Below are 53,469 nucleotides of genomic sequence, written 5' to 3' on the forward strand. Positions count from 1 at the left end.
GATGAAATCGCGGCGGCCTATCCGTTCTACAACTTAGATGACATTGTCGCAGCCAACCACAATCTGGTGGATGAAGGGTATTTTGACGGCAATACGCTGTTTGACTGGTGGAAGCGGTCCGCGCGCGAACGTGGGGTCGCGTATCTGACAAACGAAGTTGTCGCAATGAACCGGAATGCGGCGGGGACGAAGGTTGAAAGCATCACTCTGAAGTCAGGAGAAGTGATCAACTGCGGGACTGTCGTCAATGCCTCTGGGCCGCGCGCCGCACTGACATCGCGCATGGCGGGGATCGACATCCCGGTCGAGCCGCGAAAACGCTACACTTTCATATTTGAAGCGGAAAAACCGTTGGACCGCGATCTCCCGCTGACGATTGATCCGTCCGGCGTTCACATGCGCACTGATGGCACTTACTATCTGGCGGGATGTCCGCCTGATGATGACCCTGCGGTTGAGTATGATGACTTTGTCCAAGACCACAGCATCTGGGAAAATAAGGTCTGGCCCGTGTTGGCCGCCCGGATCCCACAATTCGAAGCGATCAAGTTGCGCAACTCATGGGCGGGGCACTATGCCTACAACACCTTTGATCAGAACGCGATTTTGGGGCGACACACATTGGTCCAGAATTTCATTTTCGTGAATGGATTTTCCGGGCATGGTTTCCAGCAATCGCCAGCCATGGGGCGCGGTACCGCAGAATTGATTGCTTACGGTGAATATCGCGCGCTTGATCTGAGCCCGTTCAACTATGACCGGATCGAACGAAACGAGACATTTGTCGAAAAGGCCGTGATATGATGATGCCAGAGAACCCATTCCTTGCGGCAATTCGCGAAGGACGCCAGCAAATCGGGCTGTGGGTCAGTATGGTCAGCAACTATTCCGCCGAGGTGGTGGCGAGTGCGGGCTACGACTGGCTTTTGTTTGATATGGAGCATGCGCCCAGTGATATGGGCACTGTTCTAGGTCAGTTGCAGGCGATTGCCCCGCATGGGGCGACGGCCATTGTGCGTCCGCCGTGGAATGACACGGTTATGGTCAAGCGATTGCTTGATGTTGGTGCACCCGGTCTGTTGTTCCCGATGGTGCAATCCGTCGAAGAGGCGCAAGCGGCGGTCGCAGCATGCCGCTACCCGCCAAATGGCGTGCGTGGTGTCGCAGGGGCAATCCGGGCAAATAACTTTGGGCGGATCGGCGACTATTACGCAAAAGCCGATGATGAAACCGCTGTTCTGGTGCAGGTAGAAACCCGCATCGCTGTGGCCCAAGCAACAGAGATCGGGCAGGTGGATGGCGTCGATGGCGTTTTCTTTGGCCCTGCGGATATCGCCGCGGACATGGGCCTATTGGGCAAACATATGTCTGCTGACGTCTGGGATTTGATCCTGCCTGCGGCGCGCAAGCTGATGGATGCGGGCATACCCGTTGGCACGCTGGTCACGGATCCCACATTTGCAACAAAGCTTCTTGCCGAAGGATTTACCTTTGTTGCCTGTGGAACTGATACAAATCTATTGGCCAAGGGAGCTGACGCTCTGCTCGCGCAGATGCGTGCAGCCACAGAAAAGGGAAATACATGAAAAAATTGGTGCTGACGGGGGCCGCGGGCCGCCTTGGGTCTTATCTGCGTGAACCACTGACAAAGCTGTGCGAGACGCTGGTCTCGACAGATCAGGCGGATGATCTTGGGACGCTTTATCCGGGCGAGAGTTACGTGCAGGCGGATCTCGCCCAGCTTGACGCGATGATGGACGTGATCAAGGGCGCCGATATGGTGATCCATTTTGGGGCGATCGGTGACGAGGCCCCATGGGATGATATCCTGCAATCCAACATCATCGGTGCCTACAATATTTGGGAAGCCGCGTACCGTCACGGCGTGAAACGGGTGGTTTATGCCAGTTCGGTGCATGCGGTTGGCATGCACAAGAAGACCGACACGATTGGTCTGGACGTGCCGCACCGACCCGACACCTACTATGGTCTGGCCAAGTGTTTTTGCGAAGACCTCGCAAGCCTCTACTGGGACAAGCGCGGCGTTGAGGCGGTGTGTCTGCGCATCTTTTCGTGCGCACAGGCCACCAACGCCCGCAGCATCGGCACGTGGCTGTCATACGACGACCTGATCCATCTGGTGGAACGATCCATTGACAGCCCGGTGGTGGGGTTCACGACGATCTACGGTATTTCGAACAATGACCGCGCTGTCGTCGACAATAGCAAGGCGAGGCATTTGGGCTATCGGCCAAAGGACAATGCTGAGGTTTTTGCCAAAGAGGTATTCGCAGACACGCCGCCGCTGGATAACAAGGACCTTGCCAACCTGTGCATTGGCGGACCTTTTGCGACGGTGGAACTTGGAAATTCCGGCGTGGCGGCGTTGGGCGTCGTTGATGACCGCAAGGAGACATAACTGGCGACATCGCCCATCTGGTCGGTATTTGGACGGCGATCCTGTCAGGATGCTTTGCCCTGATGCGCCACCCACATGCCCGCAAGGATAAGCGCGACGCCTAAGACACGGGCCCAAAGCTGACCCGGTGCGCCCAGAGCAACATCCAGCAGCACCCCGAAAACCATCTGTCCGGCAATAATCAGCAATGCGGTTTGTGCCGCACCGATGCGTGCAATCAGCCAACTGCCTGCTGCAATAAAGATCACACCGACCGGTCCACCCAGATAGGCCCACCAGGGTGAATCCCCCGGTGATCCAGCGAAGAGACCACCGGCCAGCAGGGCCACTGCGGTGATGAAGCCAAGCCCGACGATATGGTTCCAGAACGAGGATTCCATCGCAGAGGTCGACAGCGCCAAACGGCCGTTGATCTGGCGGCTTAGCGACACCAGAACACCAGCAAAGATCGCAAGGCACGCAAACCAGATCATGGCGAGCTGCCAAAGAAAATCAGGATCAGGCTACCAGCGATGATCAGCGCCAATGCAACAAAATCCCGGGCGACAGGTGTGCGTTGTGGCAGCCCAAAAAGCCCGCGCATATCGGCAAACAGGCTAAAGACCATCTGCCCCGCCAGCCCCAACGCGATCGTGCCGGATAGGGCCAGCGCCGAATTCAGGGTCGCAGAGGTCAGCATCACGGTGACCGCACCCGAAACACCACCCAAATAGACCCACAGCGGCGGGCGCTCCGTCACCGCACGTTTGGGGCGTAGGATCGCCAGAAACAAGAGGGCGGCGATGGTGCCTGTCAGATGCGGCACCCATGATGCAAAGAAGAGCGAGCCATGTGCCGCCAATGTGCCGTTGAACAGCACCATCAGGGACAATAAGCCGCCCGCGCCAAAAGCAGCTGCGAAATGAATCAGATGTGGTGGGTGCGCAGAAGGGGCCATGCCCCGCTTGTCTAACCTTTTGAGGTCTGACGCAATTGCAGTTGTCGCTGGATCGCGCCGAAATGGACCGCCGGTTTTGGTGCCGGGCGCGATGCCTTGATCAACCGCATCTGGGCGATTAATGCGCGATCACGTCGTGCTAAAGTAAGCGCCGCATATTTTGACACCCACATTGGCAATTCCTCAACCGCCAGCGCATGAAGCGCCATCTTCTTTTCATGGGTGCTCAGGCTATCGAATGGATCAGTGCAATGGGACTTGCGGATCAGGTCAATACAAAGTGCGACAAGCCGGGGCGGATCGCCATCCTGCGAGGAACCGGCAATTGCAGCGCGATAGGTATCGGGAAGGCGGGTTTTCAGCGCAGCGAACCGCGGTTTCACAACCAGATGACCGACGAGCAATACCGCTGTCAAACTTGCTAACATCAAACCGATAAACACTGGCAAAGCTGATCCTCATGACTGTCTGTCACGACATGGATACCGTTTACATTTGTCGACAATTGGACAGAATGTGCACATTCCAAGGTCATCCTGAGAATATTGGGGCAGAGCGGTCTGCAGAGGCCCGTTGACACCTCACGAATCCCCTTTATAAGCCGCGCATTCATTGGTGTTGGTGGCCCGCGCAAGCGGAACCCTGTCGCCCCGGCCAAATCCGGGGAAAGGACAACGCCCTTCGCAATAAAAAGAAGGAGATCAGCGTATGACTAAACGTACCGCTGCCAAGTACAAAATTGACCGCCGGATGGGCGAAAACATCTGGGGTCGTCCAAAGTCACCCGTTAACCGTCGTGAATATGGCCCCGGCCAGCACGGTCAGCGCCGTAAAGGCAAACTGTCCGACTTCGGCACACAGCTGCGCGCAAAGCAAAAGCTGAAGGGCTACTATGGCGATCTAACAGAAAAGCAGTTCCGCCGCATCTACGGCGAAGCCGAGCGTGTTAAAGGCGATACAGGTGAAAACCTGATCGGTCTGCTGGAGCGTCGTTTGGACGCTGTTGTTTACCGCGCCAAGTTCGTGCCGACCGTTTTTGCTGCCCGCCAGTTTGTAAACCACGGCCACGTCACAGTGAACGGCAAGAAGGTGAATATCCCGTCTTACCGCGTCAAAGAGGGCGACGTGATAGAAGTGCGTCAGAAGTCCAAGCAGCTTGAGTTGGTCTTGGTCGCATCCCAGTTGCCAGAGCGTGATGTGCCTGACTACATGGACGTCGACCACAACAAGATGACCGCGACCTTCACACGCACACCCGGCCTTGGCGATGTGCCATACCCGGTTGCGATGGAACCAAACCTCGTCGTCGAATTCTACGCGAAGAACTAATCTTCGCCAGATACTCATTCAGAAAGCCGCCTCGCTTTGAGGCGGCTTTTTTATTTCAGATTGCGAAATGCGCTCGGTGTCTGACCGGTGAAATCCAGAAACGCGCTGTTGAACGCGCTGGACGATCCATAGCCCACATCCATCGCGATCTGCGTGATTTGACGTTCAGGATCAGCGAGCGCTTCAACCGCGCGGATGATCCGCAGCCTGCGCAAGCAATCCCGCCACGGCATGCCCAACTCGTCCTGAAAGCGTCGGGCGAGGGTGCGTTCTGTCATCCCCACAGCGGCAGCGATATCCCCGAAGTTAACGGTTTCGCTCAGGCCCGCTTCGGTCACTTGCAAAGCCGTGCGCACCGGCGCGGACTGTCCGACCGGCATCCACATATCATTCGGGGCTCCAGCCGCCTTTGTGATCAGCATGTAAAGCGTGTCAAACAGTTGCCGCCCTTCGCTGTCCAATGCACTGAGTTCCGGGCCGAAACCCCGACAGGCCAACACCAGTTCGCGCGCCAGAGGTGACATATCCAAGACCCGCAACGGGGCCTTGGGTGCTGCATAGGTATCCGGGGCAAAGAGCGCAGAGCAGCAGGTGATCGTAGTCGCGATCGAAAGTGTGACTGGGGCTCCGGCACGGATCAACGCGGCACGGGCTGGTGGCACGGTCCATGACCGACCCTCAGCCTGAAGGCGCATTGTGCCTTTGGCGGCATAGAGCAGATAATGTCGATCAAATTGCACCGTCTTGTCCGCCTCGGGCGGAAAGTCGCGATAGACGCAGTAGGCGGGCAGGGTAGACATCAGATCATGCTATCCTACCAACGCAGCCTCATAAACCACCGTATTTGGCGCGCTAACCATCATCGGGCGTAACACCCCGCCGACTTTCGCTAAAAGTGGGCCACTGCGGTAGGCGTCAAAGCTTTCTAAATTGTCCCACTGATGCACCAGTGTGACGGCGCTGTCGTCCGCCGGATCTACCAGCACACGGCTGCCACGATTGCCAGGCAAGGCGCGCATCGCGGGCGCCTCATCGCTCAGGCAGGCGACTGCTTTGGCGCGGTCATGTGGTGCGACATGAAAATTGACTTCGACATAGATCATTGAGGTTTTCCTTCTGCGTGTGTGAGTAGATAGGCATGACTGGAGCGGCTTGGCGGGCCCGCTGGGAATGGTGCGTGCCAATTACATGCCAAACCAGCGGCTTTGAAATGGGCAAACATCTGGCGCGGTTGGATCATGCGGTGACGCCAGCGCACCCAAATGATCCAATTGCACCAATGGGGTTTGCTGACGATAAGCAGAAGCTTTCCCCCGGGGGCAAGTTGCTGCTTTAACAGACAAACTGCATCCAGCGGTTGGGCAAAGTGTTCGATCACGTGGGCACATAGAACGATGTCATGCCTGCGCAGTGGCGCGTCTTGCAACCCGGTAACAACGGGTTTCAGATCGGGCGTGATATGCGTAAGTGACCGGGTCGCCGTTGCGACCATTTGGGGGGACGGGTCCAGCAGTGTCAGCGATTGCGGTGGACCGGCAACTTCGATCATGGCGCGGCTGAAGTCTGCGGTGCCGCAGCCGACATCTATGGCATCTGCGGTCTTTGTCTGAAGGTCGCAGGCCGCAACCATCCAGCGGTAGGCAGCGGCGTATCCGAGCCCCTCAATCTTGGTGCGCCATTGGCTGGCGGCGAGGTCGTAGGACTGTGTCAATTGGTTCTGCTGTGTCATTGCATTGATGTAGCAATCGCAAAATTGGCAGGCTTTCGCGGGATTGCCAAAAACACGCGATGGATGGACAAAGTGCGCGCGGACACCTTGGCACTGGTCTTGCCCGAAACAGGGCGATAGAACGGGCCGAACGACAAGGGGACGGACATTTCATGGCTGACGGCATCCAACCGCAACCGGGTATTCTGGACATTGCGCTTTATCAGGGCGGTGCGTCCCATCTTGATGGCGTGAGCAATGTCCTCAAGCTTTCGTCGAACGAAAACCCGCTGGGTCCCAGTGATGTGGCAAAAGAGGCTGTGGTGCGTGCAACCCATGATTTGCACCGCTATCCATCAACCGACCACGCCCCATTACGGGCTGCGATTGCCGAAGTTTGGGATGTTGACGCAGCACGCGTATTTTGCGGTGTGGGATCCGGTGATGTTCTGAAACTTCTTGCAGAGGCCTACGCGGGTGCGGGCGATGAGGTTGTCTTCACCGAACATGGTTTCTCGATGTATCCGATCTATGCGCATGCGTGCGGGGCGACACCTGTTGTGGTACCGGAAAATGAACGTGTCGTTGACGTTGATGCCATTCTTGCCGCTTGCACCGCAAAAACGAAGCTTGTTTTCATTGCCAATCCTGCCAATCCCACAGGCACAATGATTGGCAATGCTGAGGTTGCGCGATTGGCCGAAGGGTTGCCACAACAGACCTTGCTGGTTTTGGATGGTGCTTATGCCGAGTTTGTCGATGGGTTCGACGCGGGCAAAGCATTGGTCGAAGCGCGCGAGAATGTTGTGATGTCGCGCACCTTTTCAAAAATCTATGGTCTGGGCGGTATGCGCGTTGGTTGGGGGTATGGACCGCAAGCCGTGATCGATGTGTTGAACCGGATCAGAGGGCCGTTCAACTTGTCCGCTGCGGCATTGGCGGCGGCAGAAGCTGCCGTGCGGGATACAGATCACACAGCGAAATGCCGCATTGAAAATGCCAAGTGGCGGGACTGGCTGGCCAACGCATTGGCCGAACTTGGAGTGCCGTCAGATACATCCACCGCAAACTTTATTCTTGCGCGCTTTAGCGACGAGGCCGAAGCGAATGCATGTGACGATCACTTGCGCAGCGCGGGTATCATCGTCCGCCGCGTTGCAGGATACGGCCTGCCACATTGCTTGCGGATCACGGTGGGCGATGAAAGCGCTTGCCGCCGGGTGGCGCATGCCGTTGGGCAGTTCAAAGGGGCCGCGGAATGACGCAAATCTATGACCGTGTTGCGCTGATCGGGCTTGGCTTGATCGCCTCTTCCATGTGCCATGCCATGCGACGCGCCAATCTGGCCGGCGAAATCGTAGGCTACGCCCGCTCGGCTGAGACCCGCGACATCGCGCGCGAAATCGGTCTGTGTGATCAGGTCTGCGATAGTGCGGCTGACGCGGTGCAAGACGCCGATCTGGTGGTGCTTTGCGTGCCAGTTGGCGCAATGGAAAGCGTCGCGCGCGAAATCGGCCCGATGCTGAAACCCGGAGCGACCGTCAGCGACGTCGGTTCTGTGAAACGAACTGTGATCGATACGGTCGGCCCGTACATACCCGAAGGCGTGCATTTTATCCCCGCCCATCCGCTTGCAGGCACAGAACATTCTGGCCCGCGATCTGGCTTTGCCGAGCTGTTTGACAACCGCTACACCATTATCGTTCCAGTTGAAGGTGCCCAGAGCGGAGCCGTCAACCGCCTGACAGAGTTTTGGCAAGGCTTGGGCGCATTGACCGAGCAAATGGACGCCGATCACCACGATCTTGTGCTGGCCGTCACGAGCCACACACCACACCTGATTGCCTATACGATGGTGGGCGTGGCTGACGATCTGCGTCGCGTCACCGATAGCGAAGTGATCAAATATTCCGCCGCCGGTTTTCGCGATTTTACACGGATTGCGGCCTCTGACCCCGTGATGTGGCGCGATGTGTTTTTGAACAACAAAGAAGCGACGCTTGAAATTCTGGGCCGCTTTACCGAGGAGCTGTTTGCGTTGCAGCGGGCCATTCGTCAGGGCGATGGTGATCATTTGCACGACTACTTTACGCGAACACGCTCAATCCGCCGCGGTATTATTGAGGCCGGGCAGGACACTGACGCGCCCGACTTTGGTCGTACGAAAGTCCGCAAAGAGTGATGCGCTGGGCAGCATTTGCTGTCGCCATGCTTCTGGCGGTACCGCTGGGGGCTCAGGATCTCTTGCGACCAGTTGCCCGTCCTGAAGCGCCTGTCCCGGACGCGGTTGCGCCGGAGCCCGTGATCATTGACGTTCAGGTGCCGACCGCCACAACCGTGCGTCCGATTGCCCGGGGCTCAACGGCGGCTGTTTTGGCTGGAACAACCCAGCGCCCTCTGGCGCGTCCCTTTGAACGTCCTGATCTGGCCATCGGTGCGCAAACCCGCCCCATCTTCCGCGCTGATATTGGGCTATTTGCCTTTAGCCCCAATGCGATTGCGCGGTCATTGCGCCCGTCACTGCGTCCGGCATCGATTGAGACAGCCGCCGAAGAGCGTCGCATTGCGCGCCTGCGCGGCCAAGTGTGTGGCGATCCATCTATTCAGGGGACGACGCTGGGCCGCGTGAACGGAGCGGGTGCTTGCGGCATCGAAGGTGCTGTCAAATTGCGATCTGTGGCTGGCGTCACGCTGAGCCCGCAGGCGACAATTGATTGCCCGACTGCGCGCGCTCTTAAAACATGGGTTGAACGGGGCGTTCTGCCGGCGGTCGGCGGGGAAGGTGGTGGCGCGTCATCGCTTCGTGTCGTTTCACACTACGCCTGCCGGACACGCAACAACCAACCCGGCGCGCGGCTCTCAGAGCATGCGTTCGGGCGCGCGATTGATATCGCGGGGATCAGGTTGCGCGACGGGACCGAGATGACACTGCTGACGGATTGGAATTCGTCCGATGACGGTGCGCAGCTGCGGCAGATGTGGCGCGCGGCCTGCGGACCGTTTGGTACAGTTCTGGGACCAGAGGCGAACCGCTTTCACCGTGATCATTTTCACTTTGATACCGCCCGTTACCGTAGCGGATCATACTGTCGCTAAACGCGCCCCAAACCACGCAGGGGCGGCAGCATGGTGCCGCAGACGATGGCGGTCAAAGCGCGGGGTCCCGGCGGGACCTGTGACAGCGGATAAAGCAAGCGGTCACGCAAGACAGGCAACCAGCGGCTGTCGGATTGGTATTGCGGGGTGAAGGCCGCACTCATCGCCTGATAGGTCATCACATGCCAACGGCGCGCGTTGGCATAAAGGGCCAATGCGGCATCACCGCTGGCCACGTCAAGAGCACGGGCCAAGGCCAGCGCATCCAGCAGTGCCATATTCGCCCCCTGTCCCAATTGCGGGCTGGCCTTATGGGCCGCATCGCCGATGTGGACCAATCCGGGGGACCATGGTTTGCGCAAGGTTCCATGCGCATAACGCGCCATCGTCATCTGTGCGGCGTCGTGGATTTGCGCGGCAAAGGGCGCAAAGTCAGGCCACAGTGCAGCGGCCTCGGCTTTCCACGCCTCTAAACCACTCTTCTGCCACGCATCATGACTATCCCGCGGCATCGACCAAAAGATCGCGGCTTTTGGCACCGGATCACCAGGCAACCTGCCGCTGGGCAAAACGCCGATCATCCGGTCGGCCCGGCGATAGCATTGGGTCAGCTGGTTTTCCGGCAGGTCGGTGTCTGGCCAGTCGACGGTTCCCCAGATGGCACCGTAAGGCAGCGGTTTTGATGTGAGTGGCGACAAGGGGGACCCGGCCCCGGCGCTATCAACAATCAAATCAAAAGGGCCAACTGTCCGCCCATTGGCCAGATGCACCATCCCCGATCGTGCAGCCGTCACACGGCTTTGCGTATGGACGGTGATGTCGCGCGCCTGAACGGCGTCGAAAATCGCCCCGAACAGGCTGGCGCGATGAATGGCAAGGCCAAACTGGCCTTGTGCCTTCTTGTCGTACCAGACGTTCAATACCTTGCGGCCATTGTCCGCCTCGTGCCCCAGCATACGCTGAATAGGGTTGCCCATGGCCCGCGCGGCATCACCTGCACCGATGTGATCCAGAACGGCCTGCCCAACCGGCTGAATAACCAGGCCAGACCCCACCGGTTGCGGTGCGTCAAATTGGTCAAATATTTCAACCTTATGGCCGCTATCGGCCAAAAGCGCTGCGGCTGTCAGTCCGCCAATCCCGGCACCGGCAATAGCAATCGTCATCTGCTGTGTCATTGGAACCTTGTGCATGTGATGTCCGATCTGCGCAATGCGCGATTGTGGCCGGGGACAGCATGCGTTCTGTGACTATGATGAAAGGGCAAGATGGCTTTACCCGCTTGCCCGCTGCCCCTATAAGCGGCCTCATGTTGCGGGAAATGATCATAAGCATTATTTGCCCGGCGGTTTGAAACCTCAGACCCGCCGGGAAAAGGTGTCTGCGTGTGCGCACCGATCTCTCACGTTATTCCTGAATTGACTGCTTGAAGGACGCCACCCATGTGCGCCGAAACACCCGACTATAAACAAACCCTGAACCTGCCCCGCACCGATTTTCCCATGCGGGCCGGATTGCCCAAGCGCGAGCCTGAATGGCTGGAGCGCTGGGAAAAGATTGGGGTCTATGACCGCCTGCGCGAAAAGGCAGAAGGGCGCAAGCCATTCACCCTGCATGATGGCCCGCCCTATGCAAACGGCAACCTGCACATCGGTCACGCGCTGAACAAGATCCTGAAAGATATGGTTGTGCGCAGCCAGCAGATGATGGGCCGCGATGCCCGCTACATCCCCGGTTGGGATTGCCACGGTCTGCCGATTGAATGGAAAATCGAAGAGAAATACCGCGCCAAGGGCCGCGACAAGGACGATGTGAACGTCGTCGATTTCCGGCAGGAGTGCCGCAAGTTTGCCGAAGGCTGGGTCGACATCCAACGGGACGAGTTTAAACGTCTGGGCATCACAGGCAATTGGGCTGACCCTTACCTGACAATGAATTTCCACGCCGAGCGTGTGATTGCCGAAGAATTCCAGAAATTCCTGATGAACGGCACGCTTTATCAGGGGTCCAAGCCCGTGATGTGGTCGCCTGTTGAAAAAACAGCGCTGGCCGAGGCAGAGGTGGAATATCACGACCGGCAGACCGATGCGATCTGGGTGAAATTTCCTTGCGTGAAAGGCCCTGAGGGTTTTGAGCGTGCCAAAGTGATGATCTGGACAACAACCCCTTGGACCATCCCACAAAACCGCGCCATCTGCTTTGGGCCGTCGATCAGCTATGGGCTCTATGAGGTGACAGGCCGTCCAGAGGAATGCTGGGCCACGATTGGCGAACGCTTGGTGATGGCGGACAATCTGGCCGATGACACCTTTGGCGCTGGCCGTCTTGACGGTGACATGTACCGCCGCCTGCGTGATGTCACAGCTGATGAATTGGCGCAGCTCACCTGCGCGCACCCGCTGCGTGGGGCCGAGGGTGCCAATGGCGAATGGGACTTTGACGTGCCGTTGCTGCCCGGTGATCACGTGACCGACGATGCCGGTACAGGATTTGTGCATACCGCGCCCAGCCACGGTGACGATGACTATGCCATCGGCGTCAAACATGGCTTGCCGATGACCTATAACATCCTTGATGACAGCTCTTACCGTGATGATCTGCCGTTCTTTGCCGGTGAAAGCATCCTGAAACCCAATGGGAAACCGGGCGGGGCCAATAAAGTTGTCATCGAAAAGCTGGTCGCGGTTGGTGGCCTTCTGGGGCGCAAGCGCATCACGATTTCTGATGCGCATAGCTGGCGCTCAAAGGCACCGGTCATCCGCTTGAACCGGCCACAATGGTTTGCCGCCATCGACAAAGCGGTCGGCGATGGGCAAGACGATTACGGCACCACGATCCGCGAACGTGCGCTGCGGTCTATCGACGAATTCGTGACATGGACCCCGCAAACGGGCCGTAACCGCCTGTATTCCATGATCGAGGCGCGGCCCGATTGGGTGCTGTCCCGTCAGCGCGCCTGGGGTGTGCCGTTGACTTGTTTTGTGAAAAGAGACGCCCAACCAACCGACCCTGACTACCTGCTCCGCAATGAGGCGGTGAATGCCCGTGTGTTGCAAGCCTTTGAAGAAGAAGGCGCAGACGCATGGTACAAGGAAGGCGCGAAAGAGCGGTTCCTGGGCAATGATGTGAACCATGAAGACTATGTGCAGGTCTTTGATATTCTTGACGTTTGGTTTGATAGCGGATCCACCCATGCTTTCGTTCTGCGCGACCGCGAAGATGGGTCCGAGGACGGGATGGCGGACCTTTATCTTGAAGGCACAGATCAGCACCGCGGGTGGTTCCATTCGTCGATGTTGCAGGCCTGCGGGACCATGGGCCATGCCCCTTATCGCGGGGTTCTGACGCATGGGTTCACGCTGGATCAGAAGGGCATGAAGATGTCCAAATCCATCGGCAACACCATCGCGCCCGAACAAGTGGTCAAGCAATATGGAGCGGATATCCTGCGGCTTTGGGTGGCGCAGTCCGACTATACCGCCGACTTGCGGATCGGGGATGAAATCCTGAAAGGGGTTGCTGACAGCTATCGCCGCCTGCGTAATACGGTGCGTTTTATGCTGGGGTCTTTGGCTGACTTTACCGAGGCTGACCGTGTCGCACCGAGCGAGATGCCGGAACTGGAGCGCTGGGTGCTGCACCGTTTGGCGGAGTTGGACGAGCAGGTGCGCGCAGGCTACGCCAAATACGATTTCCAAGGCGTGTTTCAGGCGGTCTTTACCTTTGCCACCGTGGAACTGTCGGCCTTCTACTTCGATATCCGCAAAGACGCGCTTTATTGTGACGGTGACACAACCCGCCGCCGCGCGGCACGCACCGTGCTGGACATCTTGTTCCACAGGTTGACCAAATGGCTGGCACCTATGCTGACCTTCACGATGGAAGAGGTCTGGCTGGAACGTTTCGGCGCCGACGACAGCTCGATCCACCTTGAAGACTTTGCCGAAACACCTGCCGAATGGCGCGATGAAGCCCTGGCCGCCAAATGGGCCGAGGTGCGCAAAGTGCGCCGCGTTGTTACTGGCGCGTTGGAGGTCGAACGGACCGCCAAGGTTATTGGTGCGTCGCTAGAGGCAGCACCAACCGTCTATGTCAGTGCAGAGACCGCCAAGCTGTTGGAGAGCGTCAGCTTTGATGACCTCTGCATTACGTCTGGTATCGTCGTGTCGACCGACGTGGCCCCTGATGGGGCCTTCCGTCTGGATGAAGTGGCCGATGTTGCGGTGGTCTTTGCCAAAGCGAAAGGCGAAAAATGCCAGCGTTGTTGGAAGATTCTGCCAGATGTGGGCACCTATGCCCACGCAGGTGTCTGCGGGCGTTGCAACGACGCGCTGGGCTGATGGAATACGGCGATCCTCAATCGGCTGAACGGATGCGGGCGGATTTTGACCGCCAAGGCGCGATGCGCACGATGGGGATCACCGTTTTCGATGTGGCGCCGGGGCGGGTGGTTTTGGCCATGCCGTTCAACTCGGAATTTTCGCAACACCACGGCTTCATCCATGCAGCAGCGATCACCGCAGGCATGGACAGCGCCTGCGGCTTTGCCGCACTCACCCTGATGGATGCGGAAAGCGAAGTGCTGACGGTGGAATTTAAATGCAGCTTTCTGGCACCGGCACGCGGACAGTCTTTCCGGTTTGAAGGCGAGGTCATCAAACCGGGCCGCACGCTGACATTCACCGAAGGGTGCGCGATTGCTGTCGATGGCGACAAGGAAACCAAGATCGCCACGATCACAGCGACAATGATGGCGGTGCGCGGGCTGAAACCATGATTTGCGGGTCCTCTCCCGTTGGTGCGCTGGGCGTGCATGCGGCAGATGGCGCAGTGACCGAACTGATTTGGGGGCGCTGCGGCAATCTGACCGAAGGGCCGTTGTTTGCGCAGGTCAGCGCGGAAATGGCCGCCTATTTCGCAGGTGATCTGAAACGGTTTCAAACGCCAGTTGCCCCGCGTGGATCGGCATTTCAGCAACGCTTCTACGCCGCTCTTTGCGCCATTCCTTACGGCGAAACACGGACCTATGGCGACTTGGCGAAGGAACTTGGTGTGTCGGCGCAAGCCATCGGACAGGCCTGTGGTGCCAATCCCATTGCGATCCTTATCCCGTGCCACCGCGTTTTGGCGGCTGACGGTCTGGGCGGATATTCCGGCGCAGGCGGGATCGAGGCCAAGGTCGCTTTGCTGCGGCTGGAAGGGGCGGCTGGTCTGTTGATCTAGGTCGTCTGACGTGCCGGAATGATCTGCTGTGCGACCCCTGCAAAAAGCAGATAGACCGATGTCACAACCAATCCCCAATGCGCCCAGCTGTTGGGATAGAAATCAACCCAGGCAGCCCAGCCGGCAAAGAAGGTCCAGCCCAAGGCCATAGGCAAGGTGATCGTGCGCCAGCGTTCGGTCCGTACGGGATGCACGAACTTGAGCGGGACAAACATTGTTACCGCGAGGCTGCCCACAAGGATCAGCGAGACCCAGAAATTGGGCTGGAGCGCGAAAATAACCAAGACCAGCATGTTCCAGCATCCGGGAAAGCCGGAAAAGGAATTATCCTTCGTTTTCATGCGGGTGTCGGCGAAATACATGGCTGAAGCAAAGGTGATAATGATAATCGCAAACCATCCCGTCCAGCCTGGCAACAGCCCGGATTTGAACAGGGCATAGGCAGGTACAAAGACGTAAGTCAGATAGTCGATGATCAGATCCAGCAGCACACCATCAAAGGCAGGCGCGTTGGCTTTGACGTCATAGCGGCGCGCCAACGGACCGTCGATGCCATCCACAAAGAAGGCCACAACAAGCCAAAGAAACATCAGGCTCCACTGTTCTTCGACGGCTGCCAACATCGCAAGCATTGCGAAAACAGCACCGGTTGCGGTGAGCAGGTGAACAAGGAGAGCTTTGGCGCGAAGTGTCATCAAATCGTCATGATGGAAAACGGCCCGTTGGGCAACCGTTTGTCAGGCTTTCGGATGGGCCTTTTCATAGACAGACATCAAATGTGCGCTGTCGACCGCAGTATAAGCTTGGGTCGTTGAAAGCGACGCATGACCCAAAAGTTCCTGGATCGCGCGTAAATCGCCACCAGCTGCCAGCAGATGTGTCGCAAAAGAATGGCGCATTGCATGTGGTGTTGCCGTGGCTGGCAGGCCCAATTGCAAGCGGGCTTGTTCCATCACCTTTTGAATGGCGCGCGGTGACAGGGGCCCACCGCGGACGGCGCGAAAGACAGGGTGATCTTGTTTTGAGGCATAGGGGCATAGGTCCAAATAGGCGTTGGTCGCGTCACGTGCCGCATCAATCACCGGGACGACGCGTTCCTTGCCGCCTTTCCCAACAATGCGCAGAACGTCAGGCAGGGGCACGTCCGCGCCGGTCAGGCCCAAGGCCTCTGATATCCGCAAGCCACAGCCATAAAGCAAGGTCACAACGGCCGCGTCCCGCGCGGCGACCCAAGGTTCGTTGGCCTGCATCTGGACCGTTTCGATCATGGCCGACGCGGTGTCGACCTCAAGCGGTCGTGGGAGCTTTCGTTGAAACTTGGGGGCACGCGTAGAGAGGACTGCTGTAGGTTCAAACCCTTCGCGCTCAGCCAGCCAGCGATAGAAGGATTTCACCGCCGACAAGGACCGCGCCAATGACCGCGCGCCAACACCGCGACCGCGCTCATGCGCCATCCAGGCGCGCATGTCGCGGACCGTGACACGGGCAATGGGGCCGAGGCCCTGACGCTCCCCATGATATTGGGTCATAAAGGCCAGAAACCCCAAGACATCGGTTTGATAGGCTTTCAGCGTATTCTCTGCTGCACCCGCAAGGGCGCGCTGACCCGCCAGCCAAGCGCCCAAAGCGTCCGACAGGGCGGGGGCGATCATGTTACGCCAACCAGCGGCGGACGACCCGTTCGAAAACCCCCGCAAAGAAGGTCAGCAGATCAGTGCCTTGCTGCGGTGTAAACAATTGTGGGTCTTCGCTGCCCATCACCAGCATCGCGGGCAGTTGGTCGGGGCCAAGGTCCACCTTCAGGCATGCCTCTGATTTGATGTATTCAGCGCGCGCGCCATAAAGGCTGCCACCGACCTTGTGAAACTCGCGCAGGGTGATCTGGCGTGCCGGCATATTGCGGCCCAAAGTAATGTACCCGTCGACATAGTTCTCCGGCATAATGGCCACGGTGGCACCGGCATTACTTTGCGCTTCCGGCAGGTTGCTTTCCAGAACCAGTCGGATCGCATCGACGCGCAGGATGTCCGCGACTTCGCCGCTCAGGTCGGTCAGGAATTGTTCAAATGTTGTCGCATCCATCATCCGCAGGATCGCGCGGTGCACCTGGTTTGTACCTGCCAGATTGTCATAGGCGGCGGCGATCACATTGCGATGCGTATCTTCAAGCCGGTCAAAACGTGCCTCCAGCCGTTCCATTGCGACAGAGCGCAAATCAACGATATTGCCATTTTGACTGTCGGTGCTGCCCACAAGGGCGCGCATCACATCTGCGTCTTCCAAAAGAAAATCGGGGTTTGCGATGATCTTCTCACGAAGGTCATCGGCCATCACTGTTTGGTTCATTTGCCTGCTCTGCTTTTTCGTTTTTTTGCAAGTTAGCAGAGGGTTGCGGGGCGTGTCTTATGCTTTTTTGGGAGAGGGCGTGGGGCGTGGCAGATTTGCCCACCCTGCACTGGGGCGTAAGGTGGATCATGATCCACCTTACCTGATCATCGGCCTAAACGATCTTGATACCCGCCTTTTCGGCATCCGCCATAAACGCAGCCAGACCTTTATCGGTCAGCACGTGGTTCGCCATTGCCTTGATTACATTTGGCGGCGCTGTGCAGACGTCCGCACCGATTTTCGCGCATTCGCTCATGTGGTTGGCGGTGCGGATCGAGGCGGCCAGAATGTTCGTCTCAAACCCGTAGTTGTCATAGATCGTGCGAATGTCTTCGATCAGTTCCAGACCATCAATGTTGATGTCGTCCAGACGCCCGATGAAGGGGCTAATAAAGGTTGCACCGGCCTTGGCCGCCAGCAGCGCCTGGTTGGCAGAGAAGCACAGGGTGACGTTGACCATGATCCCATCGTCGGACAATGTCTTACAGGTTTTCAGACCCGCCCATGTCAGTGGCACTTTCACGGCGATGTTGTCTGCGATCTTGGCCAGTTTGCGCCCTTCGGCCAGCATGTCGTCGGCCTCAAGTGCGACCACTTCTGCGGAAACTGGGCCAGAGACGATGGAACAGATTTCCTTGGTCACTTCCAGAATATCGCGCCCGGATTTGGCGATCAGGGATGGGTTCGTCGTGACCCCATCGACCATCCCAAGGTCATTGAGTTCTTTGATCTGGTCGATCTCGGCTGTGTCTACGAAAAACTTCATCTCTTCACTCCGGCAATGGGTTGGTGTTTGTTGGCCCAGCGTTTACCTGATTGGGGAACGGGCGGAAACCCTTTAAGGCGGATATGACAGACAGCTTTTTCCATGAAGGCGATTTAGTGGGGGTTTTGACGACCCAACCGCTGGATCGGCTGTTGGATTACAAGGCGCCCGAAGGCGGTTGCCATCTAGGGGCCTTTGTCGAGGTGCCGCTGGGTCCGCGCAAGGTTTTGGGTGTGATCTGGGGGCAGGGCAAGGGCGACTATGACCGATCCAAGATCAGGTCGGTGATCCGCGTGTTGGATGTGGCCCCGATGCGTGATGAGATGCGCGGTTTTTTGACCCGCGCTGCCGAATATACCCTGACGCCGATGCCTGCGATGCTGCGTCTTGGCACCCGCGCGCCGGGTTTGGGTGATCCGCAATCCATGCGCAAAATCTATCGGTTGGGCGATCGGGAACCCGACCGGATGACGGGTGCGCGTGAAAAGGTACTGGCCGTGCTGCGCGACTATGGCGGGTTGTCGTTTACCTTGCGCGAATTGGCCGAAATGGCGGATGTGGGAACATCAGTCGTGAAGGGTTTGGTCAAGCAGGGGGCTGTGCGCGAAGAAGAAGCGCCCCGTGATACAGCTTACCCGCGTCTTGACCCTGACTATGGCGGCAAAGAACTGAGCGCGGATCAGGCAGCCGGTGCCGAGAGCCTGCGGGCCGCGTTGCGGTCCGATGCCTACGGCACGACTTTGTTGAAAGGTGTCACAGGGTCCGGCAAAACCGAAGTCTACCTTGAGGCTGTGGCCGAATGTCTGCGCATGGGGCGGCAGGCCTTGGTGCTGTTGCCGGAAATTGCCCTGTCGGGTGAATTTATCAACCGGGTTGAATCGCGGTTCGGGATGAAACCTGCCGAGTGGCATTCAGGCGTCACGATGACCGAACGCCGTCGCTGTTGGCGGATGGTCGGGCAGGGGGATGCGCAATTGGTCGTGGGCGCGCGGTCAGCGCTGTTTTTGCCCTATCAGAACCTTGGCCTGATCGTCGTCGATGAGGAGCACGATACGTCTTATAAGCAAGAGGACGGCGTGCTGTATAACGCGCGCGACATGGCCGTGCTGCGTGCTGCGATCAATGGCGCGCAGGTGGTGCTGGCCTCTGCCACGCCGTCGTTGGAAAGTTGGGCAAACGCAGATGCAGGCAAGTATCAGCGGCTGGAATTGACCTCGCGCTTTGGCGCTGCGGTCATGCCGAAAATGGATGCCATTGATATGCGGGTGGAGGACGTCCCGGGGGGGACGTGGGTTTCACCCACCCTACGCGATGCCATTCAAGCGCGGCTGGATAAGGGTGAGCAATCGCTGATCTTTCTCAATCGACGCGGCTATGCGCCGATCACGCTGTGCCGGGCTTGCGGGCATCAGATTGGCTGCGACCAGTGTGATGCGCGGATGGTGGAACACCGGTTTCTCAAACGGTTGATGTGCCACCAATGCGGCGAAACGAAACCGATGCCAACGGTCTGCCCCAGTTGCGCCGCCGAGGACCGGTTGAGCGCGGTCGGCCCCGGCGTGGAGCGGATGGGCGAAGAGGTCACAGCGCTGTTCCCCGATGCGCGGATCGCGGTGCTGTCGTCTGATCTTTATGGTTCGGCCCGCGCGATGAAGGCGCATATCGAAGAGATCGCAGAAGGCGGGACGGATATTATCATCGGTACGCAGTTGGTCGCCAAAGGGCATAATTTTCCTTTGTTGACCTTGGTGGGGGTCATTGACGCGGACCTTGGTTTGCAAGGCTCGGACCTGCGTGCGGCTGAACGCACCTTTCAACTGATGCGCCAAGTGGCGGGTCGGGCCGGGCGCGCGGAAACACCCGGTGAGGCTTTGCTGCAAACCTATCAACCTGAACATGCGGTCATCCGGGCGATTTTGGCAGGGGATGAAGAGAGTTTTTGGAAAGCCGAGGCCGAAGAACGCAAAGCCGCAAGCGTGCCGCCTTATGGGCGCATGGCTGGCATCATTCTGAGCAGCCCAAACGTGCAGGAGGTCTTTGATCTAGGGTCAGAGATGGCGCGCATGGACGGACCTTTGCGCCAGATTGGCGCGCAGGTTTTTGGGCCGGCACCCGCACCGATTGCACGAGTGAGGGGGCGGCATCGGGTCAGGCTATTGGTGAAGGCGGAAAAGGCAGCGCCCTTGCAGCAGGCACTGTCGAAATGGACGCGGCAGTTCCGATTGCCAACAAATCTGCGGCTGTCCATCGATATCGACCCGCAGAGTTTCTATTAGCGCTCCGGAGCCTCCGGCGGGAGTTTAGGGCGCAAGATGATATTGGTTTAGTTGCGATTGGGGTCGGCGTTGTCGCCCATTTCTTCGCGCCAATGACGGCGACAAAGCGAGACATAACGCTCGTTTCCACCCACCACGATCTGATCGCCAGAGGCCAGCACATTGCCCGCCTCATCCTTGCGCACGACCATCGTGGCTTTTTTCCCGCAATGGCAGATTGTGCGTACTTCACGCATTTCATCTGCCAAGGCGAGCAAGGACGCGGAGGCAGGAAACAAGCGCCCCCGGAAATCGACGCGCAGCCCATAAGTCATCACCGGAACATTAAGGTCGTCTACCGCGCGGGCCAACTGCCAGACGTGATCGGCCGTCATGAAATGCGCCTCGTCCAAGAAAACACAGGCGCAGGGGCCGGCGTCCAAACGTTTTGCAATCATGTCGAACAGATCATCCTCGGCACCAAAGGTGTCGGCGTCGGCACCGATCCCGATACGACTGCCAATACGGCCGGTGCCCGCCCTGTCATCAAACCGCGCAATCAGCAGATAGGTCTGCATCCCACGCTCAATATAGTTGTGCGAGGCTTGCAGCAGTACCGTCGACTTGCCGGCGTTCATGGTGGAGTAGTTGAAATATAGTTTTGCCATAGCCGTTGATTAGCGTTGTCCTCGCTACGTTTGCAAGGCCAACACGGCAGGTCGAGTGGCAGGGCAGTAGGCGAATAGCTGCAGCTATTCGCCAAATTGCGGATCGCGATCCAAACACTTCGCACCACCTGGAACGACACTCGTGAACAGGTCTCAACAAACGCGAGACTGGATTCTTTTTGCAACACAGGGCATTGGGGTATTATGGGAATAAGGAAGTAATTTTCCCCTGCCGCAACGGCAGCAGCGCGAGGATGGAGCACACGGATGGCGGGAAACGGCGGATACCTCAAGAAACATACTGAGGCACTGGTCAAAGATGTTGGCATAGAGGCGGCTTGTGAGTTGACAGGCAAATCGAAGGCCACGCTTGGTCGTTACTATTCGGACAGTCCGGAACATGCCGATCGTTTCATGCCAGTCGACGCGGTTGCGGCGCTTGAAGCTGCGGCATCCTATCCGCATGTCACGTCGGCCTTGGCGGAGTTGCGCGGTGTCACGATGTCCTACGACACGGCAAAGGCGAATAGCGAAGGCGAGATCAATACTGATGTGATCAAGCTGAGCCAGCGATTTGCGATGCTGATGGCCGAATACAATCAGTCCATCGCTGACGGTGTCATCACGATTAATGAAGCAAAGCGCATGCTGCGCGAGACGACGTCGCTGCAGCAGGTTCTTATTGATATGAAGTTGCATCTTGACGAAGCGTCCTGATGGAGATCGACATCAGCGATATGCCCAATCTGGTGCCCGGTGCGTTGATGCCGCTGGATATTGCTGCGCTGGCTGGTGAGGATGCACCGCGGCATCCGCCGCGTATCTTATTGCTCTACGGGTCTTTGCGCGACGCCAGCTATTCTCGCCTTTGTGCCGAAGAAGGCGCGCGTGTACTGCGTGCGCTGGGCTGCGAGACGCGGTTCTTCAACCCCTCAGGCCTGCCTTTGCCCGATGATGCAGATGTCGATCACCCCAAGGTGGCGGAACTGCGTGAACTGGCGCTTTGGTCGGAAGGCATGGTTTGGTCCAGCCCGGAACGACATGGGGCTATGACCGGGATCATGAAAACGCAGATCGACTGGCTGCCACTGGCACCCATCGGGGGCATCGGGCCCACGCAGGGCAAAACGCTGGCGGTGATGCAGGTCTCGGGCGGGTCGCAATCTTTCAATACTGTCAATCAGATGCGCATATTGGGGCGCTGGATGCGGTTGATCACGATCCCAAACCAATCGTCCGTGCCGATGGCCTGGAAAGAATTTCAAGGCGGGCGGATGAAGCCCTCATCCCTCTACAATCGGATCGTCGATGTGATGGAAGAATTGGCGCGCTTTACCGTGATGACACGCGGGCGCAGTGCGATGCTGACCGATCGTTACTCTGAGCGGGTCGAGACCCTGGAAGATGTGCACAAACGGGTGTCTGGTTAGATCAGCGGCACGAAGGGCACACCGCAAGCGGCGAGTGTCAGCAGGAGTGTGGCGGCAAGAATAAGCTTCATTTGATTTGACCTTCAGGCACGTTCGACGATGACAGAGCCTACGGAATAGCCTGCGCCGAAGGAACAGATCAACCCTTTGTCGCCTGGTGCCATATCATTGGAATGCTTGGAAAAAGCAATGATCGACCCCGCCGATGAGGTATTGGCGTAGTCCTGCAAAATATTGGGCTGCTCATCCGGTTCGGGTGTGCGGCCCAGAACCTTTTTGCCGATATAGTCATTCATCGTCTTATTGGCCTGATGCAGCCAAAGGCGGCGCAGGTCGGCGGCGGCGATGTTTTCGTCCTTCATATGATCGGCAATATGTTTGCTGACCAGCGGCAGCACCTCTTTGAACACCTTGCGCCCGTTTTGCATGAACTGCATGTCGCGGCGGTCTTCCATATGATCCTGTGTGCGGCGTAAGTAGCCGTTATTGTTGCGGATATTATTGCTGAATTGAGTGGCGCAGCGGGTGGAGAGGACTTTGAATTTCGGCCTATCAAGGGCCTCGTCACGTTCCAGCAGGGTCGCTGTCGCCACATCACCAAAGATGAAATGACAATCGCGGTCGCGCCATTCCAGATGGGCGGAACAAATCTCTGGGTTGATGACCAGCGCGCGGCGGATCGAGCCTGCGCGGATCATATCGGCGGCGGTCTGGATACCGAAAGTGGCGCTGGAACAGGCGACATTCATGTCGAAGGCAAAGCCACCGGCACCCAGAAGCTGTTGAATTTCCACGGCAATTGCGGGATAGGCGCGCTCCATATTGGACGCCGCACAGATCACCAGATCAACCTCGGCGGCTTTGACGCCCGCCTCTGACAGTGCTTTTTGTGCGGCGTCCACGCCGATTTCAGCCATGTAGCCGGGTTCATCATCAGGGCGTGCTGCGAATTTCGGAAACATGCGCGCAGGATCAAGAACGCCTTCTTTATCAAGGACATAGCGCTGCTCAATCCCGGATGCGGCGACGATGAAATCACTGGAGGAATGGGTCTTGGCCTCGACCCGGCCTGCGGCAATCGCAGCCGCATTTTCAGCGTTCCATAGGTCGGCATAGGCGTTGAAGGCTGCGACCAATTCATCATTCGTGATGATCTGCGAGGGGGTGAAAACCCCGGTTCCTGTGATAGCGACGTGATGCATGCGGACCCCCAAATTAGCCCAACCACCCTAGGGCGAGTGGGGCGGGAATGTCCACCGGAACGCGGCGTACAGACCCTGTACATACAGCGTACAGACACTGTACGTACGCCGCGTCATCACGGGCTTTACCTTTTGGGGGCAATTTGGGCCGCAAAAAGGAGAGCGCTGATGACTGAACCCAAAGACATGACCAAGACCCAGCGGATCAACTGGGGCTATGCCATCGACGCGCGGCGGATGATTGAATACGACCTGCATTCGGTGGCGATGAAATTGCGGTGCCTGCCGCGCGAATGGGATGAGATCTGGCAAGACGAAGACCGGCGCGATCCCAAGAAGGTGCCGGTGACGATCCGGCTGGATGCTGATGTGGTGAAGTTCTTCAAGGCGATGGGGGAAGGGTATCAACCCCGGATGAACCGGGTGTTGCGGACGTTCATGCACTACCGGCTGGCGGGGATTGTGGAGGGGCCGGACACGACGGATTACGTGCTGCATCCAGAGCGGTTGGATAAAACGCGGGAAGAGCGGCCCGCGTGGGGCGGCGTGCGTGACGCCGAGGCGGTGATGCGAGAAAGGCTGGCGCGGGATGAGGCGGAGGGGTGAGAGTTAAGCGCTGTTTTGCTTAGTCAACTGACTAGCATATCTATCAAATTTGGGATTACACGGGTGGCTCAAATGCCAACAGGGGTACGCACATAGCATCAATACAGAACTGAATAGTTTGAGTTGAATATGTCGGGGAGCGCTTGGAAAGCCCCACTCAAGCTAGCAAATTCTTTGAATTATGCGTCGATACACTTATGTGCTATACTGCCAAGGCAAACCAACAAGATGTGAAGATAATGGCCACTTTACTATACCACCGTCCGTTCGCTTCACATTGTCGCCACAAAGCAATGACATTGACTCATCTTGTTGACGTGGCATACGATTCACTGTACGCGCCAGAACGCGCACGGTTTGTTAACCGTTTATGCGTCATAAGGCGTATATAAGAGAGGTAAAAATGGGTAATAGCATTGTTGAAGCTCCCAGAGTGGTCGAGCTTGTTTATCGTGTTGTAGGTAACACTCACGTGTTTTCTTCGCGCGGCATTCGTGGTTTGGTCCACACGGGCAGTGCAGATCGAAAGACTGCTTTCGAACGTGTAATCACATGCCTGAACGATCACGTCAAAACCACCTATGGTTGCGATGTTACATATCGGTCAGAGTATTCATATGACGAGTTTTCGCATCATTTGGATAGCGAAGGTGACATCCTTGGGAACTTTTTAACCCTCAAGCTTGACGAGGCTATCGCGGCATAGTAACTGCTGCAGCCCGAGCAGGACAGCGTTAACGCCCCGTGCTCAACGGGGCGTTTTGTTTTTGAGGTATCGATATGAGCAAGTTGCAGGCCGACTCGCCTATTACGTGGGTGGAGCTACAAAATATTCTTGGCCAACTTGGATATGGGTTGTTATCTCACGACAATAAGAACGGTTGTGCACGTTTCGCTCTGCAACAAGGGGCTAATACCGAAGGAATGAAGAATCCGGTGACAGTAGATCACCCAGATTTTGTAGCGTCTGATGGGAAGACCCCTGCATATGAGCGTGATTACGTTGTCGATCTTCTTAAAGAGGTTACTGGCGGCAACGGCGGGAAACCGATAATCACATTCCTTGCTAACGGCTGATATCTACCTTCTTACCCCTGCAAGCTTCTCACCCCAACATCCCCCTCAACCCGTGCCTGCATCGCCAGCACGGCTGCATGTGACGCAGCTGCCGTCGTGAAATACGGGATTTTGTCGTAGAGGGCGACGGCGCGGATGTCGCGGCTGTCTTCGACCGCTTGTGACCCTTCCGTCGTATTGAAGACCAGTGCGATGTGCCCGTCTTTCAGCCGGTCCACAATCGTCAGCCCGCCTTCGTAGACTTTGTTTACCACTTCGCAGGCGATCTCGTTTTCCGTCAGCCAGGCCGCGGTGCCCCGTGTCGCCACGATGTCGAACCCCAGTTTCAGCAGCATTTGCCCCGCTTCCAGCATCATCGGCTTCTTGTCGGCGTCCTTGATCGAGATGAAGACGGTGCCTGCCTCTGGCAGTTCTGTGCCCGCGCCCATTTGCGCCTTGAGGAACGCGCGGGGGAAGGACCGGTCCCAGCCCATGACTTCACCTGTCGACCGCATTTCTGGCCCAAGGATCGTATCGACGCCGGGGAAGCGGGCGAAGGGCAGCACGGCCTCTTTCACGCTGAACCACGGGGTGTGCGGGTCGGCCAATGTGAAGGCGTCGCCCAAGGGCAGCACGTCCATCGGGTTTTCGGTTTCGGGGTAGGGTTCGCGCAGGGGGAAGTTTGACAAAGGCTCACCCGCCATCAGCCGGGCGGCGATGGACGCGATGGCAGAGTCCGTTGCTTTCGCCACGAAAGGCACGGTGCGGGATGCGCGGGGATTTACCTCGATCAGATAGACGACCTCGTCTTTCACCGCGAACTGGATGTTCATCAGGCCCACGACGTTCAGCGCCTTGGCCAGTTTTTCGGTCTGGCTGCGGATTTCCGCGATCACCGCGTCGGACAGCGAATAGGGAGGCAGGGAACAGGCGCTGTCGCCTGAGTGCACGCCTGCTTCCTCGATATGCTGCATGATGCCCGCGACATGGGTCGCGTTGCCATCTGACAGGCAGTCGACGTCAACCTCGACCGCACCGGACAGATAGCTGTCGAGCAGGACGGGGCTGTCGCCCGAGACGACGACGGCGTCCGAGATATAGCGGCGCAGTTGGTCCATATCGCGCACGATTTCCATGGCGCGCCCACCGAGGACGAAGGATGGCCGGATGACGAGCGGGAAACCGATGCCTTCGGCGATGTTCAATGCTTCCTCGTCGGTTGAGGCGATGCCGTTATGCGGCTGTTTGAGGTCGAGTTTCTGGACAAGTTGCTGGAAACGCTCGCGGTCTTCGGCCAGGTCGATGCTGTCTGGCGTGGTGCCCAGGATCGGGATGCCTGCTTCGTTCAGCGCGTTGGCCAGTTTCAACGGGGTTTGCCCGCCGAATTGCACGATAACACCGTGCAGGGTGCCGTTGTCCTGTTCGACCCGCAGGATTTCCATGACGTGTTCAAAGGTCAGCGGTTCGAAATAGAGGCGGTCGGAGGTGTCGTAGTCCGTTGAAACCGTCTCTGGGTTGCAGTTGATCATGATGGTTTCGTACCCCTGATCGGTCAGGGCGAAACAGGCGTGACAACAGCAGTAATCAAACTCGATTCCTTGCCCGATCCGGTTGGGGCCGCCACCGAGGATCACCACCTTCTTGCGGTTCGAAGGACGCGCCTCGCATTCCGCGTCGCCCATCACGGGGGTCTCATAGGTGGAGTACATATAGGGCGTTTGCGCCTCAAACTCCGCGCCGCAGGTGTCGATCCGTTTGAAGACCGCCGTCACGCCAAGGTTGTGACGCGCGCGGCGCACCTGATCTTCGGTGCGCCCGGTCAGTTTGGCAAGGCGGGCGTCGGTGAAGCCCAGCATTTTGATGGCGCGTAACCCGTCTTCTGTCACGGGCAGGCCGTTTTTGATGATCTTGGCTTCTTCTTCGATGATTTCGCGGATACGTGCCAGGAACCATGGATCGAACTTGGTGACGGCAAAGATATCATCATCCGACAACCCGTGCCGCATGGCTTGGGCGATGACGCGGATGCGGTCCGGGGTTTGCTTGGCCAACGCCTTGGTGATCGCGGCGGTGTCGGGTGCGCCGGGGATGTCGATGTCGTCGAACCCGGTCAAGCCGGTTTCCATGGAGGCGAGTGCTTTTTGCATGGACTCGTGGAAGGTGCGGCCAATCGCCATCGCCTCGCCCACGGATTTCATCGCGGTTGTGAGATAGGGTTCGGACCCTGCGAATTTCTCGAATGCGAAGCGCGGGATTTTGGTGACGACGTAGTCAATTGTAGGTTCAAACGACGCAGGTGTGACGCCGGTAATGTCATTGTCCAGCTCGTCCAGCGTGTAGCCCACAGCCAGTTTCGCCGCGATTTTTGCGATGGGGAAACCGGTGGCTTTCGACGCCAGCGCGGACGACCGCGACACACGGGGGTTCATTTCGATCACAACCATGCGCCCGTCATCGGGGTTCACGGCCCATTGCACGTTGGACCCGCCCGTTTCGACCCCGATTTCGCGCAGCACGTTGATGCTGTGCGTGCGCATGATCTGATATTCTTTGTCCGTTAGGGTCAGGGCGGGGGCGACAGTGATCGAATCGCCTGTGTGCACGCCCATAGGGTCTACGTTTTCGATCGCACAGACGATGATGGCGTTGTCGGCCTTGTCGCGCACGACTTCCATTTCGAATTCTTTCCAGCCGAGCAGGGACTCGTCCACAAGGATTTGACCCACGGGCGAGGCCTCCATCCCGGTGCGGCAATAGTATTCGTAGTCTTCGCGATTATAGGCCACGCCGCCGCCGGTGCCGCCAAGGGTAAAGGCGGGGCGGATGATGGCGGGCAGGCCGACATATTCGATGGCGTCGATGGCCAATTGCAGCCCTGCCTTGATGTCGCGTTTGCCGTCCACTTCGGGCGCGGTGATGATTGTTGCCTTGGGGTTTTCGATGCCCAATCGGTCCATCGCTTCGCGGAAGAGTTTGCGATCTTCTGCCATTTCAATGGCTTCGCGCTTGGCCCCGATCATTTCGACGTTGAATTTTTCCAAAACACCCATGTCGGCCAAAGCCAGCGATGTGTTCAGGCCGGTCTGCCCACCCATGGTGGGCAGCAGAGCGTCGGGGCGTTCTTTTTCGATGATTTTGGCGACGACTTCGGGGGTGATCGGTTCGATATAGGTGGCATCTGCCAGCCCCGGATCGGTCATGATCGTCGCGGGGTTAGAGTTGACAAGGATGACGCGGTAGCCTTCTTCGCGCAGTGCTTTGCAAGCCTGTGCGCCGGAGTAGTCGAACTCGCAGGCTTGTCCGATAATAATGGGCCCCGCGCCGATGATCATGATCGACTGTATGTCGGTACGCTTTGGCATGGCAGGCCCCCTTATTTGCAAATTGTCGTGGGTTATAGGGATGGCGCGCGCAGGCGCAAGGGGGCGATCAAATTTCTAGAAATTTGATGCCTCCGGCGGGAGTTTTTTGGACAAGATGAAGGGGGAGGTTGACTTCATGTGGGCAAAGATGTGTATCGGGCCGACAATCGCCTTAAGGAATTGACCCATGCACGCATACCGCAGCCATACCTGTGCCGATCTGACCGCCGCCAATGTCGGTGAAACTGTCCGTCTGTCAGGCTGGGTCAATCGGGTCCGTGATCACGGGGGTATCCTGTTTATCGACCTGCGCGATCACTATGGCATCACGCAGGTGCTGTGCGACCCGGATTCAGCCGCTTTTGCTGATGTGGAAAAGGTGCGCTCTGAGTGGTGTATCCGCATTGATGGCGAGGTGAAGGCGCGGGACCCGGAATTGGTGAATGCGAAGTTGCCCACCGGCGAGGTTGAGGTGTTTGTCCGCGCGATCGAAGTGCTGGGTGCATCCAAGGAATTGCCGCTGATGGTGTTTGGTGATCAGGAATATCCTGAGGAAACACGCCTGAAGTATCGTTATCTGGACCTGCGCCGTGAGGCGATGCAGGACAACATGAAGCTGCGTTCCGACGTGGTGGCATCCATGCGTCGCCGTATGTGGGACAGTGGGTTCCGTGAATATCAGACGCCGATTATTACCGCATCATCCCCTGAAGGTGCGCGCGATTTTCTGGTGCCGTCGCGTTTGCATCCCGGCAAATTCTACGCCCTGCCGCAGGCCCCCCAGCAATTTAAACAGCTGATTATGGTGTCGGGTTACGACAAGTATTTCCAGATTGCCCCCTGTTTCCGTGATGAGGACCCGCGTGCAGACCGGTCGCCCACAGATTTCTATCAGTTGGATTTGGAGATGTCCTTTGTGGAGCAGCAGGATGTGTTTGATACCATCCAGCCGGTGATCACGGGTATCTTTGAGGAATTTGGCGGCGGTCGTAAGGTTGACCAGACGTGGGAGCAGATTTCCTATCGTGATGCCGCGTTGTGGTATGGGTCCGATAAGCCGGACCTGCGCAATCCGATTAAGATGCAGGTTGTGTCAGAACATTTTGCAGGGTCCGGTTTTGCGATTTTTGCGAAGTTGTTGGAACAAGAAGGGACCGAGGTCCGCGCTATTCCTGCCCCGACGGGCGGTAGCCGCAAATTCTGTGACCGTATGAACGCCTTTGCCCAGAAAGAAGGGTTGCCCGGGATGGGCTATATCTTCTGGCGTGAGAAGACGGCCGATGCTGTCGCGCAAGAACTGGGTATTTCGGTGAAAGAGGCGCAGGCCAAGCTGAAATCCGGTGAAGTCGAAGGTGGCATGGAAGCGGCGGGTCCGCTGGCCAAGAACATCGGACCAGAGCGGACAGAAGCGATCCGTCAGCAGTTGGGCCTGGGTCTGGGCGATGCGGCGTTTTTCTTGGGCGGTAAGCCAAAGGCCTTTGAAGGCGTGGCTGGCAAGGCCCGCAATGTGATTGGTGAAGAATTGGGTCTGACGGACCTCAACCGCTTTGCCTTTGCCTGGATCGTGGATTTCCCGATTTATGAACAGGACGAAGAAACCGGCAAAATCGACTTTGAACATAACCCGTTCTCTATGCCGCAAGGTGGGATGGAGGCACTGCAAGGCGATCCGCTGAAGGTGCTGGGCTATCAGTATGATCTGGCCTGCAACGGCTACGAGCTGGTGTCCGGTGCGATCCGGAACCACCGCCCCGAGATCATGTTCAAGGCGTTTGAACTGGCCGGATATGGCAAAGATGAAGTTGAAAAGCGCTTTGGCGGGATGGTCAATGCGTTCCAATATGGCGCGCCCCCCCACGGAGGCTGTGCGGCGGGCATCGACCGGATCGTGATGTTGCTGGCGGATGCGTCCAACATCCGCGAGGTTATCATGTTCCCGATGAACCAGCGTGCCGAAGATCTGATGATGGACGCACCCAGCGAACCGCAAAACGAACAGCTGCGCGAATTGCGCCTGCGGGTGCTGCCGCCTGAAAGCTGATGTTTGCGGTGGCCGTTCCTGTGGCACTCCAAGCGCTTGATCAGGCGCTTGGGCTTGCCGCGGCTGCCACACCAAAGATGATGCGGGCCAGACTGCATCCGGATATGTTTCATTGCGCCGAACAGTTTGAGACAGTGGCCAGTTTTGCGTTGCGATCCACCTTTCCGCTGACCGAACGTGTGGTGCCAGAGCTAGAGCAGACATCGCCGCAACAGATGCTGCTGGCGGCGAAAACCATGATTGAAGCGCTGACACCCGCCGATTTTGATGGCGCGGACAGTCGCCGGGTCCGCCACGTTGCAGGTTTCGCGGGATTGGACCAGTCCGCGCAGGAATACCTGCTGCGTTTTGCGCACCCTAACCTTTGGTTTCATCTCAGCATGGCCTTTGCCATTTTGCGTCAGCAGGGTGCAGATATCGGCAAATCCGACTTTGATGGGCTACATGCCTATCCCAAAGGTTTCTCTTTCGACACATAACTGTGCGGCCTAGAGCGGTCCGCCAGCGGCGATGCGGGACTGTACGATTTGTGAAAGGGCTGCCACGCCCTGGTCGGGGTTGGTGCCCGCATCGCGCAACTGGACAAGGTTTGAAACCGCCGCATCCAAATCGTGATCTTGCGCACTGCGCGCGACCCCGCCGAGGAATTGCGTGACATAGTCCAATGTCCCCTCTTCGTCTTGGTCCTGCAAAACCTGCGCCGCATGGCTGAGGTCGTCGCGAAAGGCGATAGGGTCAGGCAGGATGGTTTCGTCGGACATCACGCGTGGACTGGGTGGTTGCCGTTCTGCGGGCAGATGCGCAAGAATTGCGGACTGAAAAGCGAAGAGACTTTTGACCGGTTTTGCTATGAAACCATCTGCGCCGGCGGCCATAACGTCGGATTCCGCATCCGGTTCGCCGCTGACACCCAGAATGACGTCGATCCTTGGAGACGCGTCTGCCGAACCGCGGATCAGCGCCAGACCCGACCCATCCGGCAGGCCCACATCGACCAAGAGCACAGTAGGTTTATAGATTGCGAGATGTCGCCGCGCATTTTCGAGGCTGTCAGCGCGTCGGATGCGGGCGCCAGAGCGTAGACAAAGCAAACGGACGGCTTCGCTGGCAAAACGGCTGTCTTCCACGACAAGCACCGTGAGACCCAAGAGCGGGCGGCGTGCCGTCGGCGCACGGGTGAGCATTTGATCGTCAAGCGGTTCCATGGCGATTCTTCCCTTTATTGCAGCTGGCATCATAGAAAACAGCACAAGGTAAAGAGGTTCTTAAGCCTATCGTCCGTTGCCTCGGTCTTTGTCACGGGCCATAAAGCCCGCAAAAGGAGAAATGCCCATGATCGGTCGTCTGAACCACGTCGCCATCGCTGTTCCTGATCTAGAGGCGGCAAGTGCGCAATATCGTACCATGCTGGGGGCCGACGTGGGTGCACCGCAGGACGAACCCGATCATGGTGTGACAGTGGTCTTTATCACGCTGCCCAATACCAAGATCGAGTTGCTCTACCCGCTTGGCGACGGCTCTCCGATCCAGGGGTTTTTGGACAAGAACCCGTCGGGTGGTATTCACCATGTCTGCTATGAGGTTGATGATATCCTGATGGCACGCGATCACCTTTTGGCCGAAGGTGCGCGGGTGCTGGGCGGGGGCGAGCCCAAGATCGGGGCGCATGGCAAACCGGTGCTGTTTCTGCATCCCAAAGACTTCAACGGCTGCCTTGTTGAATTGGAACAGGTCTAGGACCTTGTCCTGTCGTCTAAACGGCGTATCTACACCTTAACGTATTTGCAGAAGGATTACTGCCCGTGGGTCCCGTTTCTGGTCTGGTGCTTTTTGCCGTCATTTGGACGCTTGTTTTCTTTGTCGTGCTTCCGCTGCGCCTGGAGACCCAAGGCGAAGCTGGCGAGATCGTGCCCGGTACTCACGCGTCATCACCTGCTAACTTCAATATCAAGCGCAAGGCCAAGGTCACGACCATGTGGGCCTTGCCGATTTGGATCGTCATTGCGGGCACGATCCTGTCGGGGGCAATCACAGTGCGTGATCTCGATTGGTTCGATCGGATGTCGACACCAGAGGTCAGTCGCGACTGACCGCGTGGTAGAGGTGCGTAAATGTCGCTGCGCCTAAGATTGGGATCACCAAGTTGATCAGCGGGAACGAGAGCGGGACCGCCATCAGGCATCCCGCAAGCCAGATCGTTGACTGGTGTTGTTTGCGCAGGTCTTTGGCTCGTGCCCGCCCGATCCGGCGCATCGCGGCCAACTGAAAATATTCCCGGCCCAGAAGAAACCCGTTGAGCGCATAGAAGATGAAGAAGGCCGCAAAGGGGAAGATGACATAGAGCGCAAACGCAAGAATATTCGCGCCGATCAAGACCCCAAGGAAATTGACCGTATCGCGCAACCCTTCCCAAAATCCGATACGCGGCACGTCTGGTAAGGCTGGGAAATGTTTGTCTTCGACGGCTTGTGCGACTTCATCCAGAAACAGCGATGTGATGGCCGAGGCCACGGGCACCATCAAAAAGATCGACATCACAACAACAAGGCCAAGCGACCCCCAGCTGAGCAGGTCACCGAGCCATGTGATTTCCCCAACACCGGGCAGGGTGATGGGTTCGGCTGTCAGCCACTCGATCAGCATCAATAACAGCGCGTAGATCGCAATGAGCAATGCGATGGTCAGGGCTATGCCGCGCCAAAGTACACTGCGAAACCGCGGGTCGGGCAACTGCGAGATTGCTTTGAGAAATGACGCAAGGATCATGCATCGACCCAGGTTGTCATGGCATTCAGATCGGGGCGGGGGCGTTCAGGCGGGGCGCTCGTCTCTGTCCCAAGATGGATAAATCCGGCAACCGTTTCAGATGCAGAAAGTCCCAGACCTTCGCTGACGAACGTCCGGTCGTGGCTGGCCCAGCCCGACAACCAGTTTGCCCCCCAGCCAGCGGCCAGTGCCGCATTGACCAAGGCCAGACAAACGGCCCCGGCAGAATAGACCTGTTCGATCTGCGGGATTTTGTCGGATGTTTTTGGACTGCTAATCACAGCGACCGCAAGATCAGCGTTTGCGAATTGATCCTGAGCCTTCGTGATCTTATCGGGATCGATGTCCAGTGCAGCCCCCCGGTCGGGGACACGTGCGGCCAGACGGGATAATGCGGGTTTCGTCAGGACCATAAAGCGCCAAGGCTCCAGCTTGCCATGATCGGGTGTGCGCGCTGCCGCCGTCAAAAGCGTTTCAACCGTTGCCCGGTCCGGGACCGGCGTTGTCAGGGTCTTGGCCGGGCGCGACCGGCGGGTCAGCAGAAAATCAAGGGCGGCGGGGTTTGGCGTGGGCATGCATGATCCTATTTTTGGTTCCATTGCAGATATGGTCGGGCAGGCCCGAAGACAACGGTTGCTACAGGGCCGCTTTGAGTTCGGCGAGCCAGTCATCAACAAAGGCGTCAAAGCGCGCATCGGGCTGGCGCAGCGGGAAGACCTCGGCAAATGGATCGGGCGCACTGATGGTGCTGCCTGACATTTCTTGCAGTACGTTATGGCCGCAGAACGGGACGTAGGTTTCCGAATAGCCGCCTTCGTGCACCATCAGAAGCTTGCCGCCGCAGACATCGCCCGCCAATGTCATGACAGCCCGGGTCATCAGCGTGAAGGTGTCTGCTGTGGCCAGCATGCGGCCCAGCGGATCGTTGGCAGCGGCGTCAAATCCGCAGGCGATAATCAGAACGTCCGGCGCAAAGTCGCGGATTGTGGGCAGGGCGATGCGGTCCATTGCTGCCAGATAACCAGTATGGCCAGTGCCGGGTGGCAGCGGGATATTGAGGTTGAACCCTTCGCCGGCCCCGGAGCCACGATCAGCAAAAGCACCTGTGTCCATCGGATAGTTTCGGTCCTGATGGATTGAGACCGTCAGCACAGTGTCGTCGTCGTAGAACACCGCTTCTGTGCCATTGCCGTGGTGCACGTCCCAGTCCAGCACGGCAAAGCGCTGAGCCAGACCGGCCGCCTTTGCTGCTTCGATTGCGATGCCGATATTGTTGAGCAGGCAAAACCCGTTTGGATAGTCTGGCAGGCAATGGTGCCCCGGAGGCCGTGACAGGGCATAGGCATTGTCGACTGCACCTGTCAAAACTGCTGTGAGGGCGCCCTTTGCCAAACCCGCGGACTGTGCGGCGACTTCGAACCCGCCGGGGCCGAAGGGTGTTCTGCGGCCCAATTCGCCGCCGTCTGCATCCGACAGTGTTTTGAATTCATCAAGGTATTGGGCGGGGTGCACGCGCAGTAGGTCCTCGTGCGTCGCCGGTTCAGCGCCTTGCATGGCCAATTCGGCTGACAGCCCGGTGACTTCGATCAGGTTTTTGAGCCGTCGTTTTGTCTCGGGGTTTTCCGGGAGGCCACCGTCCAGCGGTTGCACCAGTCCACCAACGGGCAACATGCCCGCGTAGTTCCCACCACCGTGCCAGAAACAGCGTTCGTCCCAAAAGAAACCCGTCGTCATTCCTTGTCCTTTTCCAGATACGCTTGCATGCTTTGCAGACCCCATGTCGGTTCTTTGTGTTTTGGCAAGTGTCGGCGGCCCGCAATTGGTGTGAAACCGGGCTGCAGGATCGTCGCATGCGGGGTTTCGCCGGGCGCAAAGTGGAACAAAGCCATCGTTATGCTTTGCGCAATTGATAAATGCCTTCGGGCAAGTCGAGCGCTGCCTCCAGATCGCGCAACTGTGTCAACGATAGCGTGATCTGAACCACTTCGTCCGTCCGCGGATCAAACTGAGAGATTGAGACGCAGTCATCAAAGGCATTGATAATCACGTCTTCTTTCAGGGGTGCTTTGCCTTCATCGACCAGGGTGACGACGGTGGCATCAAATTCGTGTTCGATTGTAAACATATATGTAGCCTAGCCGCCGATGAATGCGCGTGCAATCGGTGCTGGCAGTGGATGCCAGAGATGCTAAGCTGCCAGCATATGACAATGGTTTTGGGGAGGGTCATGATGCGCTTGTTGCCACTTATTTTGATTTTGGGTTTCGGGGCTTGCACGCCTGTTGTCGTGCAAGATGCAGCGTCGCCCCCTGCGACGCCGACCGTGCAGGCCAATCCGACCCCGCCGCAATTGTCACAACGTCAGGCGGTCAATAATTTTGAATTTGTCGTTGGTCGCGTTGAGCCTGTGGCGGAACGTATCTGCCGCGCGCAAACACAAGGGGTCAATTGCGATTTCCGCATTGTCGTCGATACCAGACCCGGCCAAGGCGTGAATGCGTTCCAGACGCTGGATCCCAGCGGGCGACCGATTATTGGCTTTACTGTGCCATTCATTGCCGAGGCCCGTAACCGCGATGAACTGGCCTTTGTTATGGCGCATGAGGCAGCGCACCACATTGAGGGTCATATCGCCCAACAGCAACGCAACGCGGCCTTGGGTGGTCTCTTGATTGGTCAACTGGCGGGGGCGTTGGGTGCGACGGACGCCAGTTCTATTGAAACCGCGCAACGGATCGGTGCAACGGTTGGTGCGCGCACTTATTCGAAAGATTTTGAGCTGGAAGCTGACGCGTTGGGAACCCGCATTGCAGCTGCGGCGGGATTTGATCCGCTCAATGGTGCGCAGTTCTTTTTCCGTATCCCTGATCCGGGCGATAAGTTCCTTGGCACCCATCCACCCAACGCAGACCGTCTGAGGACCGTGCAGCGCGTTGCAGCCGGGCTTTAGTATTGCAAGGGGGACTTTGCTGCGTGACGTTCGCGCAATCGTAAGATCACGGCCACCACCGAGATGCAGATAAAGAAGATCTGTATCATCGCAGAGGCAAGGTTGAACGCATTCGTCAACCCGACCAGCACCATGCAAGCGGCTGATCCGTTGACGACAAAGTAGGATATGCTTTCCGATTTGATCCGCTGAAACGTCAGCAGGGCGTAGTTCAGGACATAGAGCCCAAAGCCGGCGATCCCGACAGCGTCAAAAAATGTTGGACCAAAGAAATCAGTAAAACTGGTCATCGGGATCGCCTAAATGCATAAATTAACTCATAAACCCAAGGCTGAAATTGCCTCGCGGGGTGCAACACCGCGCCCTAAGGTGACCTTAGGGCAGGGGCTGCGGGATTGTCAGGTCAGGCTTTCCTTACCCTGATGGAAACCAACAGGAGGACAGGCGATGATAACGGGTTCATGCCATTGCGGCGCGGTACGCTACGAATATCACCACACGCCACGCTGGACGACATCGTGCAACTGTTCGGTCTGTCGCAGGCTGGGTACATTGTGGATTTATGCCAAGATGCAGCAGATTAAGGTGACAGGACCGACTGATCGCTATGCATGGGGTGATATGGCCCTGGCGTTTCATCGTTGTAAGACGTGCGGGTGCACGACCCATTGGTCAGACCTTAAATCAACGGAACCCGAGACCTATATGGCCGTCAACCTGCGATTGGCTGATCCTGCGGTCGTCGCCGCTGTTCCTGTGCGCCACTTTGATGGTGCCGAGACGTGGGCGTTTCTGGACGAGGGTCCTGATCCTAAGTGATCGCGGCCATCGCAATCGCGATTGCGGCAAAGAAACAAGCGGAGGCGGTGACAACAAACCCGTGCCAGATCGCGATGGAGAACTTCATTGTCTCACTGGCGTAAAACGGCACGCCAGCGGTGTAGAGCAGGCCCCCCATCCCCATCAGGATCATCGCTGAGACCGGCACAAGTGGCCAAAGCGACCAGATCAGTGCGAGGCTCAACCACCCCATCGCGAGATAGAGTGCAGGGCCGAAGCGCCCCGGCGTGCGCCAAAAGAACAGTTTGAGCGCCATACCGATGATGGCAAGTCCCCATATGACCGCAAGAACCGTATAGGCAAACCCGGTTCCGATGATCACGACAAGCGGCGTGTATGTCCCCGCGATCTTGAGGTAAATTGCGGCATGATCAAAGCGGCGTAGGGTGGGCCGAATACTTTCCCACGGTGTCATGTGATAAAAAGCTGATGCAACGAAAGTCGCGATGAGCGTCGCCCCATAGATCGAAATGGCGGTCATTTGTCCGACGCTCGCTGTTCCGGCGGACCAGATGATCAGCAAAACCGCCCCTATGATCGCGCCCAGAACGCCAACCGCATGCATGGTGCCATCAGCGATGCGTTCAGAGCGTGCGTAGGTCGGGTACATGGCGAGATCCTTTCGGGTGCCTTTTGACGGTAACCCGGCATCTGCCACGGTCAATTGTTTCGTTGGGTCAGTGTACGGCCTTGGCAGGCCAGCAAACTTCGCCCAAACTCCGCCAAAAGCGGGAAGGACGGTCATGATGTGGCAGCAAATTTTACGTGTCAGGCAACGGGCGATCTGGTCATGGGACGGATTTGTGCATGTGTACAGGACCGAAGGGTCATTGATGCAATGGCTCGTGCTGAATGTTGTCTTTGCGATGCTGGCTTTTGCCCTGCCCATGTCGGCGGGCGAACGCGGCATGCTGTTGATGGGCGGTATCATCGTGCTGGCGGCAGAATGCATGAATACCGCCATTGAGCGTGTCGTCGACGACATCGGAACAGAGCGCCGCGATGCGGCCAAGCAGGCCAAGGACTGTGGATCAGCGGCGGTGGCGGTAACAGCAATCGGCGTTGGCGTGGCCTGGGTTTGTGTGATTGCAGGATTGATCTGGTGATGGATGGCGCAATCTGATCGGCCCTGTGTCCTAGGCCTTCACCGGGGCGCCGCCTGCGAAACGGTTCACATCATGATAGCCGATAGGGTCCTCTTGCATTTGCAGGTGCAGCCCGGTGCCGTCAAAAGGGTGCGCCCGTGCGAGGTCTTCGTCCACGTCGATCCCAAGCCCGGCTGCGGTGGGGACCGGAATATAGCCATCCTCGACCACTATGCTGCCTTTGATCAGATCGTTGTGAAATGGCGTCTCAATCGTTTCTGCCATCAGGATGTTGGGGATTGAGCCCGCCAGTTGAATATTCGCCGCCCATTCTATCGGACCGGCGTACAAGTGCGGGGCCATTTGCGCGTTATAGGCTTCGGCCAAGGCCGCGATCTTTTTCGTTTCCCAGATGCCGCCTGACCGCCCAAGCGCGGGTTGCAGGATCGTTGCCGCCCCGGATCGTAAGATCGGCCCGAATTCAGCCTTTGTGGTCAGCCGTTCGCCGGTGGCGACGGGGATGTTCACAGCGCTAGCGACCTTGGCCATTTCCGCTACGTTGTCCGGCGGGATCGGTTCTTCGTACCAAAGCGGGCTGTATGGTTCCAAAGCCTTGCCCAGCCGGATTGCACCCCCGGTGCTGAATTGCCCGTGTGTGCCAAACAGCAGATCAGCGCGGTCGCCCACCGCCGCGCGGATCGCTTTGCAAAACGCTACCGACAGGCTGATGTCATGCATCGACGGCATATGCCCGCCGCGGATCGTGTAGGGGCCTGCGGGGTCGAATTTGACGGCCGTGTAGCCTTGCTCGACCATATCAAGCGCCACTTCTGCCGCCATATCGGGGCTGGCCCAGAAGTCTGGCAGCGGATGCGAGGGGCGGGGGTAGAGGTAGGTATAGGCACGAATGCGATCGTTCATGCGCCCGCCGATCAGGGCGTGCACGGGGCGGTCGCGGTCTTTGCCCAAGATGTCCCAGCAGGCCATTTCCAAGCCCGACCATGCGCCGATGACGGTCAGATCAGGGCGTTGGGTGAAACCGGCGGAATAGACCCGGCGAAACATCAGTTCGATATTTTCGGGGTTCTCGCCTGCCATATGGCGCGCGAAGACGTCTTTGATGACGGCCTTCATCGCTTCGGGCCCGATGGATGATGCGTAGCATTCACCGTAGCCCACAACGCCCGTGTCTGTCGTCACCCTGGGGATAATCCAATAGCGCCCACCCCAGCCCGGCGCAGGCGGGGCCGTGACAATGATATCAAGATCGGCGAGTTTCATGAGCAAGGTCTTTCGATGGAGGCACGCTTATGGGCGAGACAATCACGCTTGGGCGCTTGGGTCCAGATGATCTGGATGTGTTATTGGGCGTGGAAGATGGGCTGTTTGATAGTCCTATCAGACCCGATCAAGCACAGGCGTTTTTGGATGACCCGCTGCATGAGATGGTTCTGGCCTTTGACGGGACGTCTGTTGTTGGCATGGCCAGCGGGCAAATCATGTATCATCCCGATAAGCCGCCTGCGTTCTTTGTGGCCGAGGTGGGGGTGCGCGATGCCTACCAGCGGCGTGGGATTGCAACGCGTTTGTGTGATAGGCTGAGAGAGATTGCAAAGGCGCGTGGATGCGAGGGGATCTGGGTCGCGACCGAAGGGGACAATGCGCCCGCACGCGCACTTTATGCCGCAATGAGCGCGCGTGAAACCGGGGATATCGTGGTGTTTGATTGGGATGACCGTGCGATGGATATGTAAGGTGGATCATGATCCACCTTACCTTTGGCACAGGTCAGTCAAAGACAATCACGTTCCGCTTGGCTGATCCGGTCTTGGTATCAGCAATCGCTTCATTGATCTGCTCCAGTGACCAGCGTCCGGAAATCAGCTCATCCAGCTTCAGACGTCCTTGTTCATACAGGTCCATCATCCAGGGAATATCCCGTGCGATGACCACATCGCCCATTTTGGATCCCACCATGCCTTGACCAGTCGCTGCCAGCATAACGGGCTCGTAGGACGACATCGCCCCCGAATGCGGCATGCCCACCATGATCACCTTGCCACCGTTGGATAAGTACTGCGGGGCGGTATCATAGGCGGGGATTGCGCCAACGGTGACAAACACCGCATCCGCGCCGCGTCCTATCGCCTTTTTAGCGGCGCGCCATGGTTTCTCTGCCGTTGCCATAACGCCATCTGTTGCACCGAATTCCTTTGCGATGGCGAGCTTTTCCTCAGACATGTCAACAGCAACGATACGGCGGGCACCGGCTATGCGCGCCCCCTGAATGGCATTCAGACCGACGCCGCCCGCGCCGATAACAACCACATCCTGTCCTGCACGAAGCTGAGCTGCGTTCACGACAGCCCCGACGCCTGTGATTACGCCGCATGCCAAAAGAGAGGCGGCTTCCATTCCGATCCCGTCCGACAGTTTGACGACCTGACTTTGATCAACAACGACGCGTTCGGCAAAACCGCCGGTCGCCATCGCCTGCTCCAAAGGTTGGCCATCCGCGTCGCTGAGGGGGCCGCTGGCCATATCGCTTTCACAAGCCACGGGTTTGCCGCCTGCGCAGGACGGGCAAGTGCCGCAAGCGCGGATCAGGGTCACCACAACCGGATCGCCAACGGCCATGCCGCGCACGCCGTCGCCAACTGCGCTGACGTGCCCTGCGGCCTCATGCCCATAGACGGCGGGCAATGTTCCGCCCCAAGCACCGTCCATATAGGATATATCCGAGTGACAGATCGCACAGGCGCTGAGCGTCACTTCGATCTCGCCCATCGCGGGGGCTGCGAGTGTTACGGTTTCGATGGTCAGTGGCGCGCCGAATTCGCGGCAAACTGCGGCTTTGATCTGTGTCATGCGATGGTCCTGAGCGTTGCGTTAGGGCAACCCTGCGGTGCGCGGTTCACCCGTGCAAGTCAGAACGCGACGTTATGTGACGCGGGCGCGCTTTGGTCGGGGTGTTTGCATAAAGACGACGATGCACCCGATTGTCAGCACCGCCGACAAAAGGAAGGGTGCACCCGGCAAATAGAAGGGTGCCGTCTCTGCCGTGAAGTACCAAAATGTTTGGGTGACCATCAGTGGGGCCACGATTGTTGCCACGGCGTTGATGGACGTCACCGTGCCCTGCAATTCGCCCTGCTGGTCATCCGATGCCGTGCGCGACATGATCCCTTGCAAGGCCGGTCCTGCGATGGAGCCGAGTGCGGTCAAAGGTGTCAGGGCAAGCGCCACCCAGCCATTTGTCACAAAGCCAAGTGCGACAAAGGCCAAGACGTCGATTGATAGCCCAAGTATTACCGCTTTGCGCTCGCCAATACGGTTGAGAATGGGGCGGATCAGCAGGCCCTGAACAATGGCAATGCCGATCCCGAAAATCCCCAGCGACAGCCCGATCATACCCGGTCCCCAGTCAAATCGCTCTGCGCCGAAATAGGCCCAGACCCCGGGGTAAACAAAGAATGCGATGGTGTAGACGAAGGTGATCAACATCAACCGCTTCAGGCCAGGGAGTGATCCGATGTTCTTGAAGGCCCCGAAGGGATTGGCGCGGCGCCACTCAAAAGGTCTGCGGATCCGGTCGGTGACGGTCTCGGGCAGCACAAAGTAACCAAAGATCGCGTTTGCGGCGGCCAATCCGGCGGCCGCCCAAAACGGCGCGCGGGTGCCGTATTCTGCCAGAACCCCGCCAAATAGGGGCCCAAGGACGAAGCCCACCCCAAAAGCAGCACCGATCAGGCCGAAGTTTGCGGCTTTCTCTTCCGGCTTGGATATATCGGCCATATAGGCCGCCGATGTCGACTGCGTTGCGGCCGTGATACCGCCAATGATCCGTCCGATGATCAAAAGCCAGATCGTGTGCGCGACCGCCATCAGCACATAGTCAAAGGCCATGATCACCAATGAGATGATCAAGACCGGCCTGCGTCCGTACCGGTCCGACAGGTTGCCGACGGTGGGGCCAAAGATGAACTGCATCGCCGCAAAAATCGTGGCAAGGATACCACCCCATACCGCGGCTGCGCCGAGCCCTTGGCCTTCGACCTCTTGGATGAGATCGGGCATCACCGGCATGATCAGTCCGATCCCCATGCTATCAAGCATGACAGAGATCAGGATAAAGGTGACGGCCAGACGTTTATTCATCTGCGCAGGATTAAACCGATGAGTTCAGTTTGCAAGCGCTGTGTCGGGCAGGCCGTCAGATATGGCCTGTGTTCTTGAGGAATGCTGTCAGATGCTCTGCATAGACCTGCGGCTGTTCCACACAAGGCAGATGCCCTGCGCGCCGCATCAGGGCGAACTGTGATCCGGGGATCAGGTCAACTGTTTCACGCACCAGATCGGGTGGGGTGGAGCCGTCTTCGGATCCTGCGATGCCAAGGGCCGGCATGCGCAACCCGCTGGTGGGCGTGTAGAAATCAGTGCCCGCAATGGCAGCACAGACGCCCGCGTAGCCTGTCACATCGACCGCCTCAAGCATTGTCTTCCAGGTGGATACCGAAGCGCTTTCGTAAAAATCGCGCCCAAACCAGCGTTTCATAATGTCATCCGACACGGCGGCCATGCCATGCTTGCGAATGCTGTCGATACGCTCTTGCCAGAACGTAGGATTGCCGATTTTTGCGGCCGTGCATGACAGCACCAATGCGCGCACCAGATCAGGGCGTTTCACGGCCAGCCCCTGCCCAACCATGCCACCAACGGAGAGCCCGGAAAACATCGCCTCTTTCACGTTGCAGGCATCGCAGACGGCCTCTGCGTCACTGACCAACTGACCCATCGTATAGGGGCCTTCGGGCACGTCAGATTGCCCGTGCCCCCGCATATCATATCGGATGATCCGCAGACCCTTTGGCAGATATGGTAGGATCGGGTCCCACAGGTGCAGCGTTGTCCCAAGCGAATTGGAAAAGACGACTGCGGGGCCATCGGAAGCCCCCTGCACCGCAAAATGAATCTTGACGCCGTCGCGCAAAACCTCAGGCATCGGGGTCGCCCAGCACCATATGGGCCATGATCTGTCCGTGATCCGAGGCCAGCTTGTTGTAGGGCGCTTCGGGGTGTGACCCGTCCGTCAAGTGATCGTTGAGCACGCTGAAGTACTCCATCTCGCCGATAGAGCCTGCCACATCGGGCAGGAAATGCCGTGACATCAGGATTTGGTCGATGCTTTCAAAAACCCCGCCGAAAGCCGATGTATAAACCATGTCACGCAGGGATTTCTTTACGAACAGCTTTTCCGCTGAATAGAGCCGCACCTTGCCGATCGCTTCCTGAATGATTGCGTTTTCGTCGTCGCTGTACCGATCCCGCTTGGTTTTGGCATCATGGCGCCGCATCCATGCATAGTTTTTGAACGGTGCCTCGCCGGTGATGATTTCGGAAGAGACGGCATGCTCGCTGTCGTTGAAATCGCCCAAGACCATGACCGGATTGCCTGCCTCCAATTCCTTCAAGATCGCTGAACGCAGCACCCAGGCTTCGGCCATACGGCGCAGTGCGGACCGCAGTGATCCCATCGCGCGGGTTGCCGGGTCGTAGTTCACCAGATCGGCTGCGGGTGGGAAGGCGGCCCCTTTGGGTTTGGGCAATTCACCCAGCTTGGATTTCAGGTGGCAGTTGAAGACGGTAATCACGTCGTCGCCGACCGGGATGCGCACCTTGAGGATCGGTCGGCTGAGACGTTTGATCGTATAGGACCCGCCATCACTGCCATCAAGGTCACTGAAAGGCACCGAGAGCGGTTCTGGCAAATCCTGAATAATCTCTGGCGCACCGACAAAGCCAAAGCGCGACAGGACCGCCACGCCGGGGCGGCGCTGACCGGGGCCGCCATCAAAGCTATTGGGCGCAAAGGCCAGTCCTGCTTCGGTATAGGGTTCATAGGCCAGCTTGCGAAAAATCGCTTTGCGCGCATAGCGTTTGGAGCGGTCGGGGATCACGGCCTCATTCGCCGCCAACCCCAGTTCGTCGGTCTCGATCACCACATCGCGCAGCCCATCTTCGGTAAAGATTTCCTGAAAACAGATGATATCAGCATTCATCGTCAGCAGTTGATCAGCCAGCCAAGCCCGCTTCCAAGCGTATTCTTCAGGCGTGTATTCCTCAAACCGATAGTATTCCTCGCCCGCCCCAATCAGGTTTTTGACGTTGAAGCTGGCAATCGTAAAGCGGGTCATTTTAGGGTCTCCAAGGCTTTGGCAAAGACGGCGGCATCGACATTGCCGCCAGTGGCGACGGCGACGACTGCATCGCCTGAGAATTCATCCGGGTGGAACAGGGCGGCGGCCAGTGCGGCCGCACCGCCCGGTTCGATGACAATGCGCAGCCGCTCAAACGCGAGGGCGACGGCCCGCATGCATTCGTCTTCGCTGACGACCACGCCCGGCCCGCAATGTTTCTGCATGATGGGGAAGGTCAGATCGCCGGGTTGTGGCGTGATGATCGCGTCACAAAGCGATCCGTCACGGCGCGTGTTGCTTTCGATCTTGCCGCTGATCAGTGATCGGGTGACGTCGTCAAACTCTTCTGGTTCGGCAGGCCGCACCCGCAAAGTGGGCGCGTCTGCGGCCAAGGCGAGGGCGATGCCCGACGTCAGCCCGCCGCCGCCGCAGCAGACCATGACGTCTGCATCTGTCACGCCCGATGCGTTCATATCTTCCGCGATCTCAAGCCCAGTTGTGCCTTGCCCTGCGATCACTTGGGGTTCGTCGTAAGGGCGGACCAATGTCAGGCCGCGCGCGGAGGAGAGTTGAGCGCCAATCTCTTCCCGGCTTTCGGTTGCGCGGTCGTAAAGCACAACTTCCGCGCCAAGCGCGCGCGTGTTGTCGATCTTCACCTGTGGCGCATCAGCGGGCATGATGATGACCGCTGGCGCGCCGTGTTCGCGCGCGGCAAGTGCGACACCTTGCGCATGGTTGCCGCTAGAAAAGGCAATCACGCCGGTTTTCAGGGCATTGTCGGTCAGCGCTGAAATGGCGGACCAACCGCCGCGGAATTTGAAGGACCCCGTGTGTTGCAGGCATTCGGCTTTGAGGAAAACGCGCCGCCCTGCGATGTCATCCAAGAACGGTGAGGTCAGGATCGGTGTGCGCCGTGCATGGCCTTTGATGCGGACGGCTGATGCGCGGATCATATCTATATTCATTGCAGTTTCTCCAGCCATGCATGCAGGGTTTCAAGTGATTGCGGCTCATCCAGAAACGGCACATGGCCGCGCCCCGGCACATCGGTGCGGATCATATCGGGACGGCGGTGGCTCATCTCATCGGCAGTTTCGATGCTGAGCAGGTCGGAATTCGCCCCACGTATCAGCGCGAGAGGCAGTTCTGCCAGCGCATCAAACAATGGCCATAGATCGGGGACCGGTTGTGCGCCCGCCTCCAGCACAGCATCGCGCAGTTTGGGATCATAGCGGATGACGAGCCCATCAGCGATTTGCGCATAATGGGCCTCCACCTCTGCCAACCAGCGCGTCATTGGCACATCGGTAAAATGGGTCCAGAGTTTGGCGCGGGCTGCTGCCGCTTCAGCATAGGTTTTCTGCGCCGGGTTGCGGCCGATGTAATCTTTGATCACCTCCAACCCTTTGTCCGCAATCACCGGGCCAATATCGTTGAGCGCCACACCCAAGAGCCGGTCCTTGGCTGTCGCGGCGAGGAACATCGCGATAAGCCCGCCGCGTGACGTGCCCAGTATCGCCGCCTTTTGCAGTCCCAGATGGTCCATCAGCGTCAAGACATCTGCCGCCTCTTGTGGGATGGTGTAGGTTGCGGGATCCGCCCATTCCGATTGCCCGCGTCCGCGATAGTCCGGCCGGATCAGGCGCACGGGCAGGTGTGGTGCCACATGATCAAAGTCCGCGCCATTCCGACTCAGCCCGGCCAGCGCGATGACCGGAATACCGGCCCCTTCGTCGGTGTAGTGCAGTGTCACCCGGTCATTGGCGGTCAAGCTGGGCATCAGGTAAGCTCCGGAATTGTGGTCAGGTTGGCCAGAACATGGTGCGGTTTGGCATAGAGCCTGTCCATCGGCTCACCCGCGCGATTGACCCACACGGTTTGGAAACCATAGCCCGCAGCGCCCGCAGCATCCCAGCCGTTCGATGATACAAACAGAACCTCGTCGCGCGCGCATCCAAAATGCCCCCCAACAAGGTCATAGACACGGTCATGCGGTTTGAAGACGCCCACATCTTCAACGCTGAGCGTGGCGTCCAACAGGTCGTCGATATCGGCGGACGACACCGCGGCCTTCAGCATATCAGGTCCGCCATTTGACAGAATCGCGGTTGATCTGCCCTGCTTCTTCAGAGCCTTGAGCATCGCCGGGACCTCCGGGTAGGCCTCAAGTTCCCAATAGAGTTCGAGCAGCCGGGCGCGCGTGGCTTGTGCGGTCAGGCCATGTGCTTCCATCGCCCAATCCAGACCGTCTTGGGTCACCTGCCAAAAATCACAATGCTGCCCGGCCACGGCGCGCAGCCATGTGTATTGCAACTGCTTAAGCCGCCAATCGCGCGCCAAAGCGGGCCAGACGGCCGCCAGATCCGCATGCGCGGGATCTTTGGCCGCCTCCATCGCAGCGGCGTTCACATCAAAAAGCGTGCCATAGGCATCAAACACAATTGTCGTGATGGGCATCGGATCCTCCGCTAGTCACTTTGCATCGTGTCACGGGCGCGCCTGTGCGAAAAGAGGCAATGCGTTTGCAATGTGGTCACCGGGCGCTTAGCGTGCCCGCGAATATTTTCCTTTCCAAAGAAAGCACCAGTTTTATGAGCCAAGCAAAAGCAGGCGATACCGTTCGGATCACTTATGTCGGCACCCTTGATAGCGGCGAAATGTTCGACAGTTCCGAAGGACGCGATCCTTTGGAGTTTGTGGTCGGATCAGGCCAGATTATCAAAGGACTGGACGCCGCGATCCCCGGTATGGCCGTTGGTGACAAGAAGGACGTGAACGTGCCTTGTGATCAGGCGTATGGGCAAAGCAATCCCGATGCCCGTCAGGCCGTGCCGCGCGACCAGATCCCGGCAGAGATCCCTTGCGAGGTGGGCACACAGTTGCAGATGCAGACGCCGCAAGGGCAGGTTGTGCCTGTGACCGTCGCCGAGGTGACAGAGACCGAAGTGACGCTGGATGCGAACCATCCGCTTGCCGGTCAGGATCTGAATTTTGCGATTGAGATTGTGGGGATTGATGCGGGGTGAGAGGTCAGGTTTGAGCCCATTCTGACCGATGCTGCACCGCGCCCGAGCAAGGATTTAAAGGTCCAAATGAGGTGGCAATGAACGAGGCTGAGCAAGAGGCCATTGAGGCAGAGTGGAAACGCCAACCGGCCCCGGATGAACTTTCAAGCATGTTGGATGCCGCGAAGCGTACAGGCATCCATTTGCGCAAGTGTCCCTCACAGGATGATGAAGGTGCCAAAGGATGCTGGTTTGGCGGAGAGCCTACTTTGCCAGAACACTTCGAATGGCCTTGGTTTAGTGCGTTCGGAGAACGACAGGCACCGATGCATTTTCTTGGGCAAATAGATCTCGCGTCAGTTCCAAACGAGGATACTTTGCCATTACCAAAAACGGGAAGTCTGTTCTTCTTTTTTGATCCTATGATTGCTCCGGCATGCGACACGCCTCCGGATTCTGGGAAAGTCATCTACTGCCCAGACGACACCTCCAATGTTGCGGTGCGCAAAATGCCGACGCTACCTCAACACCGCTCAGAAGAAGACGTATCATATTTTTACACTTTGGACCCCACAGAGGGATATGAACGCTGGGCGTTCAATTTTGAACCAGTTGAGAGTTGGGAGTACGATCTTTTCCCAAATGCAGCGTTCCGGAGCGCTGCTACGAAATTAAATCAGGACCGATACAAAAATTTGGACCGCACAACGCGCAAGGATCGTGGGCGAGCGATTGTGCCGGGCTGCTCCAGCCATTTCGCTATGCACTGCATAGGGGGCGAGGCAAGCGAAGGTTCGAGGTCAAATGCAGACAAAAGAGATCTACCTTTGCTGACAATTGCCAGCGACCCGGACCTACGGTTCCAACATGGTGAAATGATTTCGATTACTTTTTGGATTTCACTAAACGAACTAGAAATTCGAAATTTCGAACGCGCTTACGTCTCTGAACGAACTCGTTAGTGAGCGCGCGTAGAACGAAAACCGGCCACTCGCAAAGTAGAAAATCGGCCTCTACGTTCACTGATGCTCCGCCAGCCTACCCGATATTCCCAATCTGCGGCATGCCCAGCACGTGATAACCGCCATCCACGCGGATGATCTCTCCGGTTGTGCATGCGCCCGCATCAGATGCCAGATAGACGGCGGTACCGCCCACGGCCTCGAGCGTCGCGTTGCTGCCAAGTGGCGCGTTCTGGTCGGCGTGTTTGTAAGTCTTGCGCGCGCCGCCGATGGCTGCACCGGCAAGCGTTTTCATGGGGCCGGGGCTGATCGCGTTCACGCGGATGCCTTGTGGCCCCAGATCATTGGCCAGATAGCGCGTTGCGGATTCCAACGCCGCCTTGGCGACGCCCATGACGTTGTAGAATGGCACAACCTGATTGGATCCCTGAAAAGTGATCGTCAGCAGGGTGCCGCCATCTGGCATCAGCTCTGCTGCGCGCCGTCCCACGTCGATGAAGGAATAGCATGAGATCGCCAGCGAATTCTTGAAGTTGTCGCGGCTGGTATTGATGAAACGCCCGGTCAGCTCTGACTTGTCAGAAAAGGCAATCGCGTGCACCACGAAATCAAGTGTGCCCCAGCGGTCCTTGAGCGTGGCAAAGGCTGCATCCATGCTGGCGTCGTCGTTCACGTCGACATCAACCATGATATCTGCCCCCACGGACTGTGCGAGCGGTTCAAGACGTTTGCCAAAGGCTTCGCCTTGATAGGTGAACGCCAGTTCTGCGCCCGCTTCGGCCATGGCTTTGGCGATACCCCATGCGATGGATCGTTCGTTGGCGACCCCCATGATCAACCCGCGTTTGCCCTGCATGGATATCGTCATTTGTTTAACCTTTGAACTTGGAAAGCAGCATGGAGCCGTTGGTTCCGCCGAACCCGAAAGAGTTCGTCATCACAGTATCCAGCCCCGCGTTTTCAACCAGATCCGTTGCGATTTCAGCCGGATCAAGTGCCGGATCGAGCGTTTCGACGTTGATAGACGGCGCGATGAAGTCATGCTCCAGCATCAAAAGGCAATAGATGGCTTCTTGTGCGCCTGTCGCCCCTTGGCTGTGACCCGTCATCGACTTGGTGGAGCTGATCGGGGGCGTTGTCCCTTGGCCAAAGACGCGGCGCACCGCTTCAACCTCGCCCACATCGCCAACGGGTGTGGATGTGCCATGGGCGTTGATATAGCTTATCTTGCGATCGTCTGGGAGTGTCTTGAGCGCCCCGCGCATCGCCCGTTCGCCGCCTTCACCCGAGGGGGCGACCATATCAGCCCCGTCGGATGTAGCGGCAAAGCCGGTCACTTCGGCGTAGATTTTCGCGCCACGCGCTTGCGCGCTTTCTAGACTTTCCAGCACGACCATCGCACCGCCGCCAGCAATCACGAACCCGTCGCGATCTGCGTCGAAGGCCCGGCTCGCCTTCTCTGGTGTGTCATTATACTTCGACGACATGGCGCCCATCGCGTCAAAGAGGCAAGACAGCGTCCAGTCGAGCTCTTCCCCGCCGCCTGCAAACATGATGTCTTGGGTGCCCAAAGCGACTTGTTGTGCGGCCATGCCGATACAGTGCAATGAGGTCGAGCAGGCGGAGGTGATCGAGAAATTCATGCCTTTGATTTTATAGGCCGTCGCAAGATTGGCGCTCACGGTTGAGGACATCGCCTTTGGCACAGCAAAAGGGCCAATCCGTTTGGTCGCACCGGTATTTTTGACAACTTCATGCGCGGTCAAGATGGCCGAAGTGGATGGCCCGCCGGACCCCGCGATCAGCCCGGTCATTGGGTTGACGACGTCATCTTCGCCCAAGCCGGCGTCCGCTATCGCCTGACCCATTGCGATATGCGCATAGGCGGCACCGGGCCCCATGAAACGCAAGGTGCGCTTGTCCACATGCTCGCTGATGTCGATCTTAAGCGTTCCCGCGATTTGGCTGCGAAAGCCGTGTTCGACCATTTCGGGCGAGGCTTCGATCCCGGATTTGCCTGCCTTGAGGGCGGCAAGAACTTCGTCAGCGGTGTTCCCAATCGGTGATACGATCCCGAGACCTGTGACAACAACACGGCGCATGGGCACCTCCCTTAATGCTTGGACGTCAGTCTGTACGAGGGCTTAACTCTCGGACAAGGCGACTTTCATATCGGTAACCTGATAGATGACCTCGCCGTCGGCCTCAACAATGCCGTTCGCCACGCCCATCGTCAGGCGGCGGGTTTGGATCGCTTTGGTGAAGTCGATTTTATAAGTCAGCATCTTGCGATCAGGGCGGACCATACCGGTCAGTTTGACCTCGCCCACACCCAACGCATAGCCACGTCCCTGCCAGCCGCGCCAACCAAGGTTGAAGCCCGTCAGTTGCCACAGACCATCGAGACCAAGACACCCGGGCATGATGGGGTTGCCGGGGAAGTGGCAGTCGAAAAACCACAGATCTGGTGTGATATCAAATTCCGCGACAACATGACCTTTGCCATGTTCGCCGCCATCGCCAGAGATATCCGTGATCCGGTCCATCATCAGCATTGGTGGGGCAGGAAGTTGGGCGTTGCCTGCGCCAAACAGCTCTCCGCGAGCGCATTTGAGCAGGTCTTCTTTGTCGAAATGGGTGGGATAATCCGCCATCTTGCTGGTCTCATTCTTCTTGACTGCGTCAAATGACCTCTAGCACTGAGCGGTTTATGAGAGCAAGTCTGCCGGTTTTATGACGAATTTCATTTGATCCGGGGGATATTTTTCCCATATAGATGAGAATAGTTATCAAGATGAGTGATATGAGCGACATCGAAACACAACGCAGTGCAGATTGGTTGGCCGGGGCCGGGCTTCGTCCGACGCGTCAGCGCATGACTTTGGCGTCGCTTCTTGTTGGTGACGGGCAGAACCGGCATGTCACAGCAGAAAGCCTGTTTGAAGCCGCGTCCAATACGGATGAGAAGGTTTCGCTTGCCACGGTCTACAACACGCTGAGCGCCTTTTGCGACGCGGGCCTGATGCGCGAAATTACGGTGGATGGATCGAAAAGCTATTTTGATACCAACATGTCAGACCACCCGCATTTTTATTGGGAAGATACGGCAAAGCTGACCGATGCACCCGCCGATCAGCTTGAGATCAGCCATTTGCCGGATGCGCCGGAGGGTGCAGAGATTGCGTCTGTTGACGTGGTGATCCGGTTGCGCCGGACCTGATATGTAAGGTGGATCATGATCCACCTTACCTTTTCGATCAGTTTTACGCTTAATTAACCTTGCTGCATGACGCTGGCGGGATGTCGAATTATCGCCGTCTTCGCGTGCCTGGCGGCACTTATTTCTTTACCGTTCGCTTGCAGAATCAGCATTCTGACCTGCTGGTGACGCATATTGATCTGCTGCGGGATGCCACGAGGCTCTGCCGTAAACGCTGGCCGTTTGAGATTGATGCAGCCGTGATCTTACCCAACAAGTTGCATATGATTTGGACCTTACCAGAAGGCGATGCCGATTTTTCCAAGCGTTGGCGGATGATCAAATCCGGCTTTTCCCGTCATGCACCGGCGCCGGCGCATATTCCGGAGAGCCATCGCAGGCGTGGTGAAAAGGGGATCTGGCAGCGTCGGTTTTGGGAACATGTGATCCGAGACGAGGACGACCTGGCGTTGCATATGCACCTGATCCGGTCCGCACCCATTCATGCGGGCCTTGCCAAGAAACCCAGCGATTGGCCTTACTGCTCACTTCATCATCAAAAGCAGCGTACGCCTAGAACCACTGTCCGGGCTCCATCAGCCCCAAATCCAAGAGCTGTTGCGATTGCCAGCTGAATGGTTCGGACTGCGGCCAGTGGAACGTATCAATAACCGCGCGACTGCCGGGATTGCGCCGGAGCGCTTTGGCCGTTCGGAACGAACAAATCGCGGCTGACAGGTTGTTGTGCCATGGGCAGGCGTAGGTGTTGTATTCGTCAATATTAAACGACCGGTCTGCCAACATTTGCAGTCCCGGCTGCGCGCGGAAAAACGCGATGCGGTCGGTGCGTTGGCGCGACTTGGGGATGTGTTCCTCGAACCGCCACCGCAATCCGCCGAAGATGTTGATCTGTCGTTCCAGTGTTTCCCCATCCGCACTTTCGCGGGCCAAGGCGTAGTAGCCGGATTTGTCAAAATGCGCGCTGTCGCGGTCGACCCCGCTGGGATGCGCGCTCAGGTCTTTGGCGTAGAGGTCGATCATATGGGCCATGACGGTGTCGCGCCGTTCTTCGGTCATGAAACCCAGCATTTCCCCCACACTGCGGTGTTCGCAGAAAGGGTAGAACAGGTATTCCGCGTTATAACCGTAGTAGAGCCATTCACCGGGTGCGGCCTTGATCATCGCATTTGTGATCTCTTGCAGTGCGTCATCCGCGCTGACGTCAAAATCGACGCGGTGCAGGGTGTCGGGCACATCTGCCGGAAGCGCCTGATCCGCCGCGCAAAAGGCGATCATGTTGGCAAAGCGTGCGCGCATGTGATGAGCGATTGTCTCGGCGACGGCCACATCATCTTCGATCAGGATCAGTGCGATGGACCCGCTCTTGAGCGTCCATTTGGCGTCATGCGTCAACGCGGCCAGAGAAGGGTAGTGCATGGCTGTGCGATCCTCAACAGTCTGCGCAGATTCGGCGATATCGGCCCGCATTGCAAGCAATCGGCCAAGTCGTTAGAAGGCATCGATATTCCCAACCCATGAGCCTGCCCGATGTCCACGCCCAAAAAGCTATATATCAAGACCTATGGCTGTCAGATGAACGTCTATGACAGTGAACGCATGGCCGAAGCGCTGGGCGGCAAGGGCTATGTCGAGACGCAGACGCCTGATGACGCGGATATGATTCTGCTCAATACCTGCCATATTCGCGAAAAGGCGGCAGAAAAGGTCTATTCCGAGTTGGGTCGTTTTAAGGGGCTCAAGGCCGCAAACCCTGATCTGAAGATCGGTGTCGCGGGCTGTGTGGCCCAAGCCGAGGGCGAGGAAATCATCAAACGTCAGCCGATGGTGGATCTGGTCGTTGGCCCGCAAAGCTATCACCGGCTGCCTGCGATGGATGATGCTATTCAGACGGGTGCGAAGGCGCTCGACACTGATTTTCCCGATGATGATAAGTTTGAAACGCTCAAGACGCGTGCCAA

Annotated in this window: 63 protein-coding genes (2 of these 63 only partly in view); 29 read left to right on the plus strand and 34 right to left on the minus strand. The window is 57.8% G+C overall.

The window, feature by feature from the left end; genetic code table 11:
• The 3 genes in view from ACZ1G5_RS13545 to ACZ1G5_RS13555 are tightly spaced (each overlapping or abutting the next) and all read left to right on the plus strand, a layout consistent with a single transcriptional unit that may run on beyond the window.
• A protein-coding gene (locus ACZ1G5_RS13545) for an NAD(P)/FAD-dependent oxidoreductase (protein ID WP_472734338.1) crosses the window boundary here: on the plus strand, positions 1–804 show its 3' portion. 399 nt of this gene lie to the left of the window's left edge; 804 of the gene's 1,203 nt are visible here — the last part of the coding sequence; its start codon lies off the left edge, out of view; the stop codon is at positions 802–804.
• Positions 801–1,586, plus strand: coding sequence for an HpcH/HpaI aldolase family protein (locus tag ACZ1G5_RS13550; protein ID WP_472733342.1), 786 nt, complete (start codon positions 801–803; stop codon positions 1,584–1,586). The genes ACZ1G5_RS13545 and ACZ1G5_RS13550 overlap by 4 nt, the downstream gene beginning before the upstream one ends.
• Positions 1,583–2,419: an NAD-dependent epimerase/dehydratase family protein gene (locus ACZ1G5_RS13555; protein ID WP_472733343.1), complete on the plus strand. Its 837-nt coding sequence runs from the start codon at positions 1,583–1,585 to the stop codon at positions 2,417–2,419. The genes ACZ1G5_RS13550 and ACZ1G5_RS13555 overlap by 4 nt, the downstream gene beginning before the upstream one ends.
• A 44-nt stretch (positions 2,420–2,463) precedes the next feature.
• Here the strand turns inward: ACZ1G5_RS13555 and ACZ1G5_RS13560 are convergent, their stop codons facing one another.
• From ACZ1G5_RS13560 to ACZ1G5_RS13570, 3 genes are read right to left on the minus strand one after another with little or no spacing between them, the layout of a single operon-like run.
• Positions 2,464–2,892, minus strand: a complete 429-nt coding sequence (locus tag ACZ1G5_RS13560; RefSeq protein ID WP_472733344.1) for a DMT family transporter — start codon at positions 2,890–2,892, stop codon at positions 2,464–2,466.
• Entirely contained in the window at positions 2,889–3,356 is a 468-nt protein-coding gene (locus tag ACZ1G5_RS13565) for a DMT family transporter (protein WP_472733345.1), read from the minus strand. Before ACZ1G5_RS13565 ends, ACZ1G5_RS13560 begins: the two co-directional genes overlap by 4 nt.
• Before the next feature lie 11 nt (positions 3,357–3,367).
• Positions 3,368–3,739, minus strand: a complete 372-nt coding sequence (locus ACZ1G5_RS13570) for a hypothetical protein (RefSeq protein WP_472733346.1) — start codon at positions 3,737–3,739, stop codon at positions 3,368–3,370.
• A gap of 325 nt (positions 3,740–4,064) precedes the next feature.
• Here ACZ1G5_RS13570 and rpsD point away from each other — a divergent pair, with 325 nt between their 5' ends.
• Complete coding sequence (gene rpsD, locus ACZ1G5_RS13575) at positions 4,065–4,685, plus strand: 30S ribosomal protein S4 (RefSeq protein ID WP_108816294.1); 621 nt, start codon at positions 4,065–4,067, stop codon at positions 4,683–4,685.
• A 50-nt stretch (positions 4,686–4,735) separates the two neighbouring features.
• Here rpsD and ACZ1G5_RS13580 read toward each other — a convergent pair whose 3' ends face one another.
• From ACZ1G5_RS13580 to ACZ1G5_RS13590, 3 genes are read right to left on the minus strand one after another with little or no spacing between them, the layout of a single operon-like run.
• The gene (locus ACZ1G5_RS13580; protein ID WP_472733347.1) at positions 4,736–5,485 is read right to left on the minus strand and encodes an AraC family transcriptional regulator; all 750 of its coding nucleotides are present in this window, start codon (positions 5,483–5,485) and stop codon (positions 4,736–4,738) included.
• Between the two features lie 9 nt (positions 5,486–5,494).
• Entirely contained in the window at positions 5,495–5,788 is a 294-nt protein-coding gene (locus ACZ1G5_RS13585) for a putative quinol monooxygenase (RefSeq protein WP_472733348.1), read from the minus strand.
• Positions 5,785–6,414: a class I SAM-dependent methyltransferase gene (locus ACZ1G5_RS13590; RefSeq protein ID WP_472733349.1), complete on the minus strand. Its 630-nt coding sequence runs from the start codon at positions 6,412–6,414 to the stop codon at positions 5,785–5,787. Before ACZ1G5_RS13590 ends, ACZ1G5_RS13585 begins: the two co-directional genes overlap by 4 nt.
• Positions 6,415–6,566: 152 nt before the next feature.
• Here ACZ1G5_RS13590 and hisC point away from each other — a divergent pair, with 152 nt between their 5' ends.
• The 3 genes from hisC to ACZ1G5_RS13605 are packed head-to-tail and all read left to right on the plus strand — an operon-like array spanning position 6,567 to position 9,489.
• Positions 6,567–7,655: a histidinol-phosphate transaminase gene (gene hisC / locus ACZ1G5_RS13595; RefSeq protein ID WP_472734339.1), complete on the plus strand. Its 1,089-nt coding sequence runs from the start codon at positions 6,567–6,569 to the stop codon at positions 7,653–7,655.
• Complete coding sequence (locus ACZ1G5_RS13600; protein WP_472733350.1) at positions 7,652–8,575, plus strand: prephenate/arogenate dehydrogenase family protein; 924 nt, start codon at positions 7,652–7,654, stop codon at positions 8,573–8,575. The genes hisC and ACZ1G5_RS13600 overlap by 4 nt, the downstream gene beginning before the upstream one ends.
• Entirely contained in the window at positions 8,575–9,489 is a 915-nt protein-coding gene (locus ACZ1G5_RS13605) for an extensin-like domain-containing protein (protein WP_472733351.1), read from the plus strand. Before ACZ1G5_RS13600 ends, ACZ1G5_RS13605 begins: the two co-directional genes overlap by 1 nt.
• Here ACZ1G5_RS13605 and ACZ1G5_RS13610 read toward each other — a convergent pair.
• A complete protein-coding gene (locus ACZ1G5_RS13610) occupies positions 9,486–10,667 on the minus strand; it encodes an FAD-dependent oxidoreductase (protein ID WP_472733352.1) in 1,182 nt (393 codons plus the stop codon). The genes ACZ1G5_RS13605 and ACZ1G5_RS13610 overlap by 4 nt on opposite strands.
• Positions 10,668–10,931: 264 nt before the next feature.
• Between ACZ1G5_RS13610 and ileS the strand changes: the two genes are divergently transcribed.
• Genes ileS through ACZ1G5_RS13625 form a run of 3 tightly spaced genes read left to right on the plus strand, consistent with a single transcriptional unit; the run spans position 10,932 to position 14,712 of the window.
• Positions 10,932–13,829 carry an isoleucine--tRNA ligase gene (gene ileS / locus ACZ1G5_RS13615; RefSeq protein ID WP_472733353.1) on the plus strand — a complete coding sequence of 966 codons (2,898 nt, stop codon included), beginning with the start codon at positions 10,932–10,934 and terminating at the stop codon, positions 13,827–13,829.
• A complete protein-coding gene (locus ACZ1G5_RS13620) occupies positions 13,808–14,266 on the plus strand; it encodes a PaaI family thioesterase (protein ID WP_472733354.1) in 459 nt (152 codons plus the stop codon). Before ileS ends, ACZ1G5_RS13620 begins: the two co-directional genes overlap by 22 nt.
• Positions 14,263–14,712 (plus strand): methylated-DNA--[protein]-cysteine S-methyltransferase, encoded by a 450-nt coding sequence (locus ACZ1G5_RS13625; protein WP_472733355.1) that lies wholly within the window; start codon positions 14,263–14,265, stop codon positions 14,710–14,712. Before ACZ1G5_RS13620 ends, ACZ1G5_RS13625 begins: the two co-directional genes overlap by 4 nt.
• On the opposite strand, the gene ACZ1G5_RS13630 is transcribed toward ACZ1G5_RS13625, so the two are convergent.
• From ACZ1G5_RS13630 to fsa, 4 genes are all read right to left on the minus strand, one after another.
• Positions 14,709–15,407, minus strand: coding sequence for a CDP-alcohol phosphatidyltransferase family protein (locus ACZ1G5_RS13630; protein WP_472733356.1), 699 nt, complete (start codon positions 15,405–15,407; stop codon positions 14,709–14,711). The genes ACZ1G5_RS13625 and ACZ1G5_RS13630 overlap by 4 nt on opposite strands.
• Positions 15,408–15,449: 42 nt before the next feature.
• Positions 15,450–16,364 carry a tyrosine recombinase XerC gene (locus ACZ1G5_RS13635; protein ID WP_472733357.1) on the minus strand — a complete coding sequence of 305 codons (915 nt, stop codon included), beginning with the start codon at positions 16,362–16,364 and terminating at the stop codon, positions 15,450–15,452.
• A gap of 1 nt (position 16,365) precedes the next feature.
• On the minus strand, positions 16,366–17,058 hold the full coding sequence (locus tag ACZ1G5_RS13640; RefSeq protein ID WP_472733358.1) for a DUF484 family protein: 693 nt from the start codon (positions 17,056–17,058) through the stop codon (positions 16,366–16,368).
• A 154-nt stretch (positions 17,059–17,212) separates the two neighbouring features.
• Positions 17,213–17,866, minus strand: coding sequence for a fructose-6-phosphate aldolase (fsa, locus tag ACZ1G5_RS13645; RefSeq protein ID WP_472733359.1), 654 nt, complete (start codon positions 17,864–17,866; stop codon positions 17,213–17,215).
• Between the two features lie 83 nt (positions 17,867–17,949).
• Here fsa and ACZ1G5_RS13650 point away from each other — a divergent pair, with 83 nt between their 5' ends.
• On the plus strand, positions 17,950–20,142 hold the full coding sequence (locus ACZ1G5_RS13650; protein WP_472733360.1) for a primosomal protein N': 2,193 nt from the start codon (positions 17,950–17,952) through the stop codon (positions 20,140–20,142).
• Between the two features lie 47 nt (positions 20,143–20,189).
• Here the strand turns inward: ACZ1G5_RS13650 and ACZ1G5_RS13655 are convergent, their stop codons facing one another.
• Positions 20,190–20,789, minus strand: coding sequence for a thymidine kinase (locus ACZ1G5_RS13655; protein WP_472733361.1), 600 nt, complete (start codon positions 20,787–20,789; stop codon positions 20,190–20,192).
• A 267-nt stretch (positions 20,790–21,056) separates the two neighbouring features.
• Here ACZ1G5_RS13655 and ACZ1G5_RS13660 point away from each other — a divergent pair, with 267 nt between their 5' ends.
• Both ACZ1G5_RS13660 and arsH read left to right on the plus strand, forming a co-directional pair.
• On the plus strand, positions 21,057–21,506 hold the full coding sequence (locus ACZ1G5_RS13660) for a hypothetical protein (RefSeq protein WP_472733362.1): 450 nt from the start codon (positions 21,057–21,059) through the stop codon (positions 21,504–21,506).
• Positions 21,506–22,219 carry an arsenical resistance protein ArsH gene (gene arsH, locus ACZ1G5_RS13665; RefSeq protein WP_472733363.1) on the plus strand — a complete coding sequence of 238 codons (714 nt, stop codon included), beginning with the start codon at positions 21,506–21,508 and terminating at the stop codon, positions 22,217–22,219. The genes ACZ1G5_RS13660 and arsH overlap by 1 nt, the downstream gene beginning before the upstream one ends.
• 83 nt (positions 22,220–22,302) lie before the next feature.
• Here arsH and ACZ1G5_RS13670 read toward each other — a convergent pair whose 3' ends face one another.
• The gene (locus ACZ1G5_RS13670; protein WP_472733364.1) at positions 22,303–23,421 is read right to left on the minus strand and encodes a beta-ketoacyl-ACP synthase III; all 1,119 of its coding nucleotides are present in this window, start codon (positions 23,419–23,421) and stop codon (positions 22,303–22,305) included.
• Positions 23,422–23,589: 168 nt separating this feature from the next.
• Between ACZ1G5_RS13670 and ACZ1G5_RS13675 the strand changes: the two genes are divergently transcribed.
• From ACZ1G5_RS13675 to ACZ1G5_RS13685, 3 genes are all read left to right on the plus strand, one after another.
• Positions 23,590–24,027 carry a BrnA antitoxin family protein gene (locus tag ACZ1G5_RS13675; protein ID WP_472733365.1) on the plus strand — a complete coding sequence of 146 codons (438 nt, stop codon included), beginning with the start codon at positions 23,590–23,592 and terminating at the stop codon, positions 24,025–24,027.
• Between the two features lie 403 nt (positions 24,028–24,430).
• Positions 24,431–24,733: a hypothetical protein gene (locus ACZ1G5_RS13680; protein WP_472733366.1), complete on the plus strand. Its 303-nt coding sequence runs from the start codon at positions 24,431–24,433 to the stop codon at positions 24,731–24,733.
• 74 nt (positions 24,734–24,807) lie between these two features.
• On the plus strand, positions 24,808–25,104 hold the full coding sequence (locus ACZ1G5_RS13685; protein ID WP_472733367.1) for a hypothetical protein: 297 nt from the start codon (positions 24,808–24,810) through the stop codon (positions 25,102–25,104).
• Between the two features lie 11 nt (positions 25,105–25,115).
• On the opposite strand, the gene carB is transcribed toward ACZ1G5_RS13685, so the two are convergent.
• Positions 25,116–28,445 carry a carbamoyl-phosphate synthase large subunit gene (carB, locus tag ACZ1G5_RS13690; protein ID WP_472733368.1) on the minus strand — a complete coding sequence of 1,110 codons (3,330 nt, stop codon included), beginning with the start codon at positions 28,443–28,445 and terminating at the stop codon, positions 25,116–25,118.
• A gap of 187 nt (positions 28,446–28,632) precedes the next feature.
• Between carB and aspS the strand changes: the two genes are divergently transcribed.
• Positions 28,633–30,486 (plus strand): aspartate--tRNA ligase, encoded by a 1,854-nt coding sequence (gene aspS / locus ACZ1G5_RS13695; RefSeq protein WP_472733369.1) that lies wholly within the window; start codon positions 28,633–28,635, stop codon positions 30,484–30,486.
• Positions 30,486–30,965, plus strand: a complete 480-nt coding sequence (locus ACZ1G5_RS13700) for a DUF1993 family protein (RefSeq protein ID WP_472733370.1) — start codon at positions 30,486–30,488, stop codon at positions 30,963–30,965. The genes aspS and ACZ1G5_RS13700 overlap by 1 nt, the downstream gene beginning before the upstream one ends.
• A 9-nt stretch (positions 30,966–30,974) precedes the next feature.
• On the opposite strand, the gene ACZ1G5_RS13705 is transcribed toward ACZ1G5_RS13700, so the two are convergent.
• Positions 30,975–31,691, minus strand: a complete 717-nt coding sequence (locus ACZ1G5_RS13705) for a response regulator (RefSeq protein ID WP_472733371.1) — start codon at positions 31,689–31,691, stop codon at positions 30,975–30,977.
• Positions 31,692–31,818: 127 nt separating this feature from the next.
• On the opposite strand from ACZ1G5_RS13705, the gene mce reads away from it, so the two are divergent.
• Positions 31,819–32,223 carry a methylmalonyl-CoA epimerase gene (gene mce, locus ACZ1G5_RS13710; RefSeq protein ID WP_472733372.1) on the plus strand — a complete coding sequence of 135 codons (405 nt, stop codon included), beginning with the start codon at positions 31,819–31,821 and terminating at the stop codon, positions 32,221–32,223.
• Between the two features lie 65 nt (positions 32,224–32,288).
• Positions 32,289–32,576, plus strand: coding sequence for a DUF1467 family protein (locus ACZ1G5_RS13715; RefSeq protein ID WP_472733373.1), 288 nt, complete (start codon positions 32,289–32,291; stop codon positions 32,574–32,576).
• On the opposite strand, the gene ACZ1G5_RS13720 is transcribed toward ACZ1G5_RS13715, so the two are convergent.
• From ACZ1G5_RS13720 to ACZ1G5_RS13740, 5 genes are all read right to left on the minus strand, one after another.
• Positions 32,563–33,252, minus strand: coding sequence for an EI24 domain-containing protein (locus tag ACZ1G5_RS13720; protein ID WP_472733374.1), 690 nt, complete (start codon positions 33,250–33,252; stop codon positions 32,563–32,565). The two genes, ACZ1G5_RS13715 and ACZ1G5_RS13720, sit on opposite strands and share 14 nt — an antisense overlap.
• On the minus strand, positions 33,249–33,827 hold the full coding sequence (locus tag ACZ1G5_RS13725; protein ID WP_472733375.1) for a nitroreductase family protein: 579 nt from the start codon (positions 33,825–33,827) through the stop codon (positions 33,249–33,251). Before ACZ1G5_RS13725 ends, ACZ1G5_RS13720 begins: the two co-directional genes overlap by 4 nt.
• A 61-nt stretch (positions 33,828–33,888) precedes the next feature.
• On the minus strand, positions 33,889–34,986 hold the full coding sequence (locus tag ACZ1G5_RS13730; RefSeq protein ID WP_472733376.1) for a class II histone deacetylase: 1,098 nt from the start codon (positions 34,984–34,986) through the stop codon (positions 33,889–33,891).
• Complete coding sequence (locus ACZ1G5_RS13735) at positions 34,983–35,141, minus strand: hypothetical protein (RefSeq protein ID WP_472733377.1); 159 nt, start codon at positions 35,139–35,141, stop codon at positions 34,983–34,985. Before ACZ1G5_RS13735 ends, ACZ1G5_RS13730 begins: the two co-directional genes overlap by 4 nt.
• Positions 35,142–35,143: 2 nt before the next feature.
• On the minus strand, positions 35,144–35,377 hold the full coding sequence (locus ACZ1G5_RS13740) for a hypothetical protein (protein ID WP_472733378.1): 234 nt from the start codon (positions 35,375–35,377) through the stop codon (positions 35,144–35,146).
• A 105-nt stretch (positions 35,378–35,482) separates the two neighbouring features.
• On the opposite strand from ACZ1G5_RS13740, the gene ACZ1G5_RS13745 reads away from it, so the two are divergent.
• Positions 35,483–36,202 (plus strand): M48 family metallopeptidase, encoded by a 720-nt coding sequence (locus ACZ1G5_RS13745; RefSeq protein WP_472734340.1) that lies wholly within the window; start codon positions 35,483–35,485, stop codon positions 36,200–36,202.
• Here the strand turns inward: ACZ1G5_RS13745 and ACZ1G5_RS13750 are convergent.
• Positions 36,199–36,492 carry a CBU_0592 family membrane protein gene (locus ACZ1G5_RS13750; protein WP_472733379.1) on the minus strand — a complete coding sequence of 98 codons (294 nt, stop codon included), beginning with the start codon at positions 36,490–36,492 and terminating at the stop codon, positions 36,199–36,201. The two genes, ACZ1G5_RS13745 and ACZ1G5_RS13750, sit on opposite strands and share 4 nt — an antisense overlap.
• Before the next feature lie 157 nt (positions 36,493–36,649).
• Here ACZ1G5_RS13750 and ACZ1G5_RS13755 point away from each other — a divergent pair, with 157 nt between their 5' ends.
• The gene (locus tag ACZ1G5_RS13755) at positions 36,650–37,021 is read left to right on the plus strand and encodes a GFA family protein (protein ID WP_472733380.1); all 372 of its coding nucleotides are present in this window, start codon (positions 36,650–36,652) and stop codon (positions 37,019–37,021) included.
• Here ACZ1G5_RS13755 and trhA read toward each other — a convergent pair.
• Positions 37,014–37,652 (minus strand): PAQR family membrane homeostasis protein TrhA, encoded by a 639-nt coding sequence (gene trhA, locus ACZ1G5_RS13760; protein WP_472734341.1) that lies wholly within the window; start codon positions 37,650–37,652, stop codon positions 37,014–37,016. The genes ACZ1G5_RS13755 and trhA overlap by 8 nt on opposite strands.
• 136 nt (positions 37,653–37,788) lie before the next feature.
• Here trhA and ACZ1G5_RS13765 point away from each other — a divergent pair, with 136 nt between their 5' ends.
• Positions 37,789–38,148: a diacylglycerol kinase gene (locus ACZ1G5_RS13765; protein ID WP_472733381.1), complete on the plus strand. Its 360-nt coding sequence runs from the start codon at positions 37,789–37,791 to the stop codon at positions 38,146–38,148.
• Positions 38,149–38,178: 30 nt separating this feature from the next.
• On the opposite strand, the gene ACZ1G5_RS13770 is transcribed toward ACZ1G5_RS13765, so the two are convergent.
• Positions 38,179–39,408 (minus strand): mandelate racemase/muconate lactonizing enzyme family protein, encoded by a 1,230-nt coding sequence (locus tag ACZ1G5_RS13770; protein ID WP_472733382.1) that lies wholly within the window; start codon positions 39,406–39,408, stop codon positions 38,179–38,181.
• Positions 39,409–39,437: 29 nt separating this feature from the next.
• Here ACZ1G5_RS13770 and ACZ1G5_RS13775 point away from each other — a divergent pair, with 29 nt between their 5' ends.
• Positions 39,438–39,881, plus strand: a complete 444-nt coding sequence (locus tag ACZ1G5_RS13775; RefSeq protein WP_472733383.1) for a GNAT family N-acetyltransferase — start codon at positions 39,438–39,440, stop codon at positions 39,879–39,881.
• Between the two features lie 34 nt (positions 39,882–39,915).
• On the opposite strand, the gene ACZ1G5_RS13780 is transcribed toward ACZ1G5_RS13775, so the two are convergent.
• The 7 genes from ACZ1G5_RS13780 to ACZ1G5_RS13810 all read right to left on the minus strand — a co-directional run bounded on the left by ACZ1G5_RS13780 (position 39,916) and on the right by ACZ1G5_RS13810 (position 46,781).
• Positions 39,916–40,995 carry a zinc-binding dehydrogenase gene (locus ACZ1G5_RS13780; protein WP_472733384.1) on the minus strand — a complete coding sequence of 360 codons (1,080 nt, stop codon included), beginning with the start codon at positions 40,993–40,995 and terminating at the stop codon, positions 39,916–39,918.
• A gap of 72 nt (positions 40,996–41,067) precedes the next feature.
• Complete coding sequence (locus ACZ1G5_RS13785) at positions 41,068–42,285, minus strand: TCR/Tet family MFS transporter (protein ID WP_472733385.1); 1,218 nt, start codon at positions 42,283–42,285, stop codon at positions 41,068–41,070.
• A 55-nt stretch (positions 42,286–42,340) separates the two neighbouring features.
• The gene (gene pcaD, locus ACZ1G5_RS13790; RefSeq protein WP_472733386.1) at positions 42,341–43,129 is read right to left on the minus strand and encodes a 3-oxoadipate enol-lactonase; all 789 of its coding nucleotides are present in this window, start codon (positions 43,127–43,129) and stop codon (positions 42,341–42,343) included.
• A complete protein-coding gene (locus ACZ1G5_RS13795) occupies positions 43,122–44,321 on the minus strand; it encodes an endonuclease/exonuclease/phosphatase family protein (protein WP_472733387.1) in 1,200 nt (399 codons plus the stop codon). The genes pcaD and ACZ1G5_RS13795 overlap by 8 nt, the downstream gene beginning before the upstream one ends.
• Complete coding sequence (locus ACZ1G5_RS13800) at positions 44,318–45,289, minus strand: threonine ammonia-lyase (protein ID WP_472734342.1); 972 nt, start codon at positions 45,287–45,289, stop codon at positions 44,318–44,320. The genes ACZ1G5_RS13795 and ACZ1G5_RS13800 overlap by 4 nt, the downstream gene beginning before the upstream one ends.
• Positions 45,286–46,104, minus strand: a complete 819-nt coding sequence (locus tag ACZ1G5_RS13805) for an alpha/beta fold hydrolase (protein ID WP_472733388.1) — start codon at positions 46,102–46,104, stop codon at positions 45,286–45,288. Before ACZ1G5_RS13805 ends, ACZ1G5_RS13800 begins: the two co-directional genes overlap by 4 nt.
• The gene (locus tag ACZ1G5_RS13810) at positions 46,104–46,781 is read right to left on the minus strand and encodes a haloacid dehalogenase type II (RefSeq protein ID WP_472733389.1); all 678 of its coding nucleotides are present in this window, start codon (positions 46,779–46,781) and stop codon (positions 46,104–46,106) included. Before ACZ1G5_RS13810 ends, ACZ1G5_RS13805 begins: the two co-directional genes overlap by 1 nt.
• Before the next feature lie 134 nt (positions 46,782–46,915).
• On the opposite strand from ACZ1G5_RS13810, the gene ACZ1G5_RS13815 reads away from it, so the two are divergent.
• A complete protein-coding gene (locus tag ACZ1G5_RS13815; protein ID WP_472733390.1) occupies positions 46,916–47,350 on the plus strand; it encodes an FKBP-type peptidyl-prolyl cis-trans isomerase in 435 nt (144 codons plus the stop codon).
• A 77-nt stretch (positions 47,351–47,427) separates the two neighbouring features.
• Positions 47,428–48,291 carry a DUF1963 domain-containing protein gene (locus tag ACZ1G5_RS13820; protein WP_472733391.1) on the plus strand — a complete coding sequence of 288 codons (864 nt, stop codon included), beginning with the start codon at positions 47,428–47,430 and terminating at the stop codon, positions 48,289–48,291.
• A 76-nt stretch (positions 48,292–48,367) separates the two neighbouring features.
• Here the strand turns inward: ACZ1G5_RS13820 and ACZ1G5_RS13825 are convergent, their stop codons facing one another.
• The 3 genes from ACZ1G5_RS13825 to fabA are packed head-to-tail and all read right to left on the minus strand — an operon-like array spanning position 48,368 to position 50,945.
• The gene (locus tag ACZ1G5_RS13825) at positions 48,368–49,159 is read right to left on the minus strand and encodes an enoyl-ACP reductase FabI (RefSeq protein WP_472733392.1); all 792 of its coding nucleotides are present in this window, start codon (positions 49,157–49,159) and stop codon (positions 48,368–48,370) included.
• Positions 49,160–49,163: 4 nt separating this feature from the next.
• Positions 49,164–50,393 carry a beta-ketoacyl-ACP synthase I gene (gene fabB, locus ACZ1G5_RS13830; protein WP_472733393.1) on the minus strand — a complete coding sequence of 410 codons (1,230 nt, stop codon included), beginning with the start codon at positions 50,391–50,393 and terminating at the stop codon, positions 49,164–49,166.
• 42 nt (positions 50,394–50,435) lie between these two features.
• Positions 50,436–50,945, minus strand: a complete 510-nt coding sequence (gene fabA / locus ACZ1G5_RS13835) for a bifunctional 3-hydroxydecanoyl-ACP dehydratase/trans-2-decenoyl-ACP isomerase (protein WP_472733394.1) — start codon at positions 50,943–50,945, stop codon at positions 50,436–50,438.
• Positions 50,946–51,094: 149 nt separating this feature from the next.
• Here fabA and irr point away from each other — a divergent pair, with 149 nt between their 5' ends.
• Complete coding sequence (irr, locus tag ACZ1G5_RS13840; RefSeq protein ID WP_472733395.1) at positions 51,095–51,511, plus strand: Fur family transcriptional regulator Irr; 417 nt, start codon at positions 51,095–51,097, stop codon at positions 51,509–51,511.
• Positions 51,512–51,591: 80 nt separating this feature from the next.
• Complete coding sequence (locus ACZ1G5_RS13845; protein WP_472733396.1) at positions 51,592–52,125, plus strand: REP-associated tyrosine transposase; 534 nt, start codon at positions 51,592–51,594, stop codon at positions 52,123–52,125.
• Here ACZ1G5_RS13845 and ACZ1G5_RS13850 read toward each other — a convergent pair.
• The gene (locus ACZ1G5_RS13850) at positions 52,064–52,927 is read right to left on the minus strand and encodes a hypothetical protein (protein WP_472733397.1); all 864 of its coding nucleotides are present in this window, start codon (positions 52,925–52,927) and stop codon (positions 52,064–52,066) included. The two genes, ACZ1G5_RS13845 and ACZ1G5_RS13850, sit on opposite strands and share 62 nt — an antisense overlap.
• 111 nt (positions 52,928–53,038) lie before the next feature.
• Between ACZ1G5_RS13850 and miaB the strand changes: the two genes are divergently transcribed.
• A protein-coding gene (gene miaB, locus ACZ1G5_RS13855; protein ID WP_472733398.1) for a tRNA (N6-isopentenyl adenosine(37)-C2)-methylthiotransferase MiaB crosses the window boundary here: on the plus strand, positions 53,039–53,469 show its beginning. 877 nt of this gene lie beyond the right edge of the window; only the first 431 of its 1,308 coding nucleotides appear in the window; it begins with the start codon at positions 53,039–53,041; its stop codon lies beyond the right edge, outside the window.

This window comes from Yoonia sp. JB2-21 (assembly GCF_055693545.1).

Coding starts and splice junctions, on each gene's coding strand:
- ACZ1G5_RS13650 (WP_472733360.1), top strand. CDS start 17,950: ATGACAGACAGCTTTTTCCATGAAGGCGATTTAGTGGGGGTTTTGACG.
- ACZ1G5_RS13800 (WP_472734342.1), bottom strand. CDS start 45,289: ATGAATATAGATATGATCCGCGCATCAGCCGTCCGCATCAAAGGCCAT.
- ACZ1G5_RS13805 (WP_472733388.1), bottom strand. CDS start 46,104: ATGCCCAGCTTGACCGCCAATGACCGGGTGACACTGCACTACACCGAC.
- trhA (WP_472734341.1), bottom strand. CDS start 37,652: ATGTACCCGACCTACGCACGCTCTGAACGCATCGCTGATGGCACCATG.
- ACZ1G5_RS13655 (WP_472733361.1), bottom strand. CDS start 20,789: ATGGCAAAACTATATTTCAACTACTCCACCATGAACGCCGGCAAGTCG.
- ACZ1G5_RS13685 (WP_472733367.1), top strand. CDS start 24,808: ATGAGCAAGTTGCAGGCCGACTCGCCTATTACGTGGGTGGAGCTACAA.
- ACZ1G5_RS13590 (WP_472733349.1), bottom strand. CDS start 6,414: ATGACACAGCAGAACCAATTGACACAGTCCTACGACCTCGCCGCCAGC.
- ACZ1G5_RS13755 (WP_472733380.1), top strand. CDS start 36,650: ATGATAACGGGTTCATGCCATTGCGGCGCGGTACGCTACGAATATCAC.
- ACZ1G5_RS13820 (WP_472733391.1), top strand. CDS start 47,428: ATGAACGAGGCTGAGCAAGAGGCCATTGAGGCAGAGTGGAAACGCCAA.
- ACZ1G5_RS13580 (WP_472733347.1), bottom strand. CDS start 5,485: ATGTCTACCCTGCCCGCCTACTGCGTCTATCGCGACTTTCCGCCCGAG.
- ACZ1G5_RS13670 (WP_472733364.1), bottom strand. CDS start 23,421: ATGCATCACGTCGCTATCACAGGAACCGGGGTTTTCACCCCCTCGCAG.
- carB (WP_472733368.1), bottom strand. CDS start 28,445: ATGCCAAAGCGTACCGACATACAGTCGATCATGATCATCGGCGCGGGG.
- ACZ1G5_RS13850 (WP_472733397.1), bottom strand. CDS start 52,927: ATGCACTACCCTTCTCTGGCCGCGTTGACGCATGACGCCAAATGGACG.
- arsH (WP_472733363.1), top strand. CDS start 21,506: ATGGAGATCGACATCAGCGATATGCCCAATCTGGTGCCCGGTGCGTTG.
- rpsD (WP_108816294.1), top strand. CDS start 4,065: ATGACTAAACGTACCGCTGCCAAGTACAAAATTGACCGCCGGATGGGC.
- ACZ1G5_RS13735 (WP_472733377.1), bottom strand. CDS start 35,141: ATGGCTTTGTTCCACTTTGCGCCCGGCGAAACCCCGCATGCGACGATC.
- ACZ1G5_RS13660 (WP_472733362.1), top strand. CDS start 21,057: ATGGCGGGAAACGGCGGATACCTCAAGAAACATACTGAGGCACTGGTC.
- ACZ1G5_RS13610 (WP_472733352.1), bottom strand. CDS start 10,667: ATGACACAGCAGATGACGATTGCTATTGCCGGTGCCGGGATTGGCGGA.
- ACZ1G5_RS13845 (WP_472733396.1), top strand. CDS start 51,592: ATGTCGAATTATCGCCGTCTTCGCGTGCCTGGCGGCACTTATTTCTTT.
- ACZ1G5_RS13560 (WP_472733344.1), bottom strand. CDS start 2,892: ATGATCTGGTTTGCGTGCCTTGCGATCTTTGCTGGTGTTCTGGTGTCG.
- ACZ1G5_RS13745 (WP_472734340.1), top strand. CDS start 35,483: ATGCGCTTGTTGCCACTTATTTTGATTTTGGGTTTCGGGGCTTGCACG.
- ACZ1G5_RS13605 (WP_472733351.1), top strand. CDS start 8,575: ATGCGCTGGGCAGCATTTGCTGTCGCCATGCTTCTGGCGGTACCGCTG.
- ACZ1G5_RS13795 (WP_472733387.1), bottom strand. CDS start 44,321: ATGACCCGCTTTACGATTGCCAGCTTCAACGTCAAAAACCTGATTGGG.
- fabB (WP_472733393.1), bottom strand. CDS start 50,393: ATGCGCCGTGTTGTTGTCACAGGTCTCGGGATCGTATCACCGATTGGG.
- hisC (WP_472734339.1), top strand. CDS start 6,567: ATGGCTGACGGCATCCAACCGCAACCGGGTATTCTGGACATTGCGCTT.
- ACZ1G5_RS13815 (WP_472733390.1), top strand. CDS start 46,916: ATGAGCCAAGCAAAAGCAGGCGATACCGTTCGGATCACTTATGTCGGC.
- ACZ1G5_RS13750 (WP_472733379.1), bottom strand. CDS start 36,492: ATGACCAGTTTTACTGATTTCTTTGGTCCAACATTTTTTGACGCTGTC.
- ACZ1G5_RS13780 (WP_472733384.1), bottom strand. CDS start 40,995: ATGACACAGATCAAAGCCGCAGTTTGCCGCGAATTCGGCGCGCCACTG.
- ACZ1G5_RS13810 (WP_472733389.1), bottom strand. CDS start 46,781: ATGCCCATCACGACAATTGTGTTTGATGCCTATGGCACGCTTTTTGAT.
- ACZ1G5_RS13730 (WP_472733376.1), bottom strand. CDS start 34,986: ATGACGACGGGTTTCTTTTGGGACGAACGCTGTTTCTGGCACGGTGGT.
- ACZ1G5_RS13640 (WP_472733358.1), bottom strand. CDS start 17,058: ATGAACCAAACAGTGATGGCCGATGACCTTCGTGAGAAGATCATCGCA.
- fsa (WP_472733359.1), bottom strand. CDS start 17,866: ATGAAGTTTTTCGTAGACACAGCCGAGATCGACCAGATCAAAGAACTC.
- mce (WP_472733372.1), top strand. CDS start 31,819: ATGATCGGTCGTCTGAACCACGTCGCCATCGCTGTTCCTGATCTAGAG.
- ACZ1G5_RS13825 (WP_472733392.1), bottom strand. CDS start 49,159: ATGACGATATCCATGCAGGGCAAACGCGGGTTGATCATGGGGGTCGCC.
- ACZ1G5_RS13680 (WP_472733366.1), top strand. CDS start 24,431: ATGGGTAATAGCATTGTTGAAGCTCCCAGAGTGGTCGAGCTTGTTTAT.
- ACZ1G5_RS13765 (WP_472733381.1), top strand. CDS start 37,789: ATGTGGCAGCAAATTTTACGTGTCAGGCAACGGGCGATCTGGTCATGG.
- ACZ1G5_RS13550 (WP_472733342.1), top strand. CDS start 801: ATGATGATGCCAGAGAACCCATTCCTTGCGGCAATTCGCGAAGGACGC.
- irr (WP_472733395.1), top strand. CDS start 51,095: ATGAGCGACATCGAAACACAACGCAGTGCAGATTGGTTGGCCGGGGCC.
- pcaD (WP_472733386.1), bottom strand. CDS start 43,129: ATGCCTGAGGTTTTGCGCGACGGCGTCAAGATTCATTTTGCGGTGCAG.
- ACZ1G5_RS13635 (WP_472733357.1), bottom strand. CDS start 16,364: ATGATCGCCCCCGCCCTGTCGGACGCTTTGGGCGCTTGGCTGGCGGGT.
- ACZ1G5_RS13725 (WP_472733375.1), bottom strand. CDS start 33,827: ATGCCCACGCCAAACCCCGCCGCCCTTGATTTTCTGCTGACCCGCCGG.
- ACZ1G5_RS13600 (WP_472733350.1), top strand. CDS start 7,652: ATGACGCAAATCTATGACCGTGTTGCGCTGATCGGGCTTGGCTTGATC.
- ACZ1G5_RS13770 (WP_472733382.1), bottom strand. CDS start 39,408: ATGAAACTCGCCGATCTTGATATCATTGTCACGGCCCCGCCTGCGCCG.
- ACZ1G5_RS13740 (WP_472733378.1), bottom strand. CDS start 35,377: ATGTTTACAATCGAACACGAATTTGATGCCACCGTCGTCACCCTGGTC.
- ACZ1G5_RS13720 (WP_472733374.1), bottom strand. CDS start 33,252: ATGATCCTTGCGTCATTTCTCAAAGCAATCTCGCAGTTGCCCGACCCG.
- ACZ1G5_RS13625 (WP_472733355.1), top strand. CDS start 14,263: ATGATTTGCGGGTCCTCTCCCGTTGGTGCGCTGGGCGTGCATGCGGCA.
- ACZ1G5_RS13705 (WP_472733371.1), bottom strand. CDS start 31,691: ATGGAACCGCTTGACGATCAAATGCTCACCCGTGCGCCGACGGCACGC.
- ACZ1G5_RS13630 (WP_472733356.1), bottom strand. CDS start 15,407: ATGACACTTCGCGCCAAAGCTCTCCTTGTTCACCTGCTCACCGCAACC.
- ACZ1G5_RS13585 (WP_472733348.1), bottom strand. CDS start 5,788: ATGATCTATGTCGAAGTCAATTTTCATGTCGCACCACATGACCGCGCC.
- ACZ1G5_RS13700 (WP_472733370.1), top strand. CDS start 30,486: ATGTTTGCGGTGGCCGTTCCTGTGGCACTCCAAGCGCTTGATCAGGCG.
- ACZ1G5_RS13775 (WP_472733383.1), top strand. CDS start 39,438: ATGGGCGAGACAATCACGCTTGGGCGCTTGGGTCCAGATGATCTGGAT.
- aspS (WP_472733369.1), top strand. CDS start 28,633: ATGCACGCATACCGCAGCCATACCTGTGCCGATCTGACCGCCGCCAAT.
- ACZ1G5_RS13675 (WP_472733365.1), top strand. CDS start 23,590: ATGACTGAACCCAAAGACATGACCAAGACCCAGCGGATCAACTGGGGC.
- ACZ1G5_RS13565 (WP_472733345.1), bottom strand. CDS start 3,356: ATGGCCCCTTCTGCGCACCCACCACATCTGATTCATTTCGCAGCTGCT.
- ACZ1G5_RS13555 (WP_472733343.1), top strand. CDS start 1,583: ATGAAAAAATTGGTGCTGACGGGGGCCGCGGGCCGCCTTGGGTCTTAT.
- fabA (WP_472733394.1), bottom strand. CDS start 50,945: ATGGCGGATTATCCCACCCATTTCGACAAAGAAGACCTGCTCAAATGC.
- ACZ1G5_RS13785 (WP_472733385.1), bottom strand. CDS start 42,285: ATGAATAAACGTCTGGCCGTCACCTTTATCCTGATCTCTGTCATGCTT.
- ileS (WP_472733353.1), top strand. CDS start 10,932: ATGTGCGCCGAAACACCCGACTATAAACAAACCCTGAACCTGCCCCGC.